Raw genomic sequence first — 51,165 nt, forward strand, 5'->3', positions numbered from 1 at the left:
ATCCACCTGCATCGTGAGTTCACCGATCTTAGCCCGAGCCTCCTGCAACTCTTTCTCCAGCTCCTGCTCCCTCGTAGAGGGTCCGGACTGAAGCCCAGCCCGTCCACCAGTCAGGAACGCTTCACGCCACCTGTAATACAGACTCTGGGCCACGCCATGCCGCCGACATACCTCGCTGATATTCGCACCGGGCATCATGCCCTCGAGCACGATGTTCATCTTCTCGTCCACTGTCCACTTACGTCCCGGCATCATAAACACCTCTACTTCATCTTAACCCATCCCTTCTGTCTGGGTTGACTCTGGGGCCAGTATACCAGTCCTCCACTCTGTACATGCGCGAGAGGAAATTGGTGATCATAGGATGAGGTCGTATGGAATGGCGTACTGATCCCCGAAGGAGATGCCACACAGGTCATCTTTTTCGCGTCAATAGAAAGAGGAAATACGGTGCACCAATCAGCGCGACCATCACGCCAGCAGGCAATTCCAAATTGTGCCCCACGACATCGGAAACAAGGAGAAGCCAGCCACCCATCAACAACGCGATGGGCATGAACAACTGACTTCTTGGGCCAATCAACGATTTGGCCAAATGTGGCGCCAGGAGTCCGACGAACGCGATGCCGCCTGTAACCGAGACAGCCGAAGCCGCCAATGCGACTGCAGTGAGTAGCAGTATCGCCCGTTCCCTCCGAAGGTGCAGGCCGAGGCCAATCGACACCGCGTCGTGCAACCCAAAGAGGTTCAACCGGTTCGCCTTGTACATGGTGAACGGGATCAGCACCACCAGCCAGGGTAAAATCGCCCAAACGAACGGCCAGCTCGTACCCCAGATCTCTCCGGCGAGCCATTTCGCGATGAAGTCGGCCTTCTCGGGGCCCGCAGAGGATATCAGCATGACCATCAGACCGGAGAGGGCGATGGAAAAGCCAAAACCGACCAGAATCAAACGCACCGGCTCCAAGCCAACCCTTGGCTGATATGCGAACACGTGGATTAGACACGCTGTAATGAGAGCGCCCACGAAGGCCACAACTGGCACTTCGTATGTGAACGTACCTGCGTCCAACGGAAAAAACAGATAGAATACGGCGATGGCAACACCGGCCCCCGAATTGATGCCCATGATGCCCGGGTCGGCGATGTCGTTTTTGGTAATGCTCTGGAGCACAGCGCCAGACACGGCCAACGCCATTCCCGCGAGCAACGTCACCATCATGCGCGGCAAGCGGATCCCGAACAGGAGAAATTCGTCGTAGAAATTTCCTCTGCCGAGCAGCGTCGGGATGAGCGCATGAAAGGAGACAGCGGAACTGCCAATTCCCATTGCCAAGATCATGGTCAGGACAATCAACAGGATGAACGCCGACACCACCATCTTCTGTTTACGCAAGACGGCCGGATGGATCATGAGAACGCGTTCACCCCTCTGCGCACGACAAATAGGAAGAATGGCAGGCCAAAGACCGCGATAATGGCGATAACCGGTGTTTCATACGGCGCGCTGATGACCCGCCCCAACGTGTCCGCCAGCGACATGAAAGACGCTCCCACAAGAGCGGACATGGGTAAAACATATCGATAGTCCGTCCCTACGAAGGGCCGCACCAAGTGCGGGATCATCAAACCGAAGAACGCGATGTTCCCCACCAACGCCACAGAAGCGCCGGCCAACAGAGTGACCACGATGTACAAAATGAGGCGGATGAGCCCCGTTCGTTGGCCCAGGCCCAACGCAACTTCCTCATCCAAGCTGAGCACAGTCAACTGTCTCGCCAAGACGAGCGCCATCACGATCCCTGCGGCGATGAACGGTGCGACCATGCGGACCTGGCTCCAGGTCGTCCCCACCAATCCCCCCGCCGTCCACACGGACACGTCCCTCGCGGTGTTGGACGCGATGGAGATCCCCTGTGCCGCCGCGTCCAGAAAGACCGTCACTGCGGCGCCGGCGAGGACGACGTGGAGTGGAGAAAAGCGGCCGCGCCGGGCGGCACCAATGCCAACGACCAGCAGAGTACCCAGTGCGGCCCCGACAAAACACACCACAGTCACCGCCAAGTCGCTCGTTCCTGGAAACCAGGCAAGGACGATGGCAAGCGCCGCGTTCGCCCCGGCGGTCAACCCGAGCAGGCCCGGATCGGCGAGCGGATTCCGGGTGAGTCCTTGCATCACCGCCCCAGCGACCGACAGCGCCGCACCGACCAATACGGCGCCGACTTCGCGCGGTAGACGAATTTCCCGGATCACATTGGCCGACTCGTTGGTGGTATGAGTGAACAGAGCAAGCCAGACCTCTCTCAAACTTTCGTTCGCGGCTCCGTACACCATCGTGACGATGAAGGAGACGGTGAGCAGGGCTGCACCGACGAGCATTTTGCTTGCAAACGGCCACGTTTGTCGATCTCTCATCTCATCTTCTCCACCCAAGAATGTTGAAACAGATTGCGCGGACGCCTCCCCAAATCTCCCCCGCGTTACTCAGGTTCCCAGGAATGACTTCTTGATGAAGTTCAACTCGTAATCCAAGGAAATGGGATCGTTGAAGCTGAAGACGGACGCATTGACCTCAAACACGTGGTGTTGTTTCACCGCCGGAATGTTTTTGTAGGTCTCCGTGTTTTGGAACGACGTATCCTCACCGGGCATCTTGCTGAGAATCACATAGTCCCCGAAGAATTCGGGCAATACTTCCGGTGAAATCTGATAGTAGCCCTGCTTCAACGCCGTCTCCTTCACCTTCTCGGGCATATTCAGTTTCATCGCCTGATAGAGAATTTCCGTGCCCCGTCCCCAGTTGTCACCAAACACCCACAACTGCTTGGCGGAGGCTTCTATCACGGAAACCGTTGCCTTGGGACCGATTTTCGCCCGGATCTGTTCACCGATGACGGCTGTCTGCTTCTTGTAATTGGCAACCCAAGCCTTAGCCTCCGCCTCCTTGCCGAGCAATTTTCCGATCTCTTCAAATTGGGTGAGATAATCGAGCTTTCCGTAGGTGTACGTGACGGTCGGCGCAATTTGCTTCAGCCGGTCCACGTTTTTCGTGCTGGATAAGCCAATGATCAGGTCTGGTTTGAGCGCCATGATTTTGTCCAAATCGTCATCAGAGACAACCGTGGCGTCCTTCAGGCGGTCCTTGAACAACGGGTCCGCCTTCGCGTAGGGATCCACCCCGACGAGGTGCACCCCCAGCGCCAACACATCGCCGTCGAACGTCGACAGCACCACCACCCGCTTCGGATGCGCCGGCACTTGGACGGGACCGTTCTCAGACTGATAGGTGACCATCTGCGATGAACTGCCCTGTTCCGCCGGCTGGGTGGCATTGGGTGTCACTCCGCAGGCACTCACCAGTAACATGGGCAACAAAACCAGGGACACGAGCGGTTTAAATCGTTTGAGCACAATCGTCTTCTCCTTTGACCAATTGATAGGTGACGCACATCGGTTTGTGGGTGTATGGGTCGCGACCAACGACTGCGTCAATTTGAAATACTTCCTTCAGAACTTCCTGGCAGATGACTTCTTCGCTCGGACCCGCGCGGACAATTCGTCCGTTCTTGAGGGCGATGATATGGTCGGCAAACCGGGCAGCGTGGTTCACGTCGTGCAGCACCATCACGATGGTTCTCCCCTGCGTTCGGTTCAAGGTCTGGAGCAACTCCAGCACTTCCAGTTGGTGGGCCAGATCCAAGTACGTGGTCGGCTCGTCGAGAAAGATGATGTCGGTCTCCTGGGCGAGCGCCATCGCTATCCACACGCGCTGACGCTGACCTCCCGACAATGCGTCGACCGGATGATGTTGATAGGCGAGCATCCCTGTCTCAGTCAATGCCCAGCGGATGATATCGATATCCCGTTCCGTCAATCGTCCAAATCCCCGCTGATATGGAAAGCGTCCGTACGAGACCAGTTCCCCGACGCTCAGCCCCGTCACACTGTCCGGCGTTTGTGGCAGAATCGCCATCTTTTTGGCAAGTTCCCTGGTGTTTTCTTGTGTGATGCTTCTGCCATCCAGCAGCACAGAGCCGGAACGGTGCGAGATGATCCGGGTGAGGGCCTTGAGCAATGTGGACTTCCCGCAACCGTTCGCTCCGATGATGGCCGTGATTTTCTTGTCGGGAATGGCGAGCGTCAGGTCCTGTACCACAACGCGATCACCGTACCCAATATGTAGTCGCTCCGTTTGCAGGCGCGCCATCCTTGTTCCCCTCCTTGACACACCGATTTCCTGTTTCCTCCCCCGACTCCACGGCAGCAACGTGGGCCAACCACAAAACATGACTAAATTAGTCATGTTTCACTTGCATCATATGATTAGTTTTGACTAATGTCAACGGTTAGTGAATAATAATCCGGTGAAATCACAGATGCAAATGGATTGCAGGGGTGGACTGTGTGCATACGGAGGAATGTTTTGACGTCACCATCGTCGGCGGCGGACCCGCTGGTTTATTTTCCGCGTTCTACAGCGGACTTCGCGAAATGAAAACGAAGATTATCGAATTCCAAGATGTCCTCGGCGGGAAGATTCATATTTACCCTGAAAAGATGATCTGGGACATCGGCGGCCTCAGACCACTGACCGGCGCTCAACTGATTGAACAACTCACGAAGCAGGGACTGACTTTTGAACCCGAGGTGGTTCTGGGTGAAAAAGTGGTGCAAATTTCGCGGCGAGCGGACGGTACCTTTGTCCTTCAGTGCGCATCTGGACAGGAACACTTTTCAAGAACCGTGATTCTCGCCGTGGGCAGCGGCATCCTGCAGCATCAGAAGCTGGAAGTGGAAGGCGCATCGCGTTATGAGGTCGCCAACCTGCATTACACGGTGCAATCTTTGCAAAGATTTCAGGACAAAGTGGTGCTCATTTCGGGAGGAGGCAACTCTGCGGTCGATTGGGCGAATGAACTGGAACGCATCGCGAAAAAGGTGTATCTGGTGTATCGCGGCAACCGACTGAACGGTCTCGAATCACACGTCAGCCAGCTCTTGAACAGTTCCGTCGAATGTCATTTTCAATCTTCCATCACCAAACTGCTGGCCGGCCCGTACCGCGACGCCATTGAAGCGGTGGAACTGACGAATCTGGTCACGGGCATTCGCACCGTTGTTGCTGTGGATGAGGTCATTGTGAATCACGGCTTCACCCAGGATACATCCCTGTTGCGAAACAGCAATTTGAACATCCGCTTGGATCAGGACGGCTATGTTGACGGCACCGCTCGCAGCGAAACGTCTGTCCCTGGTCTCTACGCCGCGGGTGATATTCTCCGCCATCCCGGGAAGTTGCAATTGATTGCAGGGGCGTTTCAGGATGCGGCCAACGCGGTCAACCAAGCCAAGCAATATATCGAACCGGGCGCGGCGGCGCAAGCCATGGTGTCTTCCCACAACGAAATCTTCCGCGAACGGAACCGAGCGATGTTTCGCCGGATGTTCCAGCTCCGTGAGCACTGAGGCCTGGAGACTTCGCGCCACGCTCACCCGCGAGCAGAGGGGGCCGTGCCCCCTTCTCTGCGTTGTAGATGGACCGTGTCTGCCCGGATGAACGCGCGCCCATGGCGACGAGCTGTTTATGAATCCGTGACAATCTCCCATTCACTGCCATAGGTCTGCACGATCCCGTCGTCATCCACTGTCAGCTCAGCCTTGTAGCCACTTTCCAAGGATTCGTAGAGATACGTATTGTCACCGATTCGCGTGTACCGCTGTCTCATTGCAGTTAGTTTGAACTCAGGAAACCGCAGCCAAGCGACGGTCAACGCACGAGATTCGCCGAGCTGCAATCTCAATCGCCGAATCGCCATGGCATTGGTGGAAGGAGTCACTCCGATATCCACATCCAAGCAGTTCGCAAGATCCGCTCTCTGTTCCCCACGAACCTTCCAGATTCCATTCGTCTCCCGCTGTAGTTCGAGCTCCGATTCTGTACGCAGGGTGCTGAACTGGACGGCCACCCCTTGCGTCGAACCATCCTGTGCGCAACGAACCTCGTAGTTTACGCGGCCGAGGGTGCCGGACATGTCCCCGATGACCTGCCCACAAACTTTCGTTTCACCTGTCAATTGAAACGTGCAGTATTCCAAGGACAATCCATCCAATCCTCGCCAGACAACTCGCTTCACAAGGCCTCACCCCCAAACTCTAATCGATGCCGCGGCCCCCGCTCCGAGAGCAATCACCTCCTTGCACAGCGGAAAGGTAGGCGTTCACCTGCGACACGGTGCACAGGCTAACCACTTGTTTTCCTTGCCGGGCCGCTTCTTCCAAACGCTGAACAATGGCTGCCTGCTCCCGCCGCCGGAACGCCCAAGTGTACCGAAAGAACGCCCAATCCATCTTTTCCGGGCACCCTTGGGCCATGTCCGGCCTCGTGCGTCCCCGGTAGCGGATCCATCGCTTGACAATCCGCCACAGGCACACGCGCCGCGGGAAATCCAAATGGATGACGGTGTCCGCAGCCTGAACGCGGATGTCCATCGTGGCTCCGTAATTGCCGTCGATAATCCACGCTTCATTTTGGACCAAGCGCTCTTGAAGAGTGATCCATTCGTCTCTTGGCGTCTCCACCCATCCCGGCTTCCAAAACAGGCGGTCAAGATGGAAGACCTGAATCCCCGTAATTGCACCCAGTCGTTGCGCGAACGTGGATTTTCCGGCTCCCGGCGCCCCAATGATGGCCACTCTTTGCATGCAGTACCGCCCTTTCGCCTTGGTATGAGCGATTCAAACGTCTTGTCTGACACTCACGCCAAGACAAGCTGATCTGTGGATTCGGTGACGTCTATTGCCTTAGTTGGGACGATCCGTCTGGTCCTTCAAAACACTTCGAAGATGCCTGTACTCCTCTTCCGTGATTTCGCCCATGGCCAACCGCCGTTTCAGGATGGCCTCCGCGTCGCGAACTTGGTTCCAAGGGCCGTCCATGAGTCCACAGCCTGCGCCCCCGCGACGCCGACACCAGCGGAAGAACATGATACGAACCAAGGTGAAACACAGAACCGCAATCAGAAAGAATCCCAGCGGAAACAAGAAGAACGGAAGTACACCGAATCCATGATGATTATTACACCACATTTGAAATCCCTCCTTCACGTTGTGCCACATTTGTGGCATGGCGTGAGGATACCGAGTCAATGTCTCCAATTCATGAGGCAAGGTGTCACGAAAGGATCAACAATGCGTCACGGTTAAAGCACAGTCATCGTCGGAGAAACAGATGGCGTACGGAACATGCTACACTTGCCGTGAATCCCATATTCGATGCCCATCGAATCCTGACAAGTGAGGGACTGCCATGGACGGAACACAGACCGTGTTGGTCGTCGACGATGATCTGTCGATTGTGGAACTGATGACCGATTTTCTGGAGTACGAAGGGTTTCGGGTGGAAACCGCAACCTGTGCGGAAGACGCAAGAAATTTGTTGTCGCGCGTTCCCGTGGACTGCATGATCCTCGATGTGATGATGCCGGGGCAGAACGGGTTTGAGTTGTGTAAGCAAATTCGTGCAGGCCATGACCTGCCCATCCTCTTCCTGAGTGCCCGGGATGACGATGCAGATAAGATACGAGGCCTTGGCATCGGCGGAGATGATTACATTGTCAAATCCGCTTCGCCGGCGGAAGTGGTGGCGAGAGTGAAAGCCGTATTGCGCAGAGTTCGTTCGAAGGAACCCAGGCGTCCCCCCACTTTCGATTACGGAAGACTCGTGCTGAATCCATCGGCGCGCGAGGTTCGCGTGGCTGGCAAAACCGTTCCTTTCACCCCGAAAGAATTTGATTTACTCTGCCTGCTGGCGGAACACCCCCGCCAGGTATTCACATATGAGTCTCTTCTCGACCAGTTCTGGGATGGAGTTGGCGACAAACATACGGTCCGGGTTCACATTGCCCGGATACGGGAGAAGATTGAACGCGATCCCAACAAGCCGCAATACATTGTCAATGTATGGGGCGTTGGGTACCGATTCGAGGGGAAGCCAAAATGAGGATTAGAAAATACATGGTCATCGGCGTTCTATCCATTGTTGTGTTTCCCTGGGTTGTGTATCTCATCATACACTTGGCCAGCACACAGCCGTGGAGAACAGTGAACCGCGATGAACAGACGAACCTCTCGCAGATGATGCAAGCCATCACCGAGAACGAGCGTAATTGGACGAATCCCCGTTGGCAGGCACAGATAACACTGGAATTACAGCGTGAGGGCGTGGCGGCGGCAATCCTGTCTCCATCGAATCAGGTGATTTTTGCAACCTCACAGCATGGCCACCATCACTGGATGTCGACGCAGCAAGCGCTGGTGATGGTGAACGGGAAATGGGTTGGAACCGTGGAGCTATCCCAACCGGGAAAGGCCGACCCACCGGCGGCGATAGGCGCCGTCCTCGCAGTCATCCTCGCGATTGTCTTTGTCAGTTTTCAAATGGGAAGAAATGTGGTTCAACCCTTGGAATCGATGAGTCGCGCCGCGCTAAAAATCGCGGACGGAGATCTGGACTTTGAACTTGCACCGTCCAACACGGTCGAGATCAAACAGGTCCGCACGGCCTTTCAGGTGATGGTGAAAGGGCTTCGAGATTCGTTCGCAAAGCAGCAAAAGTTAGAAGAGGAGCGCAGGTTTTTTATCGGCGCCATCGCACATGATCTGAGAACCCCCCTGTTTGCATTGCGCGGATATCTCGACGGCATAGAACAGGGCATTGCTTCATCTCCGGACAAGCTCGCGCACTATGTGAACGTCTGCAAAGAGAAGGCGGCTCATCTGGAACGGTTGGTTTCCGATTTGTTCGCATTTACTCGATTGGAATATATGGAGCAGACACTGCAGAGGGAGTCCTTTCATTTCTCTGACGTAGTGAAGGCAACGGTCACAAGCATGATTCATAAGGCACGGGAAAAACGGATCTCACTGGACACAACCATCCGCCCCGGCGAAGGTTGGGTTTCAGGGGACCCTCATCTTTTGCAGCGAGCCATCACCAATCTGTTGGATAACGCAATCAGACACACGCCTCAGGCGGGCAAGATCACGGTTGAAGTGAAGAGCGATCCAGAGAAGATTGTCCTCGTGATCCACGACACCGGCCCCGGCTTTTCACCGAAGGATTTGGCGCACATCTTTGAACCCATGTATCGAGGGGACGCATCCAGAAACCTCGCCACCGGAGGCGCCGGACTCGGACTCACCATCGCACGGCGCATTTTTCGCAGTCATGGCGGGGAGTTGTACGCAGAGAATTCCCCCGAAGGCGGCGCTGTCCTATCTGGTTGGATGCCTTTGAAAGCCGACGTCTGCGATTTCGATGGTCACACCGAGAAGCGAGAGACCGACCAACCTATGTGATTTTCATCACCACCGAGAAGGCGCAGGGCACGTACAGTTTCATGTGCAGCCATCAACCTTACTCGGAGGGATGAATCATGAGTGAATTCACGAAGACCGTGAATGCCACGGAATATCCGCCGCACCTGAAGCACAAGGTCATCTTCGACACATTCGACCAACTAAATCCCGGCGAGGCGATGCTCTTGATCAACGACCATGATCCAAAACCTCTCCGCCATCAGTTCGATCTGGAGCGACCAGGCATGTTCACGTGGGATTACGTGGAACGCGGCCCGGAACAGTTCCGGATCAAAATTGGATGCATTGAGGCGTGACGCCACACCGCGTCCATCGAGACGACTCTGGTGGTCTTCGATTGGGCTTGACCCTTTGGTCGGAGGGAGGGCCTTCTGAAGAAGGGAGGCTGGTCATGGCCAGCATCGAAGTTATGGATGAAAAACGCTTCGCATTTCCGTTGCTTTGGAAGATGCGATCCGGATGGTACAAGTGGCTGCGGAGGACGTTCCAACGTACGCTCAAGAAATTTTAACCATCGTCGACAAGATGCCGGCGTTCGAGTACACCAATTTCTGCTTCTACGCGTACGACAGCGCACGATTGTTTGAGCATGTGCTCGGGATGGATCCGCGGAACTACCGATCGTTCTCTCTCCATGCGCCCGACGCGTTCTTCTATGCCCTGTATGGCGGCCTGAGTGCGCTGTACGACGACGCGAAACACAGTCTGGAATCCCCAATGAGCAGGACAGTATCTTTGTCCGTCAGCGCAGAAAGCATGCATTCGGAGGGAGGCGGGGATGTCTGTGAACGAGTTGTTAAGGATTGAAATGGACGGACCGCGACTCATCATTGATGCGCGCAGCGCCATTCAATCCGGACGCCAACCGAGGAACGAAATCCTGACGCTTGTCGGCGATGCTCCCATCGGCACGTTGTGTGAGGTTCACGTTCCTAATCGAGCAAGTCATCTGATTGCCGCGCTGGAGAGCATGGGCATGAATGTCGTCATTTCTGAGGTGGAGCCTGGACACTGGCGACTTCGGATGATGAAATTGTGAGTAGAGGGGGCCTGCCGCCGCGCACGACATGGTATCATCCGACCTCCGTGCGCCGACCGGAGGCCCCTCTTTGTCTCGCCGCGTGTCAATCCTGAAGTCTTCGGGCCAGTCCCGGATGACGGAACTGACCATCACTGCATGCCCATTCGGCGTCAGTGGGTGTCGTAACCCGCCTCTTCCACCGCTGCTTTCAATGCTTCCACACTGGTTTTTGCCTCATCAAACGTCACAGTCGCCGTTTGACCTTCCAGGTCCACCTTGGCCTCCTGCACGCCGTCCACGTTCTGCAGCGCCTTTGTCACAGCGTTCACGCATCCCCCGCAGGTCATGCCTTTGACAACAATGGTGGTCGTGGTCATGTTGCATACATCTCCTTCATCTATACTGGACCAGTAAACGCATCCACGTCGAATTCCATGCAGTGCTTTAGCGTGCGGCATGCACCTCCCTTCCAAGCCGGAGCCTCCGCAAAAACAGACTGTTCGTGACCACACTGACGGAGCTCAGTGCCATGGCCGCCCCCGCAATGATGGGACTGAGGATACCGAGGGCAGCCAGCGGAATCCCGAGTACATTGTAGATGAACGCCCAGAACAGGTTTTGGCGAATTTTTCGCATCGTGGCTTTGGACAGTCGGATGGCATCCACCACCGACATCGTGCTGCTCTTCATCAACACAATGTCCGCAGCCTCCATCGCCACATCGGTCCCTGTCCCCATGGCCATTCCAATGTCTGCCGCGGCAAGCGCTGGCGCATCATTCATGCCATCCCCCACCATGGCCACCACGCGTCCGCGTGCACGCAGTGCTTCGACCTGGGCAGCTTTGTCCGCGGGCAGGACGTCGGCCATCACGTGTTCAATGCCCACCTGAGCCGCGATGGCGGTCGACGTTCGCTCATTGTCTCCGGAAATCAACCACACATCCACGTCCAGTTGTTTGAGCTGTCGGACCGTCTCCGGCGCGTCCGGTTTGATGGTATCCGCCAAAGCGATGACGCCGAGCAGCGTCCGCTCGCGTGCCACCAGCACCGCCGTTTTCCCCGCTTGCTCGTACGCGAGCAGCGTCGATTCGGGAAATTCCTTCATCCCGCTTTCCACCATCCACCGCCGATTGCCAACGCGAACCCGGACACCATCCACCACGCCTTCAATCCCCTTGCCGGGTATTGCCCGCACCTGCACCGCTTTTCGAAGGGAGAGCCCCCGGTCCTTCGCATGCTGCGCAATCGCCGCGCCCAACGGATGTTCACTCTGCGCTTCCAGCGCCGAAGCGGCCAACAACAAGTCGTCCACCGAAATGCCATCCGGCGTCCACACGTCTGTCACCTGGGGGTTGCCAGTCGTAATCGTTCCCGTCTTGTCAAAGATGACGGTGTTCACTTCATGCGCTCGTTCCAGGTGTTCCCCGCCTTTAATCAGGATGCCCGCTTCCGCCCCCACTCCGGTCCCCACCATCACGGCCGTTGGCGTGGCGAGCCCGAGAGAACACGGGCACGCAACCACCAACACGGCCACAGCTGACAGCAGCCCGGCCGACCAGTTGCCGAGCCACCCCCACCCAATCAGCGTCAGCAACGCAATCAGAAGGACGACGGGGACGAAAATACCTGCAATTTGGTCAGCGAGGCGCTGTACGGGCGCTTTCGATCCCTGCGCCTGATCCACCAAGCGGATCACCTGCGCGAGGACGGTATCCGCGCCCACCTTCGTGATCTCCAGGGTGACCGCGTGCGTCTGATTCACGGTAGCACCCACCACGGCATCTCCGGGCCCCTTAACAACGGGCAGCAGCTCCCCGGTCAACAGAGATTCGTCTACCGCGGTGGTGCCTTCCCGGATAATCCCATCGCTCGGAATTTTTTCTCCAGGGCGTACTCGAACCACGTCGCCCACGCGCAGCTCGTCCACTGGAACGTCCACCTCTTCACCATCCCGCAGGCGATGCGCGACTTTTGCCCTCATGTTGGCGAGCGTCGCAATGGCAGAACTGGATTTTGCCTTCGCGCGGGTTTCCAACAGCTTCCCCATGAAAATGAGCGTGATAACAGTGGCTGAGCTGTCAAAATACACATCCCACCGACCTTGTACCGTGAGAATGGCACTGTACACGTAGGCGACGGAGGTACCGAGCGCCACCAACACATCCATGTTGGCTGCGCCACCCCGCAGCGCATGATATGCGCCTTGGTAGAACCGCCAGCCGACATAAAACTGAACGGGCGTGGCCAGCAGCCAGCTCACCCAATTTGGCAAGAATCCCATACCGCCGAACAGCATGTACACCATTTGCACAACCAGCGGCGCTGTCATGACCACGGATGCCCAAAACTTGAGGACGTCGCGCCGATACGCTTGTTGTTTGCGAAGCCGCTCTTCTTCCGCAGCGGTCTCGGATGCCAATCTGGCGCCGTACCCGGCCTTCTCAATCGTCCGAATCAGATCCGACTCCTGAACCACGCCTGGCACAAACGTGACCTGTGCTGAGTCTGACGCCAAATTCACCTGAACGGACTGAACGCCACGCACTCGTCCGACCACTTTTTCGATGCGGGCGGCGCAAGCGGCGCACGTCATCCCGTCAATCCGAAACATCACCTGGCTGGTTGGGACATGGTATCCCGTTTTTTCAATTTTCTCGACCACCGCCGCCCAGGAGGCCACGTCATCGAGCAGCACCCGCGCCCGCTCCGAAGCCAAATTTACGTGCACGTCTCTCACGCCCGGCACCTTGGAAACCTGTTTCTCAATGCGTGCCGCACACGCGGCGCAGGTCATTCCGTCTATTGGGAACGTCAGTTCACACGTATCCGACATGCTGACATCTCCTCACCGACCGTCGTTACGACTTGGCGAATTGACGAATCACATCCATCAATTCCTCAATTTTGGCTTCCCCGTCCTTGTGATTAGCTATGGCATCCGCGACACAGCCTCGGGTATGCGATTCCAATATCGACAGGCCAACCTGATGCATTGCACTCTTGATGGCCGCAATTTGAATCAGAATGTCCACGCAGTACCGTTCCTCATCAATCATCTTTTGGATTCCACGCACTTGCCCTTCAATCCGTTTCAAACGTCTCAGGAGGTCGTCCTTTTTCGGGGTATAACTGTGATGATGAAGTTCGGGACACATCGGAGAGCACCTCACCTTGGGTTTTCGAAAAAACCATACCCCTGTAGGGCATTACTGTCAAACGCGACACCGCCGCGACCGTCGAGAGATGACAGAAAGAACAGATTCCAAAACTTAGTTTTCAGACGCAAATATCTATCGAGGTTTCTTCGGCGGACGGCGTCATGCAGATTCAAATGGAAATATTGAAGGGCTTGGTTACGGAAACCTCCCTCCAGGACATGTTGTCGTTGCTCATCACGGGGGTCGAACGGCGTTTCGGGGATTGCATCGCAGCCATCTGGGTGCTGGAAACAAAACCGGAGTCGGTGTCCTTTACACTGCGCGCCAGCGTCAATCTTCCGGAATCCATCATGATGGAGACGAGCATGCGTCCCGTTCGCAGTTCCGGTGCGGATGAGACATGAGATATCGAAGATTTCATGCATCACCTATCCGACGCGTACCGAGCATCCGGCGTGCATGTGGCGTAGATGCAGCCCATCCGGAATTCGAAAGAAATAAGCATTGGCCTGTTTTTGCTCGGCTCTCAGAAACCGCGGCCATTGTCCACATTCGAGACGGAGATCGTCAGGCTTTGGACCCTGACGGCCGGTTTCGTCATCGAAAAAGAGCGTCTGAACCGGGAAAACCATTTTCTCGCCTACTATGATTATCTCACGCGGATTCCCAACCGTCGATTGTTTCACGAACGCTTGACACGCGAGTTGTCGCTCGCACAGTCCATGCTGACGGGACGGTGCGTTGCGCTGCTCGACCTCAATGACTTCAAGGAGATCAATGACCGGTGGGGACATGATCAAGGCGATTTGGTGCTCGTCATCGTGGCGGATCGAATGACGCAAGTCATACGCAGGATGGATACGGTCGCCCGTATGGGCGGAGACGAGTTTGCCTTCATCTTTCCCGCGTTACCTCCAGTGGAAGTGAACGTCATGGTGGAGAACATACTACGCGCTGTCCGTCAGCCCATAGTCACCCAAGCGGTCACCTTGGAGATCTCGGCGTCCATTGGAATCGCAAGCTATCCTGCGGATGGAACCGACGGGAGTACACTGCTTCGCAAAGCGGACATCGCATTGTACGCGGCCAAAAGAGCAAGACTGGCGGGCACATCCGACGGCATGAAGTGGGCAGGTTCAGACGCACCGTGAATCCGTGCGGCCACCTGTCCTTGTCACCGAAGATCTTTGTCCAACGATACCCCTTCCCGAGCGATGGCGCGATACGTCGTCGGACTCATTCCAACCACCTTTTGAAACACGGTAGAAAAATATCCGCCATTGCCAAACCCCAGGCGTTCGGCCAACTCGACCATCGAAATCTCAGATTCCCGAAGCCACCGCTGCGCTTCAGATATTCGCTTGTACCGCACATAAGTCGCCGGCGTCACCTGCATCACTCGCTTAAACGTACGGTGAAGGTGGTACGGGCTCATGTGCACGGCGTCTGCAATGATCTCCAGGGTGAGCGGTTCTGAGAAGTGAGCATCCAAATACTGAACCGTGCGTCGAACCAAATCGTCGTCGGGCAGCTGCTCTGCTTGGGGACGGCAGCGTTTGCACGGCCGGAATTGAGCGGCGAGCGCAGCTGCGGCCGTGGGAAACACCAACACATGACTGCGTTTCGGCGTCCGGGACCTGCACGACGGCCGACAAAAGACGCCCGTGGTCCGGACTGCGTACACAAATTGCCCATCGTATGCGCGGTCGCACCGCACGATAGCCTGCCATTGCTCCTCCCGCATGTTGCGTCCCCCCTCATTCACTCAAAGTATAGCCGGCTTGTCGGCGGGGTGAACAGAGGAGGGAGATGAGAGGGCAAGAATTCAAATCGGCGATCCGTCTGAACGACCGGCCAACCGTTCCAGGACCGCTACGGCTTGGTCCATCGTCTCCCGGACAACGTCCCGAGCGGCCCGGCGCTTCGCCAAGCGCAGACCCTGACCGGACCACATCGACATGAATTCCGCATTCTGTTGCTGAGCGGCCGCGCGTCGAATGTCTTGCGTCAACTGATTCTGAACAGGATACTCGGGGATGGTCCCGGCATACTGCGCCATTCGGTTCATGAACTCTGTTCGAATGCCTCTCGCCAGTTTTCCGGAGTATGCACTCGTAACCTCCGTCTCATCCTCGCGGCTTGTCAACACGCGCTGCTGGTACAGCGGATGCGCACCGCTTTCTGGGCACGACAGAAACGCCGTTCCCATCTGAACGCCGGCAGCCCCAAGCGCCAGACAGGCGGCCAGTCCTCGTCCATCCATGATGCCGCCCGCGGCGATGACCGGGATGGATACCGCGTCCACCACCTGTGGAACTAGGGCCAGTGTGCCAATCAGTGCCCGGGACGGATGCGACAGAAATGTTCCGCGATGTCCGCCTGCCTCGCTGCCCTGCACAACCACACAATCCACGCCCGCGGTCTCCAACGCCACAGCTTCCTCCACCGTGGTTGCCGTACCGAGAATCCTTACCCCTCGCCGTTGCAACGCCTGCATCACATGAGGTTCGGGAATGCCGAAGGTAAAGCTGAACACAGGAACCTGTTCGTCCAAGATCACCTGAATCTGTTCCTCAAACACGTAACGCTGCTCATCCACCGCCCCGTCGGCGGAGCAGGTGCCCGAGATGCCCAATTCGCGGCGAATGGGCTCCAAGTATTCGTTCATCTGCTGGATATCCACCTCAGAGACGGTGACCGCTTTCGGAACGAACAAGTTGACCGCGAACGGTTTGTCGGTCCGGTCTCGAACCTCACGGATGGCAGTCCGCAATTGCGCGGAAGACAGATATCCTGCGCCAATCGTCCCAAGCGCGCCCGCGTTGGCGACGGCGGCCACCAGTGTCGGCGTGGTGATGCCGCCCGCCATGCCGGCCTGGATGATGGGATATTGAATGCCGAGGCATTTCGTGAATACGGTTTCCAACATACGCGGTCCTCCTCCCTGAGGATGTTGATGACCACGGCGGGCCACTGTGCTCAGCATAGCACAAGCGTCGAATCGTCGTCCCATCAGTGGATGCACATTTACACCTCGGCGGCGCCTGTGACCCATTCGCTTTCCCCCTCATCCGCCGGGCATGGTACCATGTCGATATCCCATCTGAAAGGCTTGGAGGGTTGATCCGTGTTCCAATTGCGCGGCCACCACCTGTTGTGTCTCGTTGGATACCGCGGCATGGGCTATTCCAATGAATATGTTTCCAACATGACGCACGTCCATCAAACGTTGCGGTCGTACCCCGATACCCCGTTGCTGCTGGTGAGCGGACCGGATGATCTGTGCGCGAAATTCCCACCATCACAGCCCCGCCATTGTGAGGACGACCACATCTTCCAGCGCGATACCGCCGTTCTCGAACAATTGCATCTGCGCATTGGGCAACAGATACCCTGGCGAACCGTGGAAGACCGCATTCGACACCACGTCGTGCCTCACGACATTCATTCGCTCTGCAGTACCTGCTTCTGGCGCGCCTATGGCGTATGTGAAGAAGGGATTCAAGATATCCGCACCGGCAGAGGACTGCGTCACATCCCATAATTCGTGGAACTTTGAAGAAGTCGCGGATCGTTACAAAAAAGTTGCCAACTTCGTGTGACATTTGCACCTTGACCATCGTCTATCATTTAGAATGGATGAGGCGGGTGAATTTCGTGGCGCGCACGCCGTTTCGATGGTATCGTCTGACTGGGACCCTGCACATCGGTGACATTGGAAACCGGACGGATCAGGTTTTCATCCATTACGTGGAAGCGGCGTCCCGTCACAACGCGGTGAAGTACTATGGCGGCAGACGCACGTTCGTTCATCCGTCCGGTGAGCAACTGAACGTGACGTTGCCCTCGCGCGAACAGCACGTCGAGCCCATGCCTCACCACTGGTCACCGACGGTACTGACGTCTTCGCCGCCCCTCCCAGGCATTGTCATCTGTGTTTCAAACGCCATTCGATATCGATGTGATCATTGCGGAAAAGAACGATTCTCGGAGCACCACTACCCTTTCATGTGGTGCAATTGCTCTCACAAAGCGTTTCCCACTCCCCTCGAGCGACACTGGATAGGAGAAAGGTGAGTGCACGTGTCCGTGCATGCAGTCATAGATGTGGAATCTTGGACCAAACGAAAAATCGGCGCATTGCTGCGCAAACATTACCAGCCCTGTCTCATGGAATCGGACGGATACCTGTCGGTTTATCTGGTCAATCCGGACATTCTCCACGACCTCCCTCCGGCCTGCTGGCGGCTGTTTGTGGACGTGTACGATTCGTTCACCGCAGAGTGGCTGCGTCAGTCTGGCATTCATCAGCTGTTGGAAGAACGATTTCTGGGCAAGGCATTGACGGAAGACGTGTTGGCAGACATCCTCGATGCCGTCGCGCAGCAACTGCTCGCATTTGAAGAAACCGTAAAGACAACCTACATTGAGCAACTGGAAGCGCGATTGATCCAGGCGCTCTGTCCGCCGATACTGGCCGTCGGCGCCGACGCGGATCTGCAGCGGAAGGCGGGTGAGCCGTGACGTATTGCATCATCCCGTCCATACCGCTCCATCCCGCCCGTTGGACGAAACCGGCAGGCCATGGCGAATCCGACGGTAGACCTGCTCCAGCCATTTCTGCCGCTTGGACTCAGAACTGCCCTTGACGCGGGCGAATACAAATCGCCTCACGGGATGAAGTCCACAGAATTTCAACGTGCCGGCCCACACGGCCACCCACTCGGCGCTTCTGCGCCAGAACCGTGCGTACCACTTGGGAGAATCCATGGTATAAGTAATCCGCGCTCAACCTGTTTGAGAATGGCCGCATTGAAACTGTTTGGATTTGGGTGTGCATAAATGACCAGCACGTTCACTCAAATCACTCCTGACAAAGGTTCGTTGGTCACGTGGTCTTGCAGCGCGATGCCGCTCATGAATCCGGCCCTTCATTCGGAACGGAGACCTGCGAAGGCGTTCGGGGTCATCGTTTGACTGCGAGTCCCATCCACTCGTCGCCCTCGAAGGATTCCACATGACCATGTTTCTCCACGACGCAGAAGTACTCCCGGCCTGCAGCGGACGCCTGCAGCATGTACTGTTCAAGGTCCGCAGTCAGCCCGTCCTCATGGACCATGCGGCGAACCCACGTCGTAAATGGAAACGCTTTTCTGCGCGTACGCTCCCGGACGATGTCAAATCCGGCGGCATTCAACCACAGCCGCCACTCATCCACCGAGGCACAGCGGACGTGGCTCGGATCGCGCATTTTTTCGATGGTATTGATGTATTCCGCAGCCTCAGACTCGGGTGGGGCCACATTGTCTATGATGAGCAATCGGCCTTGAGGCCGCAGAACCCTGTGTGATTCGCGCACAAACACGTCAGGACGCAGAAAATGATGCGGGGCAATCCGACACGTCACCACGTCAAACGAGGCGTCCAGAAAGGGCAACTGCTCTGCGTCCGCAAGCACATAATCGACGTTGTCACAACCGGCCGCCGCCAAGTGTTGGCGAGCCGCCATCAACATGAGTTTGGTGACATCACTCGCCACCACACGGGCCACGTGAGGTGATAACGCTTTGGCCACGTGCCCTCCGCCCGTGGCCACATCGAGCACGCGCCACCCCGGTTCCGGCCGAAGCCAGTCCACCAGTTCCACCAGGTCCCCGCCCTTCGCATGCCCTTCACTGGTCACATACCGATCCGCAACCGGACCGAATTGCGCCTGCACCGTTCGTCGGTGCAGTGCCTGTTCGTCCACGCGAGGTTCGCGCTCCTGCATGCCGACCACCTCCTGCAATGACAATACTCGATACGCAGTCGTTCGCGTCATTGGAGGATACGGTGTCCCCATCGCGTTTCCGGATAACCCGGAGCGTGATACCGCATCGTACCGTAATTGGTATACGGAGATGAAAGATAGAGAGAGGAACACGGAGGAATGTCGGGGACTTGAATCTTGTCATCGCCCGGTCTGCGGCGCCCGGACCCTGTGTCGGGAGGACGCCGCTCACTCGAGCATGAACCCATGTCTCTGCACAAGCGCTTGGGGTACCGTTCTTCACGCCTGTGCGGCGGACATCTGGATGAAGGCGATAAACTTATCAACCACGGTGTCGAGGAACTCGAGCGTCACCGGGTCCGTCAGTCGGCCGGTGATTGCGTCAAACTTCTGCCCTGCGAAGTTGATAAGAACTTCATTCCCTCCGGGAGGCAACACCTTCGCCTGCACGCCGGGACTCGCGAGAATCTCGCGCAGATGCAGCTGTGCCCTGACGGTTCCGAGCATCGCCGGGGAAACGCCAGCCGTCATCACCGGTTTCCCGATGAACACTTTGTCCACACGCGACGCCCAGTCGATGGCGTTCTTCAGCACGCCCGGCACAGACCAGTTGTATTCCGGCGTGATGATGAGCACGCCGTCGGCATCCGCGATTTGTCGTTTGAACTGAACCACGGTCTCGGGTGGATGGTTCTCTTCGTCCTGATCATAGTATGGAAGTTGCCGGATATCCAGAATCTCGATGTCCAACCGATCACGGTACCGCTCCTGCATGGTGCGCGCCAATTGCATGTTATATGATTCCCGCCGCAAACTTCCGACAATCGCCACAATTTTCACGATGGATACCCCTTCTTTGCTCCAGTGTGGTCTTTCGCTTCAAACGAATATTAATATAGTTGCTTACTTTTTTCAACAATATCATTTCATCGCCCCAGCCATCGCAGACCTGCCCAGAGCACGAGCCATAAGACACCCAGTCCGAGGGCAAATCCCAGTCGCATCCGTTCCGCGGGCAATTTGAGCTGCCACGGATCTACCACCTGCTGCTGTTGGATGGCGGACTCATACAGGGGGCGAATGCAAAACCCCCACCACTCGAAGGCCATGAATACCCAGAAAGCCACGCACACCATCTTGATGGCAAACCACGGGGGACCGAACGCACTGGTGAGCGCGGCCATGGTGAGCAGCCACAGATCACGGAGGGTGCCCTGACGGCGCAGGGAGCGCAGCAGTATCCACCATACCATCGGCTGCAACGGACGATGCAGAAGCCGCTCCACGCCTCCAACCAGCCACTGCGAGGGGCGCTTCATCCATGGATGCAACTGGCTGCGAGACTCCATGTCGGCGGGCAGCGCCAAGTTCTTCAACGAGCGCACGGCGCCCATGTCGTAGTATGTCTCCCACGACCGCATCGCCAACATCGGCACCGCCACCGCGAGTCCCGTTCCAATCACCACCGCGAACGCCCACAGCCACCGAATATCCTGAGTCAACAGCAGGCGACTCGCAACCATCATTCCCGGCAGCGCGGTCACCACGCGGAACAGCTGGAACACCCCCCAGCGCAGCCACCCGCCCGCCCCCTGTGGAGAGAGGCCGCGACTGATGATTCGAACCGTGGCGGTGTAGGCTGCCAGCAATAGCATCAACGCGACCCACCGAATCGTCGGAACCCCGAGCACCCACATGATGGGGGTTCCCACCACCCCGACAAAGGCAAACCAAGCCAGGCATACACAGAAATTTTCCCCCCACAGTGTTGTGAGAACGCTCCACCGGCGCACTGGGGACAGCAGTAGAAACAGTCGATCTCCGCTGTTCAGCGGCCATGTCACCCCACCATAGCTGACAAGGTGATAGAGGAACAAGAGTATCAACAGCAATCCGTCCACCAATACGGCGAGCGGAATGTGCGGAAGGATGATGGTCGCGGGGCTCAGTCCCTTCGTCCACGCGCCGCGGTAATATTGAACGACACTGTACGTCAGCAGCGCCAGGCCTGGAATCACGATGTAGAGAGCGACGGTCCAGTCCACCACCAGCCTCAGGTACTTGGTCCAAAACCGGATGGAGTACCCAATGCGCCGTGCCGACCATTCGGCGAGCAGGCGGGCCTCACGCGTCCTCATGGCCGACCGAATACCCTCCTATCGCTTCAAACATGTGGATGAAAATATCCTCCAACGAGGTCCCAACATTGCCCGCCATCGACCGCAGATCGGCCAATGTCCCCTGTGCGAACAACCGTCCGTTCATCATGAAGCCGAAGCGATGGCACATGCGTTCGGCGGAGTCCAGCACGTGCGTCGATACCAGCAACGCCGCCCCCTCCGCCCGAACGCGTTCCATTCGCTCGCGCAGTTTCCGAATGGAAATCACGTCGAGGCCGACGAACGGCTCATCGACAATCAGAATGTCGAAGGGAACGAACAGTGCCGATACAATCATCAATTTTTGAAGCGTCCCCTTGGAACATTCGTGCGGCAGCTTGTCCATGTGCGGAAGCAATTGAAAATCATCCACCAGTTCCTGAATCCGTTGATCCCACTCGCTTCGTTCAACCATGTTCCAGAGTCGCTGTTTCCATTCCAGGTGCTCCCTCAGTGTCAAATCTGGATAGTACATCGGCTGCTCAGGAATGTAGGCGATGCGTCTCCGCAATGAAACCGGCAGGGTACGCCCACGGCCAAACCGTTGCCCATCCACGATAATGGCGCCATCATCGAGCGGATGCAGCCCGAGCAATCCGCCGATGGTGCTGCTCTTTCCAGCGCCGTTGGGGCCAATGAGTCCAAACACCTCACCTCGTTTCAGTTGAAAATCAATGCCCTGCACGACTTTCTTGCCGCCGCGTACCACGGTCAGATTCTCCACCGTGAGCACGGGATCTGGAGCGGGCGGCAGAGCATCCACCAACGTTTCCATGTCGCAACGACCTCCAAGCCCGTGGTCAAACCGAGAGACAGTTCCAGTTTTGTCCATCCAAAGCCATCTGTCAATCCCTGCAGACGTCTGGCGATTCACCAAGAACAAACAAAGAGCCGCAGGCATGGAAACCTGCGGCTCTGTGGATCTCGCGAAGAATGAAGGATTATTGAGGATTGGTCGTCCAAATGCCCGCCACGTTGACAAACACCCGCGGCGGCAGCTTCAGGATGGACACCACCAATTGGGCCACGTCCTCCGGTTGCATCATCCGGTCTTCCGGACCAATCTTGAGTCCGGCCTTCACAGCCAGTTCCGTATTGACCGTGCTCGGAGTGAGCGCCGTGACCTGAATATTGAACTTGCGGGCTTCCTGCATCAGCGACTCCGTGAAGCCTATCACGCCGAATTTCGAGGCGGAGTAGGCCGAAGTGGTCGCCGCACCGCGCTGCCCGGCCGTGGAGCTGATGTTGATGATGGCCCCGCTTTGCCGTTTCACCATGTCCGGCAACACAGTGTGCGTCACGTAATAGGTCCCCAACAAATTCACCCGGATGATGCGTTCCCATTCTTCCGGATCCATCTCCAGAACCGATCCGAACGTTGCCGTACCCGCGTTGTTGATGAGCACATCGGCCGGGCCCAGGTCTTCCCGCAGCTTCGCGGCTGCGGCAACCACCTGCGCCCGGTCTGACACATCCACCGTGGCCGTCGCGACCCGGACGCCATGCGCGCTGCGAACAGCGTTGGCCACCTGTTCCAAATCAGAATCTGTACGGGCCATCAGAGCCAGGTTCGCACCCTCTGCGGCCAGTTGTTCTGCGATGGCTTTGCCGATGCCTTTCCCCGCGCCCGTGATCCATACGATTTTCCCCTGCAGACTCATCGTTGTCCCTCCGTGCTGTGTGATTCAATACACTCGCTGTCTGCCGACTCGCGCGCCTTTAGAACGCCCGCGTGTACTGCTTCGGCACCTCCGGCGTCACCCCAAGGGCTTGCGCGGCGTGGATCGCCCAGTACGGATCGCGAAGCATGCCCCGAGCTATGGCCACGAGGTCCGCGTCACAGTTTCCGACCACAGATTCCGCGACGTGGAAGTCTTCCAACATCCCCACGGCAATCACGGGGATGTGCAACGCTTCCTTGATGGCGCGAGCAAACGGTACCTGATACCCGGGGTAGTTCCCCGGTTTGCGCGCCCCCGGACGGCCTTCGCCACCGGAACTGACGTGGAACATATCCACCCCTGCGCGCTGGTATTCACGACAGATCTCAATCATGTGCTCCAACCCGTAACCACCATCCACGTATTCGACCGCAGACACCCGCATCAACAGCGGCATCTGGCTGGGCAGTTGGCTCTTCACAGCCTGCACGACTTCCACGCCGAAGCGGGCCAGGTCCTGTCCGTACTCGTCGGACCGACGGTTGGTGGAAGGAGAATGGAATTGGTGAATCAGATAGCCATGCGCACCATGCAGTTCCACCGTGTCCACGCCCGCAGCCACCGCCCGCTTGGCCGCGTCCGCAAACAACTCGACCATCCGTTTGACTTCATCCGTCGTCATCTCGCGCGGCGTTTTGTATTGACTTCCCTCAAACCGAATCGGAGACGGTGCGACCGGCTGAGCGGCATCTTCCGCTTTGCGGCCGGCGTGGGCAATTTGGATGCCAATTTTGCTGCCATAGCCATGCACCGCATCAATGATCCGGGCAAAGGCCGGAATTTGGTCGTCAGACCATAATCCCAGGTCATAATCGGTGATTCGGCCATCCGGATGCACGTCGGTCATTTCCATCAGAATCAATCCCGTGCCGCCGACGGCTCGGCTCGTATAATGCGTAAAATGCCAATCGTTCGGTTTGCCATCCTTGGCCGTGACCGAATACTGGCACATGGGGGCCATGACAATTCGATTCTTCAAATCTAGACCTTTGAGTTGAAACGGTTCGAACAAGTGCGCCATGTCTCCACTCAGCTCCTTGTCTGTAGTGTGCCATTCCCCACTGGAGCGCAGCCTCACCGCAAACCCGCAACGTGCAACCTCCGGCGCCTCCCTGGGTACAATCCTAGAGAACAAGCCCGGCCAATGCAAAGTGCCGGACAGCCGACGAATTAGGAGGTATTTCCCCACATGACTTCCGTCAAACGCGAGAAACGGCCGGAGGCGGCCATTTGGGCGCTCTATCAGCAAACCTGCAAAGAGGCGGGCAAGCAGCCTTCCCTCGAGGACTTCAAGGATTGGGCCGCACGACTGGTGAAGCGTATGTAGCTCTGTCGCAGATGCGGTGGGATCTAAAATGCTAGAACAACGTCAATTTATTACAAAAAGTAAGCAAAGTCAAATGCAGCCGGTCCCTCCGATGTGATCCATCCCACAGTCCGTGGAACGGACGCCAGGATACAATGGAAGGGGATATCCACCGCTCGGAGGGGAAGGCGTTTGCAAGAACCATTGACGAAAAAGCGATTGTCCGCCACCGTGTATTATTTGCTGACCGGCCTTGCGTTCGGCGCCCTGGCGATGTTCCCCATCGGCGCGATGCTTGGCGACTGGCAGCGCGGTGGGGTCTTCACCCCCGCCTCTCTGGCGGAGATCCACGCACTCATCCTCGGCTTCATGTTGACCGTTGCTTTGGGCGTGATGTATCAAATGATTCCGATTGCCTTCCAGGCGCCTGCGGTGCCGCGCCACGTGCTGTATTGGCATCTGCCGTGGCACATGGTGTCCGTACTGTTCATCACATGGGGGTTCATCCTCGCATCATGGCCCTGGGTGGGCGTGGGCGGTCTTTCGTTGATATGTGCGACCGGCGCATTTCTTGGACACATCCTGCGCAGTTTTCGACAGGCAAAAAACCGAACCATCGTCCACCGCCACCTGCTTCTCCCCATCGTCGGCCTGTGCCTGGTCCTCTGTATTGGCGTCATACAGGCACTCGCACCGAGCGCGGCCGGTCCCTCATTGGTTCATTCTCACGTGATCGTCGGTGGGTACGCGTTCTGGGGCAGTTTGGTGATGGTCCTGTCGTACAAACTGATTCCCATGTTCAGCCTCAGCCACGAGTACACCGTTTCCCTGCGGCGCACCATGGTGCTGTACACCTGCGGATACGCATGTCTATTGGTGTCGGCGTGGATGGCGGGGCTTCGCGCCACCCTTGTCCGCGACCTCGGCGCCCTCGGCGTGAGTCTCGGAGCAGCAGCATTCGCCTGGGATCTCACGCAGATTCTCCGAGCGCGAAAGCGCCGGCGCCTTGTGCGTCCGGTTCGGCATGCATTGGTGGCCTCTTTCCAGTTTACGGCTGCGCAAATTTTGCTCAGTGCGGCTCTGGCACTGCATCAGGACGCCCTCGTTTCATCTGCGGCGGTGCTGTACGCGCTCGGCGGCCTTGTGGCCCTGATGTTGGCGTACATGCAAAAGATTGTGCCGTTTCTTTGGTTCGAATACCGTTTCAGCCGACGCCCCGAACGCAAAAGCGCGCCGTCCATCGATGACATGGTTCCTCACCGGCTGACGGAAACGTCCTTCTGGATCTACCTGGCGGGCGTGATGATAGCCGTCGTCGCGCCGTGGCTCGACACTACGCTTGTCCCGTGGCAACCGTTCCTCTGTTGGAGTGCCGGTGTGCTGATGGGCGCAGGCATGCTGCTGATGGCTGTTGCGCTCCGCACCGTCCTGACCATCGGAGGGCCGCGTCCGAACGATGAATTCTGACCCGTTCTCCTTGCCCTTGAACCCTCCCCTGCTCTTGCCGTATCATGCGTAAAGAGTTGATACAGGGGGGATGGTCATGCCAGCGTCCACAGTTCGAGGGCGATTCGCACCCACCCCGTCCGGACGAATGCACCTCGGCAACGCATGGACTGCCCTATGGGCTTGGCTGCAGGTACGCCGTCACAACGGATCCCTGGTGCTCCGCATGGAGGATCTGGATCTCGCACGCTGCAAGCCAGCGTATGCGGAGACCATTCCGGCGGACCTTCGCTGGCTCGGGCTGGACTGGGATGAAGGTCCCGGTGTCGGCGGCCCGCATGCGCCCTACGTCCAGAGTGAGCGGGTGCACCGCTATGAGCAGGTGTTTCAACAATTGGTGCATAGCGGATGGCTGTACCCCTGCTTCTGCACTCGATCCGAACGACTCGCCATCGCCAGCGCTCCCCATGCGGACGGTGATTCAGCGCCTGTACGCTGCGCCTGCAGAGACCTGGATGAAGCCAAACGGACGGAGCGCGCTCGGGACAAAACGCCTTCGTGGCGACTCCGTATACCGGACGAGACAATTCGGTTTCACGATATCCATGCAGGCGTGCAAACGGTGGCCGCGCGGTTTCTCCCGGATGTGGTGATCAAACGGTCCGACGGGATCATTGGGTATCAACTGGCCGTGGTCGTGGACGATGCGGAGATGGACATTTCCCATGTGCTGAGAGGGGCCGATTTGCTCACGTCAGCGGCGATTCAAACCGTGCTGTTCAAAGCGCTGCACCGTACCGTTCCGCGATTTGCCCACGTCCCTCTGCTCTGCGACGAGAACGGACGGCGCTTGGCGAAGCGGCACGAGGACGCGTCCTTGGCCGCGCTGCGCCACGCGGGTGTCCCGGCACAGCGCGTGTTGGGTGTCTTCGCTCACCTGGCGGGTCTCCAGGCGCAACCGGATCCAGTGGATGCGCGCGATCTTCTTAACCACACCGGCCCACGCTTCTCGTCGATGGCACCGATTCGAATACCGAGCGAGTGGTTGTATCGCGTCCTGTACGAAGGAGATACGCGTCCATGCCCAACACGAACGGAGGTCGAAAGCACCGGACGCCCGAACGAATAAAATTCGCCGAGAGAAAGTGAAGGCCCTCTGGTCAGGCGCTCCACCTTGTGGCTGACCAGAGGGCGATGTATCGTCATTCCGTAAGAAAATCCACAGCCACCGAACTCTCCACGGCAGGTGTGAGCACCTGGAGCAACTCTTGGTGTACGGGATGCACCGCATACCGCTCGAGCGCTGATTTGTCGGCAAGTCGCGCAATCAACGCAATGTCATAGCTGCGTGCCGAGTGCACGACATCCACGCCCACTTCGATATCTTCCAGTTCTGGAATCCGCCCTTTCATGGCGCGGGCCTGCGCCACCAAGGCCGATGCTTGGGTCTTGGCTTCCGGCTTGAGTCGGAACAATACCACGTGTGTGAACATCCCGTCATCCCCTTGACCGTTTTCTCGACACCGAGGCGACGATGCGGTCGCCAATCCATTGCATCACCTGCACCATCACAATCATGATCACAATGGTAACAAACATCACGTCCGTCTGAAATCGTTCGTATCCGTACCGGATGGCGAGGTCTCCAAGGCCGCCGCCGCCCACCACACCGGCCATGGCTGAATAACTGATCAGCGCCACCGCCGTGATGGTCACCCCGGAGATGAGCCCCGGCCTGGCTTCCGGCAACAGGACGTTGTACACAATCTGCCAGGTGGACGCGCCCATGGATTGGGCGGCCTCAATGACGCCTGCGTCCACTTCGCGCAGCGCTGTTTCCGCTAGGCGCGCGTAGAACGGGGCAGCGCCCACCACCAACGGCACGATGGCTGCGTTGGTCCCAATGGACGTTCCCACCACCCATTCGGTGAACGGGATCAGAGCGATGAGGAGGATGATGAACGGTACGGATCGGAAAATGTTCACGATGACGGACAACAGTTCATAGACCACTCGATGCTGAACCGATGCCCGCTTGGAAAACAGATAGAGCAGAACACCGATGGGCAACCCAATCACCACTGCCAGCACAGTGGCGACGGCCACCATGTACAGGGTCGACAGGCTTGCCTGCCAAACCTCCGGCCAAACCACATCAGACAACATGTATCACACCTCCACTGCAACAGGGGTCAGGCGACGCTCCTCCACCCCGCAACCCTTGGTACGTAAAGCCGCTACGGCCGCAGCCACTGCATCCTCTTCACCTTGCCAAGCCACCAACAGCTTGCCGTACGGCACATCTTTCAACGCCCCGATGCTGCCTTCGAGAATGCTGAACGACGCCCCGGTTTCGCGGGCTACCTCCGCCAACACGGGCGCATACGTCATGTCACCCACAAACGTGACTTCGAAGACCGGCGCCGACGTTGCGTGGCTCGGCAGCACCGTACGTCGATGGCGCCCGTCCACGTTCAGCAGGCGGCGCGTGACCTCGTGCTGCGGTTGCAAAAAGACATCCGCCACGCGCCCCAATTCCACCACCTTGCCGTGTTCCATCACCGCCACGCGGTCGCACATCCGTTGAATCACCGACATCTCGTGCGTGACCATGACCATGGTCAAACCGAGGCGGCGGTGAATATCGAGGAGCAGGTCGAGAATCGCCTGGGTGGTGTCCGGATCGAGCGCGGATGTGGCCTCATCGCACAACAGCACGTCTGGATCATTTGCCAAGGCGCGCGCAATCGCCACCCGCTGCTTCTGCCCGCCGGAGAGCTGCGCCGGGTAATGTTTTTCAAAGCCGCGCAGCCCCACCAACTCCAGCAATTCATGCACCTTGTCCATCGCCGCTCGCCGCGGCACGCGCGCCAGCCGCAGGGGAAACGCGACGTTGTCCGCCACAGAGGCGGAATTCAGCAGATGAAAATGTTGAAAAATCATGCCAATTTTCTTTCGCGCTTGCTGCAATTCGCGCCGGCCGAGCTGAGTGAGATCAGTTCCATCCACCTCCACCCGGCCTGCGGTCGGACGTTCCAGCAGGTTGATGCACCGCAGAAGCGTGCTCTTCCCCGCGCCCGAATACCCGATTAAACCAAAAATCTCACCGTCTTCCACGCGCAGCGACACGTCTTGGACCGCGGTCACGGTCTGATGACGGGATTTGTATGTTTTGGTGATATGGTCGAGAACAATCACCGAAATCCCTCCCTTTGTCCACAGATTTCTTCGTCCGACGAGTCAGGGGCGCTACGGCAGCATCCCTGCACGAAAAAAGCGCCCGAGAAGGGCGCACACCGTCAGCTCTTCTCTCATCTTTCGGACGAAACGCATGCGAGCAACGTCCGCAGGAATTGGCACCGTAAAGATTCGGTTGCCGTGGCTTCGCAGGGCCTGTCCCTCTGCCACTCTGGATGAGACACCGTTATATTCGATTTCGATGGGGTGAACGGTCCAGCCGCCAGCGACGTCCACCGCCGTACCGATATCAGCGCGCAATTCCAGTACGTGAACAATGTTCGGATGCCGCTGACAATGCTGTTTATTGTATTGCTCAAAAATTTTTTGTCAAGTTGTTGACTTTCGTTCCTGGCGCGTCTATCATCGGGTGGTGTAATCGGCGCGATGGATGCGCTACAAATATCATAGCACACAAGCTCTTATCGAGAGAAGGCTGAGGGACTGGCCCAATGATGCCCGGCAACCGGCAGAAATGCACGGTGCTAACTCCTGCGGAATCATGTTCCGGGAGATAAGAGGCGGAGACACTCATACGCCCTCTTTCCCCTGGAAAGAGGGTTTTGATATGTCCGGCTCTCTCGAGAGCGAGAAAAGAAAAGGAGTGGGGAAACCATGAAAATCACATCCTACTTCAAGACGGTGGCAGCTGCGGTGACCAGCGTTGTGCTGTTGGCAGGCTGCGGCGCGTCGGCCGACAACAACTCGTCGAACGCGACCGGCGCATCGAATGGCAAGCCGATAGTCCTCAAGGTTGGAGCCAACCCTACGCCGCACGCGGAAATTTTGGATTACGTGAAACCGAAGCTGGCGAAGGAAGGCATTGACTTGGAAGTGGTGGTATACCAGGATTACATCCAACCGAACCGCGCCCTGGCCAGCGGGGATCTGGATGCAAACTATTTCCAACACGTCCCGTATCTGAATGATTACAACAAAAAGAACGGCACCGACTTGGTACCCACCGTGTCGGTCCACTTTGAGCCGCTCGGACTCTACGCGGGCCGCAGCAAGTCTCTGACGAACGTGAAGGATGGCGCCACGGTGGCGGTTCCAAATGATACAACCAATGAAGCGCGGGCGCTGCTCCTGCTGCAGGATGCCGGGTTGATTCAACTGAAAGATCCGAATTCGCTGTCGGAGACCGTCCAGGACATTGTTCAAAATCCGCATCACCTCAAGATTCAGGAGCTGGAAGCAGGAACTATCCCGCGGGTACTGCGCGATGTGGATTACGCGGTCATCAATGGCAACTATGCGATTGACGCAGGATTGAAGCCGTCCGAAGCGTTGTACTCGGAAAAGGCGGACTCGCTGGCGGCCAAGACCTACGCGAACTGCGTGGTGGTGCGCAAGGGCGACGAAAACAAGCCCGCCATTCAGGCGCTGGACAAGGCGCTCACCTCGCCGGATGTAGCGGCGTACATTAAGTCGCACTTCCAGGGCGCCGTGGTTCCTGTGTTCGATGCTATCCAGCCCACGTCCTCGAAGTAATATGCCATTCGAAGCACAAACAGGCGTCGAGTCCCGGCGCCTGTTTTTGTTGTATTCGACAGTCGCATTGCGTAGACATGAAAACGGGCTGGATCTTGTCCCTTCTTTGCGTGCTCGGCGATGCGCACATCCAGCGATGCCACGGCCGGCACGCGAAGCAGAATCGCCAGGAGGGAGGCTGCGCGCATGAACACGGCGTTTCCCGTTCAAGCGTCCGCTGTGTACAGTCTGTCTGAACTCATCTCACGCGCGCTCGGTCTCTGGTTCCTCGCGCGGTTTGTGGATTTCTACGGTCTCGGATCGAGCGGCCTCCTTCGCACGGTGTTGCCGGTGCTCGGCGTGGCTTCCGCCCTGGGCACCGTCGGCATTCCGCAGGCCGTCACGCGCCTGCTATCATCCACTGGACGCCAGACATCCCGCGCCATTCCGCATGGTCTCGCACGCGCATGCGCATGGACCGCTGGATTCGCCGCGCTGTCCAGTGTTCTGTTCCTGTTTGTCACCGTCGGGTTGGCACACCCCTTGCAATTGGACAATCCGGACGTCGTACAGCTCTTACTGCTCTCCGTCCCTCTCCTCGTGATGAACAGTCTGTCCGCCACCATCAAGGCCGCCCTGCTGGGGCTCGGCATGAATATGCCGCCAGCATTGGCGCAGACGTTGGAGATTGCCACACGCGTTGCACTGCTGTTCTTTGTGACGCAAACCCCCGGTCCTCATCAGGATTTGACCGGTGCTGAAATGGGAATGTTTCTCCTCACCGCGTCCGAACTGTTCGAACTCTTGTTCCTTGTGTCCACACTCCTTTTCCTGCGGCTGGCTGGACGCCTGAAGACCGGGCCGCGTGGAGAACCTGAGCAACGCCACAGGGCGCTCTACCTGTCTGTTCTCCGCATGGCGCTGTCCCCGACGCTCCAATCCCTGCTGGCAAGCGCCGGCTACGCGGTGGAGTTGCCGTTGGCGGAACACTACCTCGCCCTTCAGTACGGTTCGCACCAAGCCGAGGTTATGATCGCGGAGTACGCGGCGGTCGCCCTCCCACTGTTGTGTGCCCCCATGTTCGTGACGGACGGAATGGCTACGGCCCTGCTGCCAACCCTCACTCACCAGCGCGTTGAGCAAGGGAGAGAAGTGTTGGGCCATGCACTCCGCAGCACCGTTCGCGTCGTTGCTATGATAGCCATCCCCGCCAGCGCCGCACTCTATGTCCTGGCACCGGACCTCTGCCGCTGGTTCGGGGCCACGGGAGCCGCACCGCTGTTGGCGTGGTTGGCTCCTATCGCCTTCCCATTGTATCTACAGGCGCCCCTCGGTGCCGCCCTGCAGGCCCAGGGCCAAAGCAGAGGTCTGTTGTACAGCGGTCTCGTTGCGGACGTCCTGCGGCTCCTGAGCCTCTGGTGGTGTCTTGGCGTGTGGCACCTGGCGGTGGCCGGCATCCTCATCACCTGCGCACTGGCCGTGTTGGCGCAGACGGCCATCCTGCTCCATATGACAATCCGCACGTCTCCGTTCGCGTTCCCCTATACGACAGTCTGCCAGGCGTTCCTCTGCGGGGTGGTGGTCTGCGCAATGTGCATGACCGCTCGCCGGGTGCCCGACCACCTGCGGTTTGACCACCATCCCGTTCTCTGGGCCACATTCATGGTCATGGCGGGCACCACGTATCTGCTGGTAGCAGGAGAGTTGACGCCTGCGGCTTTCGGCCGGCTGCCCGTGGTGGGACGGCCGCTGCGGCGCGCGGCGGAGGCGCATGTACGCCGCATGCTCGGGTAACGTCGCACCGCCCGAACGCTGCGACGCGGTCTTTTCACCCGCGCTATTCCCGAACCGTGCACGGTGGCAGCAAAACGTTTATACTAGGTGAGATCCCAAATCTCACCCTTCGGTTTGGGCCAAGGCAAACGTGCATCCGGCGGCCCCCGCCGAAAACGATGGTTGGACAACCTGTTCCCAACAGGAGGTGGACCGAATGCGATTCATTGACAACCAGGGTATTACAGATCCGCGCGTGAACCTCGCCATCGAGGAGTACGCCGTCAAGCACCTCGATATCGATGAAACCTATCTGCTGTTTTACATCAATCAACCTTCCATTATCATTGGAAAGAATCAGAACACGTTTGAGGAAATCAACGCTGAATACGTTCGGGAGCACGGCATCGTGGTCGTCCGTCGATTGTCCGGCGGCGGCGCCGTGTACCACGACCTCGGCAACCTGAGCTTCAGCTTTATCACCCGCAACGACGGGAACAGCTTCAATAATTTCCGCAAGTTTACGGAACCCGTCATTGAAGCGCTGCGGGCACTCGGCGTTCCCGCGGAACTCAGCGGCCGGAACGATATTCTGGCAGGCGGACGGAAAATCTCCGGCAACGCGCAATTCGCCACGCGCGGACGTATGTTCAGCCACGGTACGCTCATGCTGAACACGGACATCGACGCGGTCGTTCAAGCGCTCCGCGTGAAGGCGGACAAGATTGAATCGAAGGGCATCAAATCCATTCGCAGCCGCGTCGCCAACATCTCCGAGTTCCTGGATAAACCCATGGACATTCACCAGTTCCGTCAGTGGTTGCTCGAGTTCATTTTCCGCGGGCAGTCCCCGATTCCCGAGTACAAGCTCACTGAAGAGGACTGGCGTCAGATTCGGAAAATCTCCGAAGAGCGGTACCAGAATTGGGACTGGAACTACGGAAAGTCGCCTGCCTTCAACGTTCAACGTTCCCACCGGTTCCCCATCGGATCGATTGATGTGCGCTTATTCGTCGAACGCGGCGTGATTCAGTCGTGCAAAATCTACGGGGATTTCTTTGGCGTGGGCGACGTGGCCGACCTGGAACAGCGAATCACCGGTGTGCGCTGCGATCACGATGCGTTGGCCGCCGCGCTCGACGGGATTGACCTGACGCATTACTTTGGCCAGATCACAAAGGATGAGTTCCTCAATCTCATTGTGTAAGGAGCGATGCGAAATGGCTTGTGCCTGTGGACACGACACCTGCAGCTGTAAGACCCCGGAAACCATTCACCTGATGGATGAAGCGGGGATTGTTCACCCGTTTTACATTGCCGACGAACTGCAGATTGAAGGGCAGCCGTACGCCTTCGCGGTGGGTCTCGAGGACACGGAGCAATACGCTTTGCTGCGTGTGGTGATTCATCCAGACGGGCGGCGGACGTACGCCAATATTGAGGATGAAGCGGAGTGGACCAAAATCCAGGCGTTTTTGGCCTCGGTACAGTGACTGCCGCAGTTTCCGGGACAACGGAATGGAAGCGAGGCGCAAAGCTTGTCCAGATACAGCAATCAAATCACAGCGGCTGCCATCGGCACCGCGCTCAAGGACGGAAACCTTCTTCTGCTTCGCCGGGAGAAGGAGCCGTTCATCGGGAAATGGTGTCTGCCCGGCGGCAAACTCGAACTCGGTGAGCATCCCTCTGCCGCCATCTGCCGGGAATTCCGAGAAGAAACCGGCTTGCATGCGGCGGTCGAACGGTTTTGCGGTGTGATTTCGGAAGTCGTCCCCGGCGTGGAGGGAGACAGTCAATTCCTGTTGTTCATGTTTCAACTGCGCATTACCGGCGGTGAGCTGCTGCCGGAAGGCACGTCGGAGGGCGCACTGGCTTGGTTCCCGCCGCATGGCCTGGAAGGCCGCGTCATTCCGTCGGATGCCTGGATGATTGAGCACATGCTGCTCCGGACCGACGGCCCAAATCTCGTGGAACTCCGCTCCACCGACGCGGAGTCGACCATTCTGCAAACCTTCCCACTCCGACTGAAATCACTGCATAACGCCCCGTAAAAACTTGGATAACTTGCCCACCGTCCGAACCATGGCGGTGGGCTTCGCTGCACAAAGTTCCTGTTCCGAACCGAAGCCGAACAGCACCCCAATGGCATCCACGTGATGTTGCCGGGCGCCGAGAATATCGTATTTTCGATCCCCCACCATCACGACCTGCCCGACATCGGGGCGCCCCAGCGCACTGAGCGCTGCCGCGATGACCTCCGCCTTGTCCGAGTTCCGCCCATCCAACTCACTGCCGCAGATGGCGGTGAATACGTCCGCCATGTGGAAATGGGTCAAGATTTTCTCCGCGTACACCGTCGGTTTGGACGTGGCGAGCGCGAGCACATGCCCCTCTTCCTTCAGTGTGCTCAACATTTCCGGAATCCCCGGAATCACTTCATTTTCAAACATTCCCACCGCTTCGTACCGTTCGCGGTACGCAAGAACCGCCTCCCGGGCTTGGCCTTCATCCATGCCGTAGCCCTGCTTGAAGGCGTCCAGCAGCGGCGGGCCGATGAACGACTGCAGTTTTTGTTCGTCCGTTTCGCGAATGCCAAATCGGGCCAGCGCATATTGAATGGACCGCACAATGCCCGTTTTCGGATTGGTCAGCGTTCCGTCCAAATCAAACAGAATAAATTTGTACATTCATCAAAAGCCCCGCTTTCTCGCCTTTCCACGGTTGCGGTTCCGTTGCCGCCTTGTAGAAATGTCCGTATACTGGGAAGTGTAATCGATTGAGTTTGGAGGTTGTCTCATGATGAATACCAACCCCGCGGCACCCCTGTGTCCGTCCGGGGGGGAATCGCACGAATTGAAATTCAAAGCGCTCGCTGACAAGAAGCGATTGCAGATTGTTCAGGTGCTGGCGCGCCGCGGTCGCGTGTGCGTGTGTGATTTGACGGATGTGCTCGACATCCCGCAGTCCAGCTTGTCCTATCACTTAAAGATTCTTATGGATGCAAACTTTATTACGCGGGATATCCACGGAACGTGGAACTATTACCGTGTGAACCGTGACGCGTTTTATGAAATTCTGGCGCCAGATCTGTGCAAACAGCTGCTGGATGGAGCCGAGTCTGAGTAACTCCGCTCCCCCGCAGTGCTCCTGTCCGTGAAGCGCTTGTCAATGTCGATGGCCGGATGTCTGGGCATTGCAGAGCAGTGACGGTTCATGAGGATGCTCCGGATCTTCCACCTGAATCGTCACGTGCCCAATGCTCATATGAACCAGACGGTGCTCAATATCGCGCAGAATTTCTTGACTCTGCTGCACTGTCAGGGATCCATCCATCACCACGTGGCAAGACAATGCGTTCATGCCGCTGGTGAGGCTCCAGACATGGAGATCGTGCACATCGTGCACGCCCGGTACGGCACAGATGACCGCGCTCACCTTATCCACGTCAACCTCTGCAGGCGTTCCCTCCATCAGGATGATCACCGTTTGACGGACCAGCCGCCATGCCCCAAACGCAATCAACAGTGCAATCAGGATGCTGAGCACCGGGTCCACGACGTACCAACCCGTTATCCACATGACGACGCCGCCGACCATGACTCCAGCCGAGGCCACCGCGTCGCCGAGCATGTGAAGAACCGCGCTTTGCACATTGAGGTTCTCCTCGTACCGCATCCTCAATCCGAGGTACAGATTGACTGACAGACCCGCTCCAGCACTGACAAACACAAAAGGCCCAGTGACGGGTTCCACGTGCTGCAGCCGCTGCACCGCTTCCCACAAAATCCACACGGTGACGGCAATGAGCGTCATCCCATTGACCAGGGCCGCCAATATTCCCGCGCGATAATAACCGAATGTCATCCGGCGATTGGACGGTCGTTCGGACTGAACCAGGGCATACCACGACAGGCCAAGCGCTGCCAAATCCGTCAGCACGTGCCCGGCGTCCGACAGCAACGCCAGACTGTGCGACCACACGCCGCCCAGCAATTCGATCACGAAAATGCACAGAGTGAGAATGAACGCGCTGCGCATCTTGCCAACCGGTGCATGAGAATGAAACACGTCTTCATGGTGATGGGTATGAGGGTGATGGTGACTGTGTTCCATTCCTATGCTCCTTCCCGTATTCCCGGCGTGGTGGTTCTTATGTATTGTATCGCCGTGAGACCCGCCATGACAACGTGTGCCGTCCCTGCCCGCGATGTGCCGGATTACCCCCGCTTGTCCCGAATGGCCACTGTACACCGGGACACACAGACCAGTTTGTCCTCCTCGTCGACGATTCGAATATCCCAGACCATGGTGGTTCGTCCCCGATGGAGCGGAACCGCCACCGCGGTCACCACGCCGTCAGCCTTGCTTCGAATGTGGTTCGCATTGATCTCCAACCCCACCGCAATCTGCCGCTCCTGGTCGATGAGATGCCAGGTGCCAATGCTTGCCACGGTCTCCGCCAACGCCACGGAAGCGCCACCGTGCAAAATTCCGACCGGTTGCCGGGTCGCCGCGTGAACCGGCATGGTGGCAACCACCCGCTCCGCTGTCACCTCCACAATCTCAATCCCGAGCGCCCCCACAAGCGTATCCTGTCTATCCAACATCTGTCCTTCACTCATCGCGCAATCCTCCTTCATCTTGTCCTCCAACTTCGTGGCACAAGGCCGTAATTCCTGCATGAAAAGGAAAAGCGGGCCAGGTGCACTTGGCACCTGGTCCGCTCACTGCAATCTTTGCCGCACTGACCTTAGGCCTGCTTGGCAGCCTGAATGTCCAGTTCAAACTTCACCTGGTCCGAAACCAGCACACCACCCGTTTCCAGCGCTGCGTTCCATGTCAAACCATAGTCGCTGCGGTTGAGCTTGCCCTGCGCGCTGAAACCGACTTTCTCGTTGCCCCACGGATCCTTCCCCTGACCTTCGAAAGTCACCTTGAAGGTTTCCGAGCGGGTGACGCCGTGCAAGGTCAGGTCGCCGGTGACGTCGTACTGGTCGGCACCCGTTTTCACGATTTGCGTGGCCTGGAAGGTGATCTTCGGAAACTTTTCCACGTCGAAGAAGTCGGCGGAACGCAGGTGCACGTCACGGTCATTGTTGCCCGTGTCGATGCTCGCAACGTCAATGGTGAATTCGATTTCCGCGCTGGTCAGATCTTCCGGATCTGCGACCACCGTCGCGTCAAACTGCTTAAAACTGCCACGAACGGTCGAAAACATCATATGCTTGACAGAGAATTCAATGTTGCTGTGCGCAACGTCAATTGCCCAATTTGCTTTTGCCACCTACGTTCCCCTCCACAAACTTACTGTTTACAATTCGCTAAACAAATTCAAGCTACAAGTCGAAGTATATCCTCTTGCCCATCGTTTGTCAACGCGTTGCCGACAGATGTGCGGACTAGTTTGCACAAATTTTAAAAAACTCCCCACTGCAGCACCGCCTCAGCGAGACTGCGGCGGCGCTCACTGCAAGAAATGCTCTGACACGATTGATTTCAGCTTGGCGGAATCAAGCACAATCTGGTCGCTGTAGGCGTGCAGCACATCGTCGTAGGCACTGACGCTGGCGCCCGGAATCGTGAAGTAATGAACCTGCGCAGGTTGAAAGGACTTCGCAGCCAGCGCGAAGCTCAGCATGTCCGTCTCCGACATGTTGGTGGCAATCAGATAGTTGGGCACACTTCGAAAAAATGCCGGCAGTTTCGGCAGATTGGCGGGGTGGACCAACGCCTTGGCAATCCCCATCAGCGCCTGTTCCTGCAACTGCTGCCGACTATAGTCCCCCTGTGGCAGTGAATCGCGCTCGTGCACCACCTCGGCGACCATCTCCCCGTTGAACTCGTACGTCCCCGGTGGAATGACCTTCCCCTGGTTCTTGGCATACCATGGATGCGTGAGCGTTTCGCGGAACGGGATGGTCATTTGAATTGGACCAATGGCGTCCACCATCGACTGCAGGCCCCAATAGTTCGTTTCCGCGTAGTAATGGATGGGAACACCGGTCAGGTCGGCCACCTCCGTCACCGTGTCAAGCACCCCCTGCTGGACATTGCCGTTCGCCTGGCCGAGGTACTGAACATTGGTCAACTTGGTGTAGCCTCGCCCAGGAACATACACCCGGCTGTCGCGCGGAATACTCAGCACATCGTACGCCTGATGCGCAAAGTCGAGGTGGCAGAGCAGAATGGAGTCGGTATGCGATGCCACGTCGTGTGGACGCGCGTCCGATCCCAGCAGCAACACGTTCACTCCGGTCGACGGCGCGGCCTGGCGCGGATTCACCACAGGCGTTACGCGTGCGAAGTGATGACGCGGCTGCAACGTATAGTACGCATACCCCACGCCCCCGGCAATCACCGCCACCAGGACGGTCATCGCGGTAAGCACTGTCTTGGCGAATCGCTTCACGGTTCATCCCCCGATTCGTCATGGATTCCACTAGTATGCGCTGTTTCACGGATTTCTTGCACGAAATTTCCATTGTCTGCGGACACGCTCATCGGCGTATCTCCAGAGGCGGCAGCAGCGTCTGCCAGAGGTAATAGGCGGCATAACGCGCCATGGCGCCCAAGTCGTCGGCGGCGACCAACGGCTTCCATACCGGCTCACGACCTACGGTCCGATAAAAATCATCCATCGAAACGGCCGTTTGAAACATGTGTCCCACCGGTCAGGCAACATCTCGCTGTTGAGCTGCGGAAACCCCATCCGGCAATTCCACCACCAGAAACGCGGCATCCACACCGTCTTCGAGTCGAATGGTCACTGGAATGGACTCCCCTGCGCTGCGCAGCACTCGCGTATATGCCGCACCGTCCGGCGGAATCTGCGCCAGCCGCGTAGGTCGCGACAGCGGACGTCGCATCGATTGCCGAAAGTCCAACGGTCCTGTGACGGGAATCCGAATGTTCAAGTTTCGTCTCTCCTGCCTGCCGCATCTCGAAACGCGAACGGCCCCAGAGGATGGCAGGGCGGCGCGGGACGGGACATTCCCTTGCCGAGCCATAATCTCGGACCGTTCTCTTAATGACAGTGTATAATGCGCACAGCCTGTTCATCACCCATTTGTACGTCGGTACCCAGCTCACGCAGAAAACAGCTTTGCCAAGAGAAACGCCGCTCCGGCCGCAAGCCCACCCACTAATGCGGTCTGCAAGGCGCTTTTGTACGCATTGACGCCTGTGAACTTTCCCTTGACGAATCCGAACGCCGCTCCACATGTTCCATGTCTCTTCCCCCAGAAAACGAATGACATAGTTTTATCCTGACCTGTATAGATTAGTCAATCAAAATCCGGTGATTTAGGAACGGTTGCGGGGTTGACTTTCACGTTGCGTCAAGGTTTAAAGTGACGGCAACAGGAGGTGAAACAATGGCGTATACGGTGCACCAACTCAGTGAACTGGCCGGCGTCAGCGCCAGAACGATTCGCTACTATGACCAGATTAGCCTGCTCCGGCCGGCAACGACCAACAGTGCCGGGTATCGAATGTATGGTCCGAACGAAGTGAATCGCTTGCAACAAATTCTTTTCTATCGAGAACTCGGTATGCCCTTGGAGTCCATTCGACAGATTTTTCGCAAACAGTTGGTGGAAGACAACGAACGGAAGTACGGGGAAGAAATTCGCGCCAAGTACGGTGACGATATCGTCAATCAGTCAAACCAAAAACTGCTGAACATGACTCCAGAGGAATTTCAGCAGGCACAGCAGTTGGAGCAGGCGGTCAAAGTCACATTGGCGACAGCCTTTCGAACGGGCAATCCCGCGAGTGAAGCCGCACAGCGCGCGGCCTATCTGCACCGCCAATGGCTGTGCCATTTTTGGCCGACCTACAGCAAAGAGGCGCACGCCCGCCTCGCCCAGACGTATATGGATGACGAGCATTTTCAATCCTATTACGAAGCGGAACCGGGGATGACCGCGTTCCTGCGCGAAGCCATCCGCGTCTACACTGGAATGCAACAATGACCGGCCGATGCGGTCGCCGGCACAAAGCGTGGCGACGACCGCACTTCCCCTCCGGTTGAACTTTGTCGTACCATCGAGTTGGAGACCAAGACGTATCCGGCGGCCCGTCTACCCACTTGGAGTGTTGTGAATGAGAAAAGAAAGAAAGACGATTCCCGAATGGGAGAAGGAACTTCATATCCAATTGCTTGATCTGGACGGCTTTCATCCACAGGATGACCAATTGATGCAGCGCAAGTTCACAAGACGTGAATTCGAAATCGCCGCAGCGGAGTGCACCATCCGTGCGCAGCGCGAGGGATGGACGCAGCAGGCTGCCAGAAGACCGCGTTCGCTTCGACGGGCTTTGGCGCTCTTGATATTGTTTCCACTGCCCACCGCGTGCGTCTGGATTTTTTCTCTACTGTACGGTCTCATCCGTCGCATGTTTGGACTAAATTGGAAGATTCCAGCCGTCATTCTCCTGTTAGATGCATTGATCTTCATTATCCAACCGATGGCGGTCCTGGTTTCCGGCCCGCTCTACCCGTGGTACCACATCGCGGACAGCCTGCATCACATCCTCGCGCCGTGGTGGGCACAGTTCAAGTTTCACGAACTGCACCAGTCGCTCAACCTGGCCGGCGTGAACGATCCGCTATTCCACCAAGTGACCATTTTCCAAACGCCGCTCAATCTCTACTTTGGCTTGCCGCAGGCCGTCACCAGCGCCCTGTGGTGGGGCTCGTTCCTGGTCTCCCTGCGTGTTGGGCTGTTCGGATCGAAACGAAAACGGCTCCATCGCCCCGGCTATGATTCATAACCCGCGAAGGAGCCTTGCTCCCACCGGCCCCACGCCGCATCCTCGCCCCCTCCACCGCGTATTATTCTGAATATTTCCACAAGCAGGGACAGGCATTTTCTCGCAGAATGATTTCCTCGCAATAACAATTCATCTGTGAGGAAAGGATGATGTGCCATGTCCCGTTTGCCGTGGAGGACTCTTTGCGCCATCACTTGTCTTGGAGCCGTTTGCACCACCGCCGCGCCATCCGCCGTGGCCGCAGAACCACCGGTCATCTCCCATGCACCGAGAGTTGCCCTTCCGTCGCCGAAAACCGCCACCAACGCCTCGTGGTCATCCAGCAACTGGTCTGGCTATGCCATCACCGGCAGCGGTTTTAACAGTATCACGGGCGACTGGACGGTGCCCACCGTGCAGCCTTCTACAAAGGCTACCTACTCATCCAGTTGGATTGGTATTGACGGGTTCAACAACAGTAGCCTGATTCAGACAGGGACGGAACAGGATTACTACAACGGTTCCGCACATTATCAGGCTTGGTGGGAGATTCTCCCCGCTGCGGAGACCGTGATTCCCAGCCTGACCATCCACCCCGGGGATCACATGCACGCTTCCATCCAAAATCTCGGCGGTGGAACGTGGTCCATCACTTTGCAGGACGTGACCACAAGTCAATCGTTCACCACCAAGCAAGCTTATTCCGGTCCGCAGACATCAGCGGAGTGGATCCAGGAAGCCCCCACGGTCAACGGCAGGGTGGCGACTCTCGCCAATTATGGGGAAGCCACGTTTGATCCAGACACCGTCAATGGCGGCAATCCGCACCTGACCAGTACCGAAGGCGGTGTGATGATTCAAAACGGAGTCCAAGTGTCCACGCCTTCGTCACCCGATTCGGACACGGATGGGTTCGACGTCGCATACGGTTCCGCCACGCCAGCCCCACCCGCATCATGAGCATCGCCGCAACGCACAGACGCGCCCACGGGCTTGGTGCGCCTCTGTGCACGAAATACTGATGTTAGGTGCTTACGGTTCCGCTTGGAGAATATCAAATTCCCCTGGTCAGTCGCCAGTATTACCTGAACAATGGCCCGTGATGGTCGTCCCACGCAGCGTCGCGTTCCAATGTTCCACCGTCATACTGTAGATGTTGTGATCTTCCCACTTGCCGTTGATTTTGAGATAGTATTCGGCCAATCCTTCATACCGGAAGCCGACCTTCTCGACGACTCGAACGGACGCGGCGTTTCTAGGCATGACCGCTGCCTGCACGCGGTGCAGTCCGAGTTGCGTGAAAGCACCGGCAACAACCAATCCCACAGCCTCGGTCATATATCCCCGGCCGTTCATGGCTTGGTCCAGGAAATATCCGATGGTGCAACTCTCCCAAGCCCCTCGAACCACATTGCTGAGATTCACTCGCCCTATCAGATGTCCGCCGTTATTCAGAAAGATTCCAAACCCATAGGCGGTTCCCGCCTGCCAGTTCGCCAGGGCCTTGGTGATTGCCTCTTGTTGCGCCGCACGTGTGAATTGCTCATCCGACTGCGTGGGCTCCCAGGGCTGTAGAAAGGTACGGTTACGCAGACGGAGTTGGTAAAGATCTTCTGCATCGTCCGGTTGAAACGGCCGCACGTACACATTCGCCCCGTACAGTATCAAGGTCGCCACCTCCATGCACTCAGTACTCCTTCTACGATGGGCATCGTACGCGGACAATGCGTGGATGAAAATCCCATCCCGTGTTCGCTCCTGATGTCAACGCCCAATCGCCAGGGACCACGGCCTCACCATAGCCTCCTTACACACATTCGAGCAGTCAGTGGTATATCATGCTGGTGGCATGCCATGCCAAGGGATAAACGATTCCCCCCAAGCTGATCAACCCAAAAAACCCGGCATACACAGCCCCTTTCCGCTTTCGCCTGACCTCTGGTTCCAGGACATACCGATTTAACCAAATACAGTACATGGGAAACAGAATAGTTGCCGTGGCGAAGGTGCTGAAAATAAATGAACTCGGCATGTTCACGAGTTGCATCGCCGTTGGATCCGGAGGCGCCGGTCGGTAGCACACCGTGAACACGATGAGCGGGATCCACCCAAAGAAAATCCGGGTATAGAGCCATTCCCGTTCGCCGAGTTGTCTCAATGCGTACCAGAACAGAAACCAGCCAATGGCGTAGAGAACATATGACAGGATGGCGGAGAGGATGGGTGCGAGAACCACGCCTTCGTTGCCGTCGCCCGTGATCATCCAAATGATGAGTCCGAGGTTAAATCCTCCCACATAGAATACACATACGCCCAAAACACCGGTCAATAGGATTTGGAATACACTACTGAACACGTTCAATGCCCACACCCTGAGCACATGCAAGGTTCATCGCCTCTCTGTCATGGAGTTCCACATGCAAAACATCGGCTTCGCCCGCCGAGCCCAGCCTGATGGACGACGTTCTGGTTGGGCATCATGCGCATTTCCTCCCCCCCCTTCGTCGTACCTCCCGGCGCAAGGCTAACGTTCGAAGGCGTACGCCCGTTCCACCTTACTGACTCGGGTGGTGAAACGTTCGTACCAAGTTTCGCGCTCCAGTTTTTGTGCAATCCGGTGGCGGGCATCCTCCCGCCACTGTCGAATGGCTTCTTCCGACGCCCAATACGAGACCGTAATCCCAAACCCATTGGATTCCCTTGCACCCTCCACACCCAAGAATCCGGGTTGCGCCTTGGCCAATTCAACCATTTCCTCCGCCATCACACCGTACCCGTTGTCGCCGCGTGTGCGAAGAGACGTGAAAATCACCGCGTAGTACGGTGGCTCAGGCGTTTTTGCCAGCTCCGTCATGCTTGAATGCCCTCCCTTTTGAATTACAAAATCATTCATTGCAGTTGCATTCGTATCCGCTCCGGCGGTGACACCACTTCAACGAGTGCGATGACGCGCAATGTGCGCTCAGTGGAAGAAAAGGTTATCGGCATGGATGGCCCCTGATTCATCGGTAATGGCCCATGCCTCCGAGCCATCCGCCAGGATTGAGAAAGACAAGTTATCGGACTCAGCTTTGCCGTCGCTGAAATGTCCGCTTAACCATACGAAATACATCGGCTTGTGGTCGACTTCGGTCTCATCCTGCATGATCTTCAACACCTTTGGATCCACATCGCCAAAATGTTTCGAAACCTCAATGATGGCTCATTGCACATTGGGCGAAAGTGCGGTCCATTGTACAGCATGCGGCGTTGTGCTTTGAGTTTGTGAATGCCCGCAGCCCCCCAGTAACAATGGTACGACACATAGGATGATGGAGACGACTGATTTCACGTTTCACACTCCGCCGTTCTCAGAATCGGTGGATTTTCCCCGATATCACTCATCATACTATAGCAAACATGAGCACATCCGGTCGGGGTGTCGATTACCTCATCATCGTGAAGAAAAATGACCCAAAGGGAGTTGGAATACCACGCTCCCAGCGACAAACCCCGCCAACGATACGGACACTACATCAAGAGGCATATGGATCTGTTCAGCCATCCAGGGAATCATCAACCCTTGGCTAAACGTTACCGCCATGGCAGCACAGATGAGGGCGATGAAGGTTTGACCGTGTGCTTCGGAATCGCGCCGAGGCCAAAACGCGTCTTCATTGGACTGCCTGCTCGGTACCCCCAACCATCTGTCCCCCAGTTCGGCCAAAAATAAGAGGTCTCACATCCGGTAAGGGACGGAGACCGTGGTGCGACCGTTCAAAATTGACATTCATTACAGATTCTCATCCAAACAGCCGTAAACAAACGACAGCACTCGCCTCCCGGGAAGCGGGAGCTCAATTTCATCACATCGCAATGATCGATTGCCTCTGGTCAATCCCAGAACCCACCATCTGAATGAATAATCTGTCCCGTAATCCACTGCGCATCGTCGCTCGCCAAAAAAGCGACCAGTCGTGCGGCATCCTCTGGTTGTCCAATCCTACCCATGGGGAACTTCGGTCGTAGAAATTCTTTGACTTGAAGTGTCATCCACCCTGAATCTGTTGGACCGGGGTCGATGGCATTGACGGTGACCCCGAGCGAAGCAACCTCTCGGGCCAGACCACTTTGTGAACGTGGAAATGGCCCCCTTCGTGGTCACATATGCAATATTTCCGGGTTCTGGCGTCTTGTCCTGACCGGAAATAAAATTGATGATTCGTTGGGCACTGATTGTACCATATCGTTGGACAAAGCCAGCGGACAACAGACATGTTCCGGCCACATTCACGGCATAGTGTCGATGGAGAATTTCTCCTTCAGTGTCGCGTAGCTGACTTCTTCACAATGTGCAGCGTTGTTCACCAAGATACTGGTAGCACCGAGTATCCTTTCTACCTGGTCGAGCAGGAACTCCGGCGCATCGGAACTCGCCAGATCTAGACTCAAATGCCCAACCCGAACACCCAAGGCGCGTAACTCATGTTCCAATATGGCTGGCCACGCCTCATTCGAACCTCCGAGAGTTGTAGCGTCAAATGGAGCCCAGTGCGTAAAGAAAATGTCCGCGCCCTCACATGCCAGTGACCGACAAATCGCGGTGCCAATCCCTCGCTCCCTGCTGGCTCCCGTCACAATAGCAATGCGGCCGCTAAGCGCTTTGTCATATTCCATCCTCCTCAATATCGGTTTGGGTTTATGTCCGTCCTATCTCCAGCCACATGGGCCTCACCTCCCTTTCTCCAAAAGCGGTTCCTCGTAGATAGCAAAAAACCGTGAGGCAAACGCGCCCACGGTTCCGCTGTCAGTCCCGTGAAGTAATCCGCAGGTAATACCCATCCGGATCCTGTAACCGAAAATCTTTCAAGCCCCATGGCCGCATCAGTAACGGTTCACTGACTGGATAACCCGAGGCCTGAACACGTTCATATAGCTCATCAACATCATCGACTTCCAGGACAATCTCGACGCCAATCCCCTTTCTCTCATCGGGATGATGCAATTGAAGCGGATGATCCGCCGATAGCTTCGACAAAACCCCCAATCCGATTTGCACTTCGCCATTGCTGACCACGGTGTATTCTGCTGTTCGATGGCGTCCCGGAGAAAATCCGAGAATGGTCTCATAAAATCAACCGACACTCGCACATCCTGTACGAACATTTCAAATCTGGCAGTCATCATGAGCATCACCCTTGGATTTCAGGTGCCTAACGTGTTCGGCGAATGATCCATGCATTCTCGGCCTTATCAAATCCAACCTTCGGATAGTAGGACATAGCGGTTGGAGCAGACAAAAGGATTAACGAGACCTGTTCCGACAGCTGCTGTCGTGTGCGTTCTATGAGCTCCCGCCCGATGCCACGACCTTGATATTCTTTATCCACGGCTAAATCGGAGAGATAGCAGCAATAACAGAAGTCTGTGAGGGAACGGGCGATTCCAATCAACTTCTCCCCATCCCACGCTGTCACCATGAGATTCGCGTAATCCAGCATCTGTTGAATCCTCTGGATGTCCCCCGTTGGTCTATGAATTCCAGAACGCATGAACACATCCGCCGCTTCTTGTGCGGTGACTGGCACGTTCACGCGATATTCAATCGGCATGATGCACTCCCCATTTCTTCAGCGCACCGGATTCCAGAGGATTTCCAGCTTACGTCAAGCTTTCGTATAGCATGTTGAAGAAAGCGCTTCTTCGCATTCGCAAATCGCTCCGGCGCATCGGCAATGGTTATGGTTGCCCCTCCCATCGCGCAACTTCTTCCCGAACCCGCGGTGCAACCTCTGTCCCGAGCAACTCTATGGCCCGCATCACATCATCGTGTGGCATGGTGCCCACCGGAACATGGAGGAAAAACCGGGTGATCCCGACGGTTTTCCGCAGATCGATAATTTTCTGCGCGACCCAGTCCGGATCGCCGACGTACAGAGCCCCGTCGAAACGGCGCGCGGCATCGTATCGCGTGCGGGTATACGGTCCCCACCCCCGTTCCTTCCCGAGCACTGTCATCGCCTGCTGAGTGGAAGGGAAAAATTTCTCCGCCGCGAGGTTCGTCTCCTCGGCTACGAATCCATGCGAATGCGACGCCACCGGCAATTGAGAGACATCGTGTCCTGCATGAGCGGCAGCTTTCTTGTACAATTCAACGAGCGGCGCGAACTGACGCGGACTCCCACCGATAATCGCCAACACCAAGGGCAAGCCAAGCAGTCCCGCTCGAATGACGGACTCCGGTGTGCCCCCGCTCGCAATCCACACAGGCAGCGGATCTTGGACCGGCCGCGGATACACGCCAAGATTGTGAATCGGCGGCCGGAACTTCCCGTGCCACGTGATTTTCTCGGACGCTCGGAGTTTCAGCAGCAGGTCCAACTTCTCTTCAAACAACGCGTCGTAGTCGTTCAAATCATAGCCAAACAACGGGAACGATTCGATGAACGATCCGCGGCCAGCCATGATTTCCGCGCGCCCATTCGAGATCCCGTCCAGCATGGCAAACTCCTCGAACACGCGCACCGGATCGGCCGACGACAGCACAGTGACCGCACTCGTCAACCGGATCCGCTTCGTCCGCGATGCCGCCGCAGCCAACACCACCACCGGCGACGGCGATGCATAATCTTTACGGTGGTGCTCGCCCACGCCAAAGACGTCCAGCCCCACCTGGTCGGCCAGTTCAATTTCCTCGACCACTTCTCGCAAGCGCTGCGCGTGGCTGATCACGACCCCTGTCTCAGCGTCCGGGGTGGTTTCCACAAACGTGCTGATCCCGATTTCCAACGCTCAGGCCCTCCACTCCGCTGTGCGAACCGGGCTTGCCGCCTGCAGCGCTTTGCGCAGGCCTTCAGCATCGAGATCCGCGCCGTAGCACGGTGTTCCTGGCTGCTGCCGCCAAGATTCGTCCAACCCCCCGGCATCCACCGGATCAAAGCCGAGTTCATCTACCAACTGCATCACCTTTTGCTTCGCCACCGGGTCATCTCCGGCAACTGGAAGCGCAATTCGCCCGGGCGCGCCAGCCGGAAGCCCTTTTTCCAGCAGGTGTTGTGCACGGATGTTGTTAAAAACCTTGATGACGGGGCGCCCCAGGTGTTTTTCCACCCAGCGGCTTTCTGGCATTCCTTCTTCAATCTCCGCGATCTTGCCATCCCGCTGTTTCGGATAGTAGTTCCCGGTGTCTATCACCACCGTTGTCTCCGGCACATCGGCAAACAAATCCGCGGGCAGATGCGGAATGTTCTTCTGCGGAATGGTCACAATCACGATGTCCGCACCGTGAACAATCTCTTTTGCGGTTCCCGGCTTCGCTCCCGTTTCCGCGGCCAAATCCTGCAGCGAAGCAGGTCCCCGCGAGTTCGCAATGGACACGTTGTGACCGAGTGTCGTCAAACGGCGGGTCAATGTACCGCCAATGTTCCCGGTACCAATGATGGCAATGTTCATGGTTTTTCCCTCTCTTCGCAGCAGGCTTCATTGCCTTGCCCAATGATGTTTCGGATTGAACAATTCTTGCATGATTAAGACAGCATGGCGCCGCCCTCGATTTGAATGACGGTACCCGTCGTAAATGTATTTTTCGCCAGGTACACATAGGCCTCAGCGATTTCTTCCGGCCGGGCAACATGCTTCAGCAAGAGCGACTGCGCGACCGATTGAAACATCGCTTCACGGCTTTCGGCGTCCATCCCGCTGTAAATCGGAGTATCCACCAGTCCGGGCGACACCACGTTGACTCGAATCGGCGCCACATCCACCGCCAAACCGCGGGCGAGCCCTTCAATGGCCGAGTTGATAGCGGCCAATGTCGCGGCCCCTCGCGCCGGGCGAACGCCGTACACACCGGAAGTCAGCGTGATGGAGCCGGAATCCTTGATAAAAGGCAACGCACCGTTGACGGTCACGTATTGTCCCCAAAACTTGCTGTCAAACGCCGCCCTCGCATCACGGATTGGCAACGCATCGAAGGGTCCCATGGCCGCGTCGCCAGCCGTAATGACGAGGTGATGGAACGGGCCAATGTTTTCGAAAAACTGCTTGGTCTGGATTTCATCCCGGAAATCGAGGACATGCCCGTGGGCTGCCTGTCCAAGCTCCTTCTTTGCCGCATCCACTTTCTCTTGTGACCGGCTGGCAACGATGACCTCGGCACCCTCCGCCAGAAACGATTTTGCCACCGCCAGGCCAATTCCTGAAGTGCCGCCCACGATGACGACACGATGGCTTTGCAACGACACGGTTCATACCTCCTCACCGATTGCGCGTGTCCAGATTACCGCGCACGATCAGCACGTGTGTACGAGGATTTCCAACTTCCATCTTACTCTTATATCTTCTCTTTTTACAGTATCTATTTTTCCGTAATGAAAATGATCCACAACCAAGCACTTCAAAAACTACCATTCCATCACGACACGTGTCGGCCGTTTGACGCTGCGGAATCAATGAGGACGGGTATCGTGAGATTCTGGGTCTCATGGTTGGAGACAGCGAGTCAGAAGCGAGTTGGAGAGAATTTTTCGCTTGGCTCAAATCACGGGACCTGCGTGGCGTGGACATCGTCGTGTCGGACAGCCATACTGGCCTCGTGCGGGCCCTGCAAACCCAGTTCCAGGGTTGCACCTGGCAGCGGTGTCAGACGCACTTCATGCGTAACGTGTTAGACGCCTGCCCGAAATCGATGCAGGAAGAAATCTGCAAACGTGTGAGGGCCATCTTGAATGCACCGGATATGAACACAGCCCGGCTGCTCAGGGATCAGTTCGTTGAGGAATATGCACAGCGGGCTCCAAAGGTCACTCAGGTGTTCGAGGATGGATTCGACGATGCCACGGCTGTACTGGCTCTGCCAGAACGCTATCGACGCCGCTTACGGACAACCAACAGTGTAGAGCGGCTGAATGAGGAGATTCGCCGCAGAGAACGGGTGATTCGCATCTTTCCCAATCGAGAATCCGTGATACGCCTCGTAGGTGCACTGTTGATGGAAATCGACGAAGCATGGATGACAGGACATCGATACCTAAACATGGAGGCGTTCTTGCAGTGGCGGCAGGAGCAAGAGAATACCCCATATCACGAAGACAAGGTGGCTCGTCTGAGTAGATAGGTAAATGTGAACCTTTTATGAATCATGCCGAAGAGGGGATTTTACACAAAATCTCGGACTTGATCCTCAATGTCGCGAAACGTCAAACGCTCTCGACGAGCCATCGTTATCGTCTTCCCGTAGCCTTGATTCACACGGCGCCCTTTCTTTATACGTCCTCACCCAGTTCCCTGCGTTGGGCCACCAGCATATCCCGATATTCTACTGCAGCGACCCACCTTGCATTGGCGGTCGTGACTCGTACCGGGCGGGAGTGCCCTGCGCACCTCAGTTGCCCGTTGCGCTACTGTAACAGCCTTGGCATAGCGCGTTTTCAGTTTCGCAGTCTCGCGTTTTCGCAACGCTTCCTGCGCCACGTGCTCACCCACTGTCACAGCCCACCTTTCGCACAGTTCACAGCCCAACATCCTCATGCCGGGCGGAATGCGTTCATTGCAGGTCCAGCAAAAATGCATCAAATCACCTCATAACCGCAGGAAGCCCTGCAGCACCGCTCCGGTTCGGTGGGAGGTGTTCGGCCGCACGCCGCCTTGCAGGGCCAGTGTAATAACAAGAGCACCGGCCACAGCCAGTGCTCTCACTAGTGCCCCTTCAGGCAACCTTGATCTTCTTTTGTTCCCGTAGAAGGCTAGCGTTTCGCCTGTGCTTATTGCGCCAGCGAATATATGCCCGAATTGCGTCAGCAAGTGCCTTGTGGTCCTCATGGTTGCTGCCACTCAGCACAAACTTGCGCAACGGCCCGAAATGACACTCAATCCGATTGAGCCACGATGCGTGTGTCGGAGTGTAGACCAATTCCACATTGTTCTCGACCGCCCAGTTTCGGACACGCTCATGCTTGTGCGGCGAAAAGTTGTCCAGGATGATGTACAG

The 51,165-nt window shown here is 57.0% G+C and carries 62 protein-coding genes, 3 pseudogenes and 2 riboswitches; of the genes and pseudogenes, 23 read left to right on the plus strand and 42 right to left on the minus strand.

Annotated features, from left to right (window positions below; genetic code table 11):
- The 5 genes from G463_RS0110225 to G463_RS0110245 form a co-directional block, all read right to left on the minus strand.
- Nucleotides 1-252, minus strand: a 252-nt coding sequence (locus tag G463_RS0110225) for a transposase (RefSeq protein ID WP_026975087.1), incomplete at its 3' end; no start/stop codon positions are given.
- Nucleotides 253-415: 163 nt separating this feature from the next.
- Complete coding sequence (locus tag G463_RS0110230) at nucleotides 416-1,414, minus strand: FecCD family ABC transporter permease (protein WP_026975088.1); 999 nt, start codon at nucleotides 1,412-1,414, stop codon at nucleotides 416-418.
- Nucleotides 1,411-2,415 (minus strand): FecCD family ABC transporter permease, encoded by a 1,005-nt coding sequence (locus G463_RS0110235; RefSeq protein ID WP_026975089.1) that lies wholly within the window; start codon nucleotides 2,413-2,415, stop codon nucleotides 1,411-1,413. The genes G463_RS0110230 and G463_RS0110235 overlap by 4 nt, the downstream gene beginning before the upstream one ends.
- A gap of 69 nt (nucleotides 2,416-2,484) precedes the next feature.
- Nucleotides 2,485-3,366 carry an iron-hydroxamate ABC transporter substrate-binding protein gene (locus G463_RS0110240; RefSeq protein ID WP_051322190.1) on the minus strand — a complete coding sequence of 294 codons (882 nt, stop codon included), beginning with the start codon at nucleotides 3,364-3,366 and terminating at the stop codon, nucleotides 2,485-2,487.
- A gap of 28 nt (nucleotides 3,367-3,394) precedes the next feature.
- A complete protein-coding gene (locus G463_RS0110245; RefSeq protein WP_026975091.1) occupies nucleotides 3,395-4,207 on the minus strand; it encodes an ABC transporter ATP-binding protein in 813 nt (270 codons plus the stop codon).
- 197 nt (nucleotides 4,208-4,404) lie between these two features.
- On the opposite strand from G463_RS0110245, the gene G463_RS0110250 reads away from it, so the two are divergent.
- A complete protein-coding gene (locus G463_RS0110250) occupies nucleotides 4,405-5,466 on the plus strand; it encodes an NAD(P)/FAD-dependent oxidoreductase (RefSeq protein WP_026975092.1) in 1,062 nt (353 codons plus the stop codon).
- 116 nt (nucleotides 5,467-5,582) lie between these two features.
- Here G463_RS0110250 and G463_RS0110255 read toward each other — a convergent pair whose 3' ends face one another.
- From G463_RS0110255 to G463_RS0110265, 3 genes are all read right to left on the minus strand, one after another.
- A complete protein-coding gene (locus tag G463_RS0110255; protein WP_026975093.1) occupies nucleotides 5,583-6,134 on the minus strand; it encodes a putative glycolipid-binding domain-containing protein in 552 nt (183 codons plus the stop codon).
- Nucleotides 6,135-6,153: 19 nt separating this feature from the next.
- The gene (locus tag G463_RS0110260) at nucleotides 6,154-6,702 is read right to left on the minus strand and encodes a DNA topology modulation protein (RefSeq protein ID WP_026975094.1); all 549 of its coding nucleotides are present in this window, start codon (nucleotides 6,700-6,702) and stop codon (nucleotides 6,154-6,156) included.
- A 99-nt stretch (nucleotides 6,703-6,801) separates the two neighbouring features.
- Nucleotides 6,802-7,086 carry an SHOCT domain-containing protein gene (locus tag G463_RS0110265; protein ID WP_026975095.1) on the minus strand — a complete coding sequence of 95 codons (285 nt, stop codon included), beginning with the start codon at nucleotides 7,084-7,086 and terminating at the stop codon, nucleotides 6,802-6,804.
- 220 nt (nucleotides 7,087-7,306) lie between these two features.
- On the opposite strand from G463_RS0110265, the gene G463_RS0110270 reads away from it, so the two are divergent.
- From G463_RS0110270 to G463_RS0110290, 5 genes are all read left to right on the plus strand, one after another.
- Nucleotides 7,307-7,999 carry a response regulator transcription factor gene (locus tag G463_RS0110270; RefSeq protein WP_026975096.1) on the plus strand — a complete coding sequence of 231 codons (693 nt, stop codon included), beginning with the start codon at nucleotides 7,307-7,309 and terminating at the stop codon, nucleotides 7,997-7,999.
- Nucleotides 7,996-9,357 (plus strand): sensor histidine kinase, encoded by a 1,362-nt coding sequence (locus G463_RS19885; RefSeq protein ID WP_051322184.1) that lies wholly within the window; start codon nucleotides 7,996-7,998, stop codon nucleotides 9,355-9,357. The genes G463_RS0110270 and G463_RS19885 overlap by 4 nt, the downstream gene beginning before the upstream one ends.
- 77 nt (nucleotides 9,358-9,434) lie before the next feature.
- Nucleotides 9,435-9,674, plus strand: coding sequence for a DUF2249 domain-containing protein (locus tag G463_RS0110280; protein WP_026975097.1), 240 nt, complete (start codon nucleotides 9,435-9,437; stop codon nucleotides 9,672-9,674).
- A gap of 163 nt (nucleotides 9,675-9,837) precedes the next feature.
- Nucleotides 9,838-10,185, plus strand: a complete 348-nt coding sequence (locus G463_RS19890; protein ID WP_211227410.1) for a hypothetical protein — start codon at nucleotides 9,838-9,840, stop codon at nucleotides 10,183-10,185.
- The gene (locus G463_RS0110290; RefSeq protein ID WP_035486785.1) at nucleotides 10,157-10,417 is read left to right on the plus strand and encodes a hypothetical protein; all 261 of its coding nucleotides are present in this window, start codon (nucleotides 10,157-10,159) and stop codon (nucleotides 10,415-10,417) included. Before G463_RS19890 ends, G463_RS0110290 begins: the two co-directional genes overlap by 29 nt.
- 152 nt (nucleotides 10,418-10,569) lie before the next feature.
- On the opposite strand, the gene G463_RS0110295 is transcribed toward G463_RS0110290, so the two are convergent.
- The 3 genes from G463_RS0110295 to G463_RS0110305 all read right to left on the minus strand — a co-directional run bounded on the left by G463_RS0110295 (nucleotide 10,570) and on the right by G463_RS0110305 (nucleotide 13,556).
- A complete protein-coding gene (locus G463_RS0110295) occupies nucleotides 10,570-10,776 on the minus strand; it encodes a heavy-metal-associated domain-containing protein (protein WP_026975099.1) in 207 nt (68 codons plus the stop codon).
- Between the two features lie 67 nt (nucleotides 10,777-10,843).
- On the minus strand, nucleotides 10,844-13,234 hold the full coding sequence (locus G463_RS0110300) for a heavy metal translocating P-type ATPase (protein WP_026975100.1): 2,391 nt from the start codon (nucleotides 13,232-13,234) through the stop codon (nucleotides 10,844-10,846).
- A gap of 25 nt (nucleotides 13,235-13,259) precedes the next feature.
- Nucleotides 13,260-13,556 carry a metal-sensitive transcriptional regulator gene (locus G463_RS0110305; protein ID WP_026975101.1) on the minus strand — a complete coding sequence of 99 codons (297 nt, stop codon included), beginning with the start codon at nucleotides 13,554-13,556 and terminating at the stop codon, nucleotides 13,260-13,262.
- A 164-nt stretch (nucleotides 13,557-13,720) separates the two neighbouring features.
- Here G463_RS0110305 and G463_RS0110310 point away from each other — a divergent pair, with 164 nt between their 5' ends.
- Nucleotides 13,721-13,963, plus strand: a complete 243-nt coding sequence (locus tag G463_RS0110310; protein ID WP_026975102.1) for a hypothetical protein — start codon at nucleotides 13,721-13,723, stop codon at nucleotides 13,961-13,963.
- Between the two features lie 138 nt (nucleotides 13,964-14,101).
- Nucleotides 14,102-14,710: a GGDEF domain-containing protein gene (locus tag G463_RS19895; RefSeq protein ID WP_169725467.1), complete on the plus strand. Its 609-nt coding sequence runs from the start codon at nucleotides 14,102-14,104 to the stop codon at nucleotides 14,708-14,710.
- 23 nt (nucleotides 14,711-14,733) lie between these two features.
- Here G463_RS19895 and G463_RS0110320 read toward each other — a convergent pair whose 3' ends face one another.
- Entirely contained in the window at nucleotides 14,734-15,303 is a 570-nt protein-coding gene (locus G463_RS0110320; protein WP_035486789.1) for a bifunctional transcriptional activator/DNA repair enzyme AdaA, read from the minus strand.
- A gap of 81 nt (nucleotides 15,304-15,384) precedes the next feature.
- Complete coding sequence (locus tag G463_RS0110325; RefSeq protein ID WP_035486792.1) at nucleotides 15,385-16,488, minus strand: NAD(P)H-dependent flavin oxidoreductase; 1,104 nt, start codon at nucleotides 16,486-16,488, stop codon at nucleotides 15,385-15,387.
- 279 nt (nucleotides 16,489-16,767) lie between these two features.
- Between G463_RS0110325 and G463_RS0110330 the strand changes: the two genes are divergently transcribed.
- Complete coding sequence (locus tag G463_RS0110330) at nucleotides 16,768-17,103, plus strand: DUF1284 domain-containing protein (RefSeq protein ID WP_342663820.1); 336 nt, start codon at nucleotides 16,768-16,770, stop codon at nucleotides 17,101-17,103.
- Nucleotides 17,104-17,636: 533 nt separating this feature from the next.
- Nucleotides 17,637-18,083 carry a hypothetical protein gene (locus G463_RS0110340; protein ID WP_026975107.1) on the plus strand — a complete coding sequence of 149 codons (447 nt, stop codon included), beginning with the start codon at nucleotides 17,637-17,639 and terminating at the stop codon, nucleotides 18,081-18,083.
- 9 nt (nucleotides 18,084-18,092) lie between these two features.
- On the opposite strand, the pseudogene G463_RS19900 reads toward G463_RS0110340, so the two are convergent.
- The 7 genes and pseudogenes from G463_RS19900 to G463_RS0110375 all read right to left on the minus strand — a co-directional run bounded on the left by G463_RS19900 (nucleotide 18,093) and on the right by G463_RS0110375 (nucleotide 24,230).
- Nucleotides 18,093-18,418, minus strand: a pseudogene (locus G463_RS19900) (hypothetical protein).
- A gap of 107 nt (nucleotides 18,419-18,525) precedes the next feature.
- Nucleotides 18,526-19,329, minus strand: a complete 804-nt coding sequence (locus G463_RS0110350; protein WP_035486798.1) for a class I SAM-dependent methyltransferase — start codon at nucleotides 19,327-19,329, stop codon at nucleotides 18,526-18,528.
- Between the two features lie 279 nt (nucleotides 19,330-19,608).
- The gene (locus tag G463_RS0110355; RefSeq protein WP_026975110.1) at nucleotides 19,609-20,169 is read right to left on the minus strand and encodes an NADPH-dependent FMN reductase; all 561 of its coding nucleotides are present in this window, start codon (nucleotides 20,167-20,169) and stop codon (nucleotides 19,609-19,611) included.
- Between the two features lie 86 nt (nucleotides 20,170-20,255).
- The gene (locus G463_RS0110360) at nucleotides 20,256-21,467 is read right to left on the minus strand and encodes a hypothetical protein (RefSeq protein WP_026975111.1); all 1,212 of its coding nucleotides are present in this window, start codon (nucleotides 21,465-21,467) and stop codon (nucleotides 20,256-20,258) included.
- Nucleotides 21,454-22,263, minus strand: coding sequence for an ABC transporter ATP-binding protein (locus tag G463_RS19905; RefSeq protein WP_051322186.1), 810 nt, complete (start codon nucleotides 22,261-22,263; stop codon nucleotides 21,454-21,456). The genes G463_RS0110360 and G463_RS19905 overlap by 14 nt, the downstream gene beginning before the upstream one ends.
- Nucleotides 22,264-22,429: 166 nt before the next feature.
- Nucleotides 22,430-23,149, minus strand: a complete 720-nt coding sequence (locus tag G463_RS0110370; RefSeq protein ID WP_026975112.1) for a 3-ketoacyl-ACP reductase — start codon at nucleotides 23,147-23,149, stop codon at nucleotides 22,430-22,432.
- 58 nt (nucleotides 23,150-23,207) lie between these two features.
- Nucleotides 23,208-24,230, minus strand: a complete 1,023-nt coding sequence (locus G463_RS0110375) for an NADH:flavin oxidoreductase/NADH oxidase (RefSeq protein ID WP_026975113.1) — start codon at nucleotides 24,228-24,230, stop codon at nucleotides 23,208-23,210.
- 168 nt (nucleotides 24,231-24,398) lie between these two features.
- Between G463_RS0110375 and G463_RS22830 the strand changes: the two genes are divergently transcribed.
- From G463_RS22830 to gluQRS, 3 genes are all read left to right on the plus strand, one after another.
- Complete coding sequence (locus G463_RS22830) at nucleotides 24,399-24,536, plus strand: hypothetical protein (RefSeq protein WP_156900169.1); 138 nt, start codon at nucleotides 24,399-24,401, stop codon at nucleotides 24,534-24,536.
- A gap of 171 nt (nucleotides 24,537-24,707) precedes the next feature.
- Complete coding sequence (locus tag G463_RS0110385) at nucleotides 24,708-25,982, plus strand: hypothetical protein (RefSeq protein WP_026975114.1); 1,275 nt, start codon at nucleotides 24,708-24,710, stop codon at nucleotides 25,980-25,982.
- Between the two features lie 76 nt (nucleotides 25,983-26,058).
- Nucleotides 26,059-27,090 (plus strand): tRNA glutamyl-Q(34) synthetase GluQRS, encoded by a 1,032-nt coding sequence (gene gluQRS, locus G463_RS19910; protein ID WP_051322187.1) that lies wholly within the window; start codon nucleotides 26,059-26,061, stop codon nucleotides 27,088-27,090.
- 73 nt (nucleotides 27,091-27,163) lie between these two features.
- Here the strand turns inward: gluQRS and G463_RS0110395 are convergent, their stop codons facing one another.
- The 3 genes from G463_RS0110395 to G463_RS19915 are packed head-to-tail and all read right to left on the minus strand — an operon-like array spanning nucleotide 27,164 to nucleotide 29,159.
- The gene (locus G463_RS0110395) at nucleotides 27,164-27,454 is read right to left on the minus strand and encodes a Dabb family protein (RefSeq protein ID WP_026975115.1); all 291 of its coding nucleotides are present in this window, start codon (nucleotides 27,452-27,454) and stop codon (nucleotides 27,164-27,166) included.
- 4 nt (nucleotides 27,455-27,458) lie between these two features.
- Entirely contained in the window at nucleotides 27,459-28,127 is a 669-nt protein-coding gene (locus G463_RS0110400) for a methionine ABC transporter permease (protein ID WP_035486810.1), read from the minus strand.
- A gap of 3 nt (nucleotides 28,128-28,130) precedes the next feature.
- Nucleotides 28,131-29,159 (minus strand): methionine ABC transporter ATP-binding protein, encoded by a 1,029-nt coding sequence (locus G463_RS19915; RefSeq protein ID WP_051322188.1) that lies wholly within the window; start codon nucleotides 29,157-29,159, stop codon nucleotides 28,131-28,133.
- 110 nt (nucleotides 29,160-29,269) lie between these two features.
- Nucleotides 29,270-29,381: riboswitch (SAM riboswitch) on the minus strand.
- A 236-nt stretch (nucleotides 29,382-29,617) separates the two neighbouring features.
- Nucleotides 29,618-29,719, plus strand: a riboswitch (SAM riboswitch).
- A gap of 94 nt (nucleotides 29,720-29,813) precedes the next feature.
- On the opposite strand from G463_RS19915, the gene G463_RS0110410 reads away from it, so the two are divergent.
- From G463_RS0110410 to G463_RS21775, 5 genes are all read left to right on the plus strand, one after another.
- A complete protein-coding gene (locus G463_RS0110410; protein WP_026975117.1) occupies nucleotides 29,814-30,692 on the plus strand; it encodes a MetQ/NlpA family ABC transporter substrate-binding protein in 879 nt (292 codons plus the stop codon).
- Between the two features lie 186 nt (nucleotides 30,693-30,878).
- A complete protein-coding gene (locus tag G463_RS0110415) occupies nucleotides 30,879-32,465 on the plus strand; it encodes an MATE family efflux transporter (RefSeq protein WP_026975118.1) in 1,587 nt (528 codons plus the stop codon).
- A 196-nt stretch (nucleotides 32,466-32,661) separates the two neighbouring features.
- Complete coding sequence (lplA, locus tag G463_RS0110420) at nucleotides 32,662-33,651, plus strand: lipoate--protein ligase (protein WP_026975119.1); 990 nt, start codon at nucleotides 32,662-32,664, stop codon at nucleotides 33,649-33,651.
- Between the two features lie 13 nt (nucleotides 33,652-33,664).
- The gene (locus G463_RS0110425; RefSeq protein ID WP_026975120.1) at nucleotides 33,665-33,937 is read left to right on the plus strand and encodes a DUF1292 domain-containing protein; all 273 of its coding nucleotides are present in this window, start codon (nucleotides 33,665-33,667) and stop codon (nucleotides 33,935-33,937) included.
- Between the two features lie 45 nt (nucleotides 33,938-33,982).
- Nucleotides 33,983-34,495 (plus strand): NUDIX hydrolase, encoded by a 513-nt coding sequence (locus G463_RS21775; protein WP_051322189.1) that lies wholly within the window; start codon nucleotides 33,983-33,985, stop codon nucleotides 34,493-34,495.
- Here G463_RS21775 and G463_RS0110435 read toward each other — a convergent pair.
- On the minus strand, nucleotides 34,475-35,131 hold the full coding sequence (locus G463_RS0110435) for an HAD family hydrolase (protein WP_026975121.1): 657 nt from the start codon (nucleotides 35,129-35,131) through the stop codon (nucleotides 34,475-34,477). The genes G463_RS21775 and G463_RS0110435 overlap by 21 nt on opposite strands.
- 109 nt (nucleotides 35,132-35,240) lie before the next feature.
- On the opposite strand from G463_RS0110435, the gene G463_RS0110440 reads away from it, so the two are divergent.
- Nucleotides 35,241-35,570 (plus strand): ArsR/SmtB family transcription factor, encoded by a 330-nt coding sequence (locus G463_RS0110440; protein ID WP_281171075.1) that lies wholly within the window; start codon nucleotides 35,241-35,243, stop codon nucleotides 35,568-35,570.
- Nucleotides 35,571-35,609: 39 nt separating this feature from the next.
- On the opposite strand, the gene G463_RS0110445 is transcribed toward G463_RS0110440, so the two are convergent.
- The 7 genes from G463_RS0110445 to G463_RS23835 form a co-directional block, all read right to left on the minus strand.
- Nucleotides 35,610-36,557 (minus strand): cation diffusion facilitator family transporter, encoded by a 948-nt coding sequence (locus G463_RS0110445; RefSeq protein WP_026975123.1) that lies wholly within the window; start codon nucleotides 36,555-36,557, stop codon nucleotides 35,610-35,612.
- A gap of 104 nt (nucleotides 36,558-36,661) precedes the next feature.
- Nucleotides 36,662-37,066 (minus strand): hotdog fold thioesterase, encoded by a 405-nt coding sequence (locus G463_RS0110450; RefSeq protein WP_026975124.1) that lies wholly within the window; start codon nucleotides 37,064-37,066, stop codon nucleotides 36,662-36,664.
- 128 nt (nucleotides 37,067-37,194) lie between these two features.
- Nucleotides 37,195-37,728 carry a YceI family protein gene (locus tag G463_RS0110455; RefSeq protein WP_026975125.1) on the minus strand — a complete coding sequence of 178 codons (534 nt, stop codon included), beginning with the start codon at nucleotides 37,726-37,728 and terminating at the stop codon, nucleotides 37,195-37,197.
- A gap of 180 nt (nucleotides 37,729-37,908) precedes the next feature.
- Nucleotides 37,909-38,853, minus strand: coding sequence for an LCP family protein (locus G463_RS0110460; RefSeq protein ID WP_026975126.1), 945 nt, complete (start codon nucleotides 38,851-38,853; stop codon nucleotides 37,909-37,911).
- A gap of 88 nt (nucleotides 38,854-38,941) precedes the next feature.
- Nucleotides 38,942-39,112, minus strand: coding sequence for a hypothetical protein (locus G463_RS22835; RefSeq protein WP_156900170.1), 171 nt, complete (start codon nucleotides 39,110-39,112; stop codon nucleotides 38,942-38,944).
- A 3-nt stretch (nucleotides 39,113-39,115) separates the two neighbouring features.
- Nucleotides 39,116-39,358: a hypothetical protein gene (locus tag G463_RS0110470; protein WP_026975127.1), complete on the minus strand. Its 243-nt coding sequence runs from the start codon at nucleotides 39,356-39,358 to the stop codon at nucleotides 39,116-39,118.
- Between the two features lie 171 nt (nucleotides 39,359-39,529).
- Nucleotides 39,530-39,700, minus strand: a complete 171-nt coding sequence (locus G463_RS23835; protein ID WP_156900171.1) for a VIT1/CCC1 transporter family protein — start codon at nucleotides 39,698-39,700, stop codon at nucleotides 39,530-39,532.
- Nucleotides 39,701-39,817: 117 nt separating this feature from the next.
- Here G463_RS23835 and G463_RS0110480 point away from each other — a divergent pair, with 117 nt between their 5' ends.
- From G463_RS0110480 to G463_RS19925, 3 genes are all read left to right on the plus strand, one after another.
- Complete coding sequence (locus G463_RS0110480) at nucleotides 39,818-40,417, plus strand: MerR family transcriptional regulator (RefSeq protein ID WP_026975128.1); 600 nt, start codon at nucleotides 39,818-39,820, stop codon at nucleotides 40,415-40,417.
- A 130-nt stretch (nucleotides 40,418-40,547) separates the two neighbouring features.
- A complete protein-coding gene (locus G463_RS0110485) occupies nucleotides 40,548-41,219 on the plus strand; it encodes a hypothetical protein (protein WP_026975129.1) in 672 nt (223 codons plus the stop codon).
- A 156-nt stretch (nucleotides 41,220-41,375) separates the two neighbouring features.
- Nucleotides 41,376-42,158 (plus strand): G1 family glutamic endopeptidase, encoded by a 783-nt coding sequence (locus tag G463_RS19925; protein ID WP_084171533.1) that lies wholly within the window; start codon nucleotides 41,376-41,378, stop codon nucleotides 42,156-42,158.
- Between the two features lie 108 nt (nucleotides 42,159-42,266).
- Here the strand turns inward: G463_RS19925 and G463_RS19930 are convergent, their stop codons facing one another.
- From G463_RS19930 to G463_RS0110545, 10 genes and pseudogenes are all read right to left on the minus strand, one after another.
- A complete protein-coding gene (locus G463_RS19930) occupies nucleotides 42,267-42,881 on the minus strand; it encodes a GNAT family N-acetyltransferase (protein WP_156900172.1) in 615 nt (204 codons plus the stop codon).
- 142 nt (nucleotides 42,882-43,023) lie between these two features.
- Nucleotides 43,024-43,584, minus strand: a complete 561-nt coding sequence (locus G463_RS0110500; protein WP_026975130.1) for a hypothetical protein — start codon at nucleotides 43,582-43,584, stop codon at nucleotides 43,024-43,026.
- Nucleotides 43,585-43,722: 138 nt separating this feature from the next.
- The gene (locus G463_RS0110505; RefSeq protein ID WP_026975131.1) at nucleotides 43,723-44,052 is read right to left on the minus strand and encodes an antibiotic biosynthesis monooxygenase family protein; all 330 of its coding nucleotides are present in this window, start codon (nucleotides 44,050-44,052) and stop codon (nucleotides 43,723-43,725) included.
- Nucleotides 44,053-44,160: 108 nt separating this feature from the next.
- Entirely contained in the window at nucleotides 44,161-44,355 is a 195-nt protein-coding gene (locus G463_RS0110510; RefSeq protein WP_026975132.1) for a hypothetical protein, read from the minus strand.
- Between the two features lie 716 nt (nucleotides 44,356-45,071).
- Nucleotides 45,072-45,854: pseudogene (locus G463_RS19935) on the minus strand (SDR family oxidoreductase).
- A gap of 130 nt (nucleotides 45,855-45,984) precedes the next feature.
- Entirely contained in the window at nucleotides 45,985-46,299 is a 315-nt protein-coding gene (locus tag G463_RS0110525) for a VOC family protein (protein WP_084171535.1), read from the minus strand.
- 91 nt (nucleotides 46,300-46,390) lie between these two features.
- Nucleotides 46,391-46,789 (minus strand): GNAT family N-acetyltransferase, encoded by a 399-nt coding sequence (locus tag G463_RS0110530; protein ID WP_026975135.1) that lies wholly within the window; start codon nucleotides 46,787-46,789, stop codon nucleotides 46,391-46,393.
- A 127-nt stretch (nucleotides 46,790-46,916) separates the two neighbouring features.
- Nucleotides 46,917-47,966 carry an LLM class flavin-dependent oxidoreductase gene (locus tag G463_RS0110535; RefSeq protein WP_026975136.1) on the minus strand — a complete coding sequence of 350 codons (1,050 nt, stop codon included), beginning with the start codon at nucleotides 47,964-47,966 and terminating at the stop codon, nucleotides 46,917-46,919.
- Nucleotides 47,967-47,969: 3 nt separating this feature from the next.
- Nucleotides 47,970-48,629 carry an NADPH-dependent F420 reductase gene (locus tag G463_RS0110540; RefSeq protein WP_026975137.1) on the minus strand — a complete coding sequence of 220 codons (660 nt, stop codon included), beginning with the start codon at nucleotides 48,627-48,629 and terminating at the stop codon, nucleotides 47,970-47,972.
- Nucleotides 48,630-48,703: 74 nt separating this feature from the next.
- Complete coding sequence (locus tag G463_RS0110545; RefSeq protein ID WP_026975138.1) at nucleotides 48,704-49,420, minus strand: SDR family oxidoreductase; 717 nt, start codon at nucleotides 49,418-49,420, stop codon at nucleotides 48,704-48,706.
- 200 nt (nucleotides 49,421-49,620) lie between these two features.
- On the opposite strand from G463_RS0110545, the pseudogene G463_RS19940 reads away from it, so the two are divergent.
- A pseudogene (locus G463_RS19940) lies at nucleotides 49,621-50,292 on the plus strand (IS256 family transposase); the annotation flags it as partial.
- A gap of 591 nt (nucleotides 50,293-50,883) precedes the next feature.
- Here G463_RS19940 and G463_RS0110555 read toward each other — a convergent pair.
- A partial coding sequence (locus tag G463_RS0110555; RefSeq protein ID WP_026975139.1) for a transposase occupies nucleotides 50,884-51,165 on the minus strand: 282 nt, incomplete at its 5' end.

Origin of the sequence: Alicyclobacillus contaminans DSM 17975 (assembly GCF_000429525.1) — a bacterium.
Lineage (GTDB): Bacteria > Bacillota > Bacilli > Alicyclobacillales > Alicyclobacillaceae > Alicyclobacillus_A > Alicyclobacillus_A contaminans.

Excerpts from the sequence above, each read along its gene's own strand:
- G463_RS0110310 (WP_026975102.1), top strand. The coding sequence starts at position 13,721 with ATGCAGATTCAAATGGAAATATTGAAGGGCTTGGTTACGGAAACCTCC.
- G463_RS0110425 (WP_026975120.1), top strand. The coding sequence starts at position 33,665 with ATGGCTTGTGCCTGTGGACACGACACCTGCAGCTGTAAGACCCCGGAA.
- G463_RS0110530 (WP_026975135.1), bottom strand. The coding sequence starts at position 46,789 with ATGCCGATTGAATATCGCGTGAACGTGCCAGTCACCGCACAAGAAGCG.
- G463_RS0110260 (WP_026975094.1), bottom strand. The coding sequence starts at position 6,702 with ATGCAAAGAGTGGCCATCATTGGGGCGCCGGGAGCCGGAAAATCCACG.
- G463_RS0110325 (WP_035486792.1), bottom strand. The coding sequence starts at position 16,488 with ATGTTGGAAACCGTATTCACGAAATGCCTCGGCATTCAATATCCCATC.
- G463_RS0110505 (WP_026975131.1), bottom strand. The coding sequence starts at position 44,052 with ATGACGGAGCTGGCAAAAACGCCTGAGCCACCGTACTACGCGGTGATT.
- G463_RS0110440 (WP_281171075.1), top strand. The coding sequence starts at position 35,241 with ATGATGAATACCAACCCCGCGGCACCCCTGTGTCCGTCCGGGGGGGAA.
- G463_RS0110245 (WP_026975091.1), bottom strand. The coding sequence starts at position 4,207 with ATGGCGCGCCTGCAAACGGAGCGACTACATATTGGGTACGGTGATCGC.
- G463_RS23835 (WP_156900171.1), bottom strand. The coding sequence starts at position 39,700 with ATGTCATTCGTTTTCTGGGGGAAGAGACATGGAACATGTGGAGCGGCG.
- G463_RS0110320 (WP_035486789.1), bottom strand. The coding sequence starts at position 15,303 with ATGCGGGAGGAGCAATGGCAGGCTATCGTGCGGTGCGACCGCGCATAC.
- G463_RS0110485 (WP_026975129.1), top strand. The coding sequence starts at position 40,548 with ATGAGAAAAGAAAGAAAGACGATTCCCGAATGGGAGAAGGAACTTCAT.
- G463_RS0110230 (WP_026975088.1), bottom strand. The coding sequence starts at position 1,414 with ATGATCCATCCGGCCGTCTTGCGTAAACAGAAGATGGTGGTGTCGGCG.
- G463_RS0110295 (WP_026975099.1), bottom strand. The coding sequence starts at position 10,776 with ATGACCACGACCACCATTGTTGTCAAAGGCATGACCTGCGGGGGATGC.
- G463_RS0110410 (WP_026975117.1), top strand. The coding sequence starts at position 29,814 with ATGAAAATCACATCCTACTTCAAGACGGTGGCAGCTGCGGTGACCAGC.
- G463_RS0110265 (WP_026975095.1), bottom strand. The coding sequence starts at position 7,086 with ATGTGGTGTAATAATCATCATGGATTCGGTGTACTTCCGTTCTTCTTG.
- G463_RS19905 (WP_051322186.1), bottom strand. The coding sequence starts at position 22,263 with ATGGAAACGTTGGTGGATGCTCTGCCGCCCGCTCCAGATCCCGTGCTC.
- G463_RS22830 (WP_156900169.1), top strand. The coding sequence starts at position 24,399 with ATGACTTCCGTCAAACGCGAGAAACGGCCGGAGGCGGCCATTTGGGCG.
- G463_RS19930 (WP_156900172.1), bottom strand. The coding sequence starts at position 42,881 with ATGGAGGTGGCGACCTTGATACTGTACGGGGCGAATGTGTACGTGCGG.
- G463_RS19885 (WP_051322184.1), top strand. The coding sequence starts at position 7,996 with ATGAGGATTAGAAAATACATGGTCATCGGCGTTCTATCCATTGTTGTG.
- G463_RS0110540 (WP_026975137.1), bottom strand. The coding sequence starts at position 48,629 with ATGAACATTGCCATCATTGGTACCGGGAACATTGGCGGTACATTGACC.
- G463_RS0110280 (WP_026975097.1), top strand. The coding sequence starts at position 9,435 with ATGAGTGAATTCACGAAGACCGTGAATGCCACGGAATATCCGCCGCAC.
- G463_RS0110360 (WP_026975111.1), bottom strand. The coding sequence starts at position 21,467 with ATGAGGACGCGTGAGGCCCGCCTGCTCGCCGAATGGTCGGCACGGCGC.
- G463_RS0110375 (WP_026975113.1), bottom strand. The coding sequence starts at position 24,230 with ATGGCGCACTTGTTCGAACCGTTTCAACTCAAAGGTCTAGATTTGAAG.
- G463_RS0110330 (WP_342663820.1), top strand. The coding sequence starts at position 16,768 with ATGACGCACGTCCATCAAACGTTGCGGTCGTACCCCGATACCCCGTTG.
- G463_RS0110350 (WP_035486798.1), bottom strand. The coding sequence starts at position 19,329 with ATGCAGGAGCGCGAACCTCGCGTGGACGAACAGGCACTGCACCGACGA.
- G463_RS0110290 (WP_035486785.1), top strand. The coding sequence starts at position 10,157 with ATGTCTGTGAACGAGTTGTTAAGGATTGAAATGGACGGACCGCGACTC.
- G463_RS0110395 (WP_026975115.1), bottom strand. The coding sequence starts at position 27,454 with ATGTTCACACACGTGGTATTGTTCCGACTCAAGCCGGAAGCCAAGACC.
- G463_RS0110235 (WP_026975089.1), bottom strand. The coding sequence starts at position 2,415 with ATGAGAGATCGACAAACGTGGCCGTTTGCAAGCAAAATGCTCGTCGGT.
- G463_RS0110415 (WP_026975118.1), top strand. The coding sequence starts at position 30,879 with ATGAACACGGCGTTTCCCGTTCAAGCGTCCGCTGTGTACAGTCTGTCT.
- G463_RS0110305 (WP_026975101.1), bottom strand. The coding sequence starts at position 13,556 with ATGTGTCCCGAACTTCATCATCACAGTTATACCCCGAAAAAGGACGAC.
- G463_RS0110240 (WP_051322190.1), bottom strand. The coding sequence starts at position 3,366 with ATGTTACTGGTGAGTGCCTGCGGAGTGACACCCAATGCCACCCAGCCG.
- G463_RS0110270 (WP_026975096.1), top strand. The coding sequence starts at position 7,307 with ATGGACGGAACACAGACCGTGTTGGTCGTCGACGATGATCTGTCGATT.
- G463_RS0110450 (WP_026975124.1), bottom strand. The coding sequence starts at position 37,066 with ATGAGTGAAGGACAGATGTTGGATAGACAGGATACGCTTGTGGGGGCG.
- gluQRS (WP_051322187.1), top strand. The coding sequence starts at position 26,059 with ATGCCAGCGTCCACAGTTCGAGGGCGATTCGCACCCACCCCGTCCGGA.
- G463_RS0110300 (WP_026975100.1), bottom strand. The coding sequence starts at position 13,234 with ATGTCGGATACGTGTGAACTGACGTTCCCAATAGACGGAATGACCTGC.
- G463_RS0110400 (WP_035486810.1), bottom strand. The coding sequence starts at position 28,127 with ATGTTGTCTGATGTGGTTTGGCCGGAGGTTTGGCAGGCAAGCCTGTCG.
- G463_RS19890 (WP_211227410.1), top strand. The coding sequence starts at position 9,838 with ATGGTACAAGTGGCTGCGGAGGACGTTCCAACGTACGCTCAAGAAATT.
- lplA (WP_026975119.1), top strand. The coding sequence starts at position 32,662 with ATGCGATTCATTGACAACCAGGGTATTACAGATCCGCGCGTGAACCTC.
- G463_RS0110370 (WP_026975112.1), bottom strand. The coding sequence starts at position 23,149 with ATGAGTCTGCAGGGGAAAATCGTATGGATCACGGGCGCGGGGAAAGGC.
- G463_RS19925 (WP_084171533.1), top strand. The coding sequence starts at position 41,376 with ATGTCCCGTTTGCCGTGGAGGACTCTTTGCGCCATCACTTGTCTTGGA.
- G463_RS0110435 (WP_026975121.1), bottom strand. The coding sequence starts at position 35,131 with ATGTACAAATTTATTCTGTTTGATTTGGACGGAACGCTGACCAATCCG.
- G463_RS0110445 (WP_026975123.1), bottom strand. The coding sequence starts at position 36,557 with ATGGAACACAGTCACCATCACCCTCATACCCATCACCATGAAGACGTG.
- G463_RS0110480 (WP_026975128.1), top strand. The coding sequence starts at position 39,818 with ATGGCGTATACGGTGCACCAACTCAGTGAACTGGCCGGCGTCAGCGCC.